This is a genomic window from Rhodobacteraceae bacterium M382, from assembly GCA_025141015.1.
In the GTDB taxonomy this organism is placed as follows: Bacteria; Pseudomonadota; Alphaproteobacteria; order Rhodobacterales; family Rhodobacteraceae; genus Aliisedimentitalea; species Aliisedimentitalea scapharcae.
In genome coordinates, this window is the sequence record CP081098.1 from 461,373 (window position 1) to 518,293 (window position 56,921).

Annotated in this window: 56 protein-coding genes and 1 tRNA gene (1 of these 57 only partly in view); 31 read left to right on the forward strand and 26 right to left on the reverse strand. The window is 59.9% G+C overall.

Going from position 1 to position 56,921, the window contains the following annotated elements; all coding sequences use genetic code 11:
* Positions 1–1,361: the 3' portion of an amidohydrolase gene (locus tag K3727_02010; GenBank protein UWQ91613.1), read on the forward strand. The gene continues 529 nt to the left of window position 1, outside the view; 1,361 of the gene's 1,890 nt are visible here — the last part of the coding sequence; the start codon falls outside the window, past its left edge; its stop codon occupies positions 1,359–1,361.
* A gap of 377 nt (positions 1,362–1,738) precedes the next feature.
* Here K3727_02010 and rnpA read toward each other — a convergent pair whose 3' ends face one another.
* Both rnpA and rpmH read right to left on the reverse strand, forming a co-directional pair.
* Positions 1,739–2,179, reverse strand: coding sequence for a ribonuclease P protein component (rnpA, locus tag K3727_02015; GenBank protein ID UWQ91614.1), 441 nt, complete (start codon positions 2,177–2,179; stop codon positions 1,739–1,741).
* A 28-nt stretch (positions 2,180–2,207) separates the two neighbouring features.
* Entirely contained in the window at positions 2,208–2,342 is a 135-nt protein-coding gene (gene rpmH, locus K3727_02020) for a 50S ribosomal protein L34 (protein ID UWQ91615.1), read from the reverse strand.
* 318 nt (positions 2,343–2,660) lie between these two features.
* Between rpmH and K3727_02025 the strand changes: the two genes are divergently transcribed.
* The 4 genes from K3727_02025 (at position 2,661) to K3727_02040 (ending at position 6,350) form a co-directional block, all read left to right on the forward strand.
* Positions 2,661–3,392, forward strand: coding sequence for a TVP38/TMEM64 family protein (locus K3727_02025; protein UWQ91616.1), 732 nt, complete (start codon positions 2,661–2,663; stop codon positions 3,390–3,392).
* Between the two features lie 4 nt (positions 3,393–3,396).
* On the forward strand, positions 3,397–4,815 hold the full coding sequence (locus K3727_02030) for an FAD-dependent oxidoreductase (protein UWQ91617.1): 1,419 nt from the start codon (positions 3,397–3,399) through the stop codon (positions 4,813–4,815).
* A 66-nt stretch (positions 4,816–4,881) separates the two neighbouring features.
* Positions 4,882–6,216, forward strand: a complete 1,335-nt coding sequence (locus K3727_02035) for a HAMP domain-containing histidine kinase (protein ID UWQ91618.1) — start codon at positions 4,882–4,884, stop codon at positions 6,214–6,216.
* 57 nt (positions 6,217–6,273) lie between these two features.
* A tRNA-Arg gene (locus tag K3727_02040) sits at positions 6,274–6,350 on the forward strand.
* A gap of 306 nt (positions 6,351–6,656) precedes the next feature.
* Here the strand turns inward: K3727_02040 and K3727_02045 are convergent.
* Positions 6,657–7,040 carry a hypothetical protein gene (locus K3727_02045; protein ID UWQ91619.1) on the reverse strand — a complete coding sequence of 128 codons (384 nt, stop codon included), beginning with the start codon at positions 7,038–7,040 and terminating at the stop codon, positions 6,657–6,659.
* Between the two features lie 89 nt (positions 7,041–7,129).
* On the reverse strand, positions 7,130–7,450 hold the full coding sequence (locus tag K3727_02050) for a monooxygenase (GenBank protein UWQ91620.1): 321 nt from the start codon (positions 7,448–7,450) through the stop codon (positions 7,130–7,132).
* 138 nt (positions 7,451–7,588) lie between these two features.
* Here K3727_02050 and K3727_02055 point away from each other — a divergent pair, with 138 nt between their 5' ends.
* Positions 7,589–8,485, forward strand: a complete 897-nt coding sequence (locus tag K3727_02055; protein ID UWQ91621.1) for a LysR family transcriptional regulator — start codon at positions 7,589–7,591, stop codon at positions 8,483–8,485.
* A gap of 147 nt (positions 8,486–8,632) precedes the next feature.
* On the opposite strand, the gene choV is transcribed toward K3727_02055, so the two are convergent.
* Genes choV through choX form a run of 4 tightly spaced genes read right to left on the reverse strand, consistent with a single transcriptional unit; the run spans position 8,633 to position 12,350 of the window.
* Entirely contained in the window at positions 8,633–9,664 is a 1,032-nt protein-coding gene (choV, locus tag K3727_02060) for a choline ABC transporter ATP-binding protein (protein ID UWQ91622.1), read from the reverse strand.
* Position 9,665: 1 nt separating this feature from the next.
* Positions 9,666–10,499 carry a choline ABC transporter permease subunit gene (gene choW, locus K3727_02065; GenBank protein ID UWQ91623.1) on the reverse strand — a complete coding sequence of 278 codons (834 nt, stop codon included), beginning with the start codon at positions 10,497–10,499 and terminating at the stop codon, positions 9,666–9,668.
* Complete coding sequence (locus K3727_02070) at positions 10,486–11,418, reverse strand: alpha/beta hydrolase (protein ID UWQ91624.1); 933 nt, start codon at positions 11,416–11,418, stop codon at positions 10,486–10,488. Before K3727_02070 ends, choW begins: the two co-directional genes overlap by 14 nt.
* A gap of 5 nt (positions 11,419–11,423) precedes the next feature.
* Positions 11,424–12,350, reverse strand: coding sequence for a choline ABC transporter substrate-binding protein (gene choX, locus K3727_02075; GenBank protein ID UWQ91625.1), 927 nt, complete (start codon positions 12,348–12,350; stop codon positions 11,424–11,426).
* 111 nt (positions 12,351–12,461) lie between these two features.
* Between choX and betI the strand changes: the two genes are divergently transcribed.
* Positions 12,462–13,103, forward strand: a complete 642-nt coding sequence (gene betI, locus K3727_02080) for a transcriptional regulator BetI (protein ID UWQ91626.1) — start codon at positions 12,462–12,464, stop codon at positions 13,101–13,103.
* Positions 13,104–13,286: 183 nt separating this feature from the next.
* Here the strand turns inward: betI and K3727_02085 are convergent, their stop codons facing one another.
* The 3 genes from K3727_02085 to paaZ form a co-directional block, all read right to left on the reverse strand.
* Complete coding sequence (locus K3727_02085) at positions 13,287–14,225, reverse strand: alpha/beta hydrolase (protein UWQ93238.1); 939 nt, start codon at positions 14,223–14,225, stop codon at positions 13,287–13,289.
* Positions 14,226–14,258: 33 nt separating this feature from the next.
* The gene (locus tag K3727_02090; protein ID UWQ91627.1) at positions 14,259–15,062 is read right to left on the reverse strand and encodes a PaaX family transcriptional regulator; all 804 of its coding nucleotides are present in this window, start codon (positions 15,060–15,062) and stop codon (positions 14,259–14,261) included.
* A 211-nt stretch (positions 15,063–15,273) separates the two neighbouring features.
* A complete protein-coding gene (paaZ, locus tag K3727_02095; protein ID UWQ91628.1) occupies positions 15,274–17,304 on the reverse strand; it encodes a phenylacetic acid degradation bifunctional protein PaaZ in 2,031 nt (676 codons plus the stop codon).
* A gap of 120 nt (positions 17,305–17,424) precedes the next feature.
* On the opposite strand from paaZ, the gene paaG reads away from it, so the two are divergent.
* The 5 genes from paaG (at position 17,425) to K3727_02120 (ending at position 20,910) form a co-directional block, all read left to right on the forward strand.
* Complete coding sequence (gene paaG / locus K3727_02100) at positions 17,425–18,210, forward strand: 2-(1,2-epoxy-1,2-dihydrophenyl)acetyl-CoA isomerase PaaG (protein ID UWQ91629.1); 786 nt, start codon at positions 17,425–17,427, stop codon at positions 18,208–18,210.
* A 38-nt stretch (positions 18,211–18,248) separates the two neighbouring features.
* Entirely contained in the window at positions 18,249–18,674 is a 426-nt protein-coding gene (gene paaI, locus K3727_02105; protein UWQ93239.1) for a hydroxyphenylacetyl-CoA thioesterase PaaI, read from the forward strand.
* Positions 18,675–18,689: 15 nt separating this feature from the next.
* A complete protein-coding gene (gene paaF, locus K3727_02110) occupies positions 18,690–20,000 on the forward strand; it encodes a phenylacetate--CoA ligase (protein ID UWQ91630.1) in 1,311 nt (436 codons plus the stop codon).
* Positions 20,001–20,003: 3 nt separating this feature from the next.
* Positions 20,004–20,600: a TetR/AcrR family transcriptional regulator gene (locus K3727_02115; GenBank protein UWQ91631.1), complete on the forward strand. Its 597-nt coding sequence runs from the start codon at positions 20,004–20,006 to the stop codon at positions 20,598–20,600.
* Between the two features lie 94 nt (positions 20,601–20,694).
* Positions 20,695–20,910, forward strand: coding sequence for a hypothetical protein (locus K3727_02120; protein UWQ91632.1), 216 nt, complete (start codon positions 20,695–20,697; stop codon positions 20,908–20,910).
* Between the two features lie 2 nt (positions 20,911–20,912).
* Here the strand turns inward: K3727_02120 and K3727_02125 are convergent, their stop codons facing one another.
* Positions 20,913–21,332 (reverse strand): PACE efflux transporter, encoded by a 420-nt coding sequence (locus K3727_02125; protein ID UWQ91633.1) that lies wholly within the window; start codon positions 21,330–21,332, stop codon positions 20,913–20,915.
* Between the two features lie 80 nt (positions 21,333–21,412).
* On the opposite strand from K3727_02125, the gene K3727_02130 reads away from it, so the two are divergent.
* Positions 21,413–21,922 (forward strand): MarR family transcriptional regulator, encoded by a 510-nt coding sequence (locus K3727_02130; protein UWQ91634.1) that lies wholly within the window; start codon positions 21,413–21,415, stop codon positions 21,920–21,922.
* A gap of 72 nt (positions 21,923–21,994) precedes the next feature.
* Here K3727_02130 and K3727_02135 read toward each other — a convergent pair whose 3' ends face one another.
* From K3727_02135 to pcaF, 7 genes are all read right to left on the reverse strand, one after another.
* Positions 21,995–22,753 carry a phenylacetate-CoA oxygenase subunit PaaI gene (locus K3727_02135; protein UWQ91635.1) on the reverse strand — a complete coding sequence of 253 codons (759 nt, stop codon included), beginning with the start codon at positions 22,751–22,753 and terminating at the stop codon, positions 21,995–21,997.
* Between the two features lie 15 nt (positions 22,754–22,768).
* On the reverse strand, positions 22,769–23,842 hold the full coding sequence (locus K3727_02140) for a 2Fe-2S iron-sulfur cluster binding domain-containing protein (GenBank protein ID UWQ91636.1): 1,074 nt from the start codon (positions 23,840–23,842) through the stop codon (positions 22,769–22,771).
* Between the two features lie 23 nt (positions 23,843–23,865).
* On the reverse strand, positions 23,866–24,327 hold the full coding sequence (gene paaJ / locus K3727_02145; protein ID UWQ91637.1) for a phenylacetate-CoA oxygenase subunit PaaJ: 462 nt from the start codon (positions 24,325–24,327) through the stop codon (positions 23,866–23,868).
* Positions 24,328–24,436: 109 nt separating this feature from the next.
* Complete coding sequence (gene paaC, locus K3727_02150) at positions 24,437–25,210, reverse strand: phenylacetate-CoA oxygenase subunit PaaC (GenBank protein UWQ91638.1); 774 nt, start codon at positions 25,208–25,210, stop codon at positions 24,437–24,439.
* Positions 25,210–25,494: a 1,2-phenylacetyl-CoA epoxidase subunit B gene (paaB, locus tag K3727_02155; GenBank protein UWQ91639.1), complete on the reverse strand. Its 285-nt coding sequence runs from the start codon at positions 25,492–25,494 to the stop codon at positions 25,210–25,212. Before paaB ends, paaC begins: the two co-directional genes overlap by 1 nt.
* 25 nt (positions 25,495–25,519) lie before the next feature.
* Complete coding sequence (paaA, locus tag K3727_02160) at positions 25,520–26,512, reverse strand: 1,2-phenylacetyl-CoA epoxidase subunit A (protein ID UWQ91640.1); 993 nt, start codon at positions 26,510–26,512, stop codon at positions 25,520–25,522.
* 72 nt (positions 26,513–26,584) lie between these two features.
* The gene (pcaF, locus tag K3727_02165; GenBank protein UWQ91641.1) at positions 26,585–27,787 is read right to left on the reverse strand and encodes a 3-oxoadipyl-CoA thiolase; all 1,203 of its coding nucleotides are present in this window, start codon (positions 27,785–27,787) and stop codon (positions 26,585–26,587) included.
* 345 nt (positions 27,788–28,132) lie between these two features.
* Between pcaF and K3727_02170 the strand changes: the two genes are divergently transcribed.
* Together K3727_02170 and K3727_02175 are read left to right on the forward strand one after the other, a co-directional pair.
* Complete coding sequence (locus K3727_02170) at positions 28,133–29,749, forward strand: acyl-CoA carboxylase subunit beta (GenBank protein ID UWQ91642.1); 1,617 nt, start codon at positions 28,133–28,135, stop codon at positions 29,747–29,749.
* 26 nt (positions 29,750–29,775) lie between these two features.
* On the forward strand, positions 29,776–31,740 hold the full coding sequence (locus tag K3727_02175) for an acetyl-CoA carboxylase biotin carboxylase subunit (protein UWQ91643.1): 1,965 nt from the start codon (positions 29,776–29,778) through the stop codon (positions 31,738–31,740).
* Between the two features lie 10 nt (positions 31,741–31,750).
* Here the strand turns inward: K3727_02175 and K3727_02180 are convergent, their stop codons facing one another.
* From K3727_02180 to K3727_02195, 4 genes are all read right to left on the reverse strand, one after another.
* Entirely contained in the window at positions 31,751–32,974 is a 1,224-nt protein-coding gene (locus K3727_02180) for a Coenzyme F420 hydrogenase/dehydrogenase, beta subunit C-terminal domain (GenBank protein ID UWQ91644.1), read from the reverse strand.
* On the reverse strand, positions 32,971–33,714 hold the full coding sequence (locus K3727_02185) for a sulfotransferase family protein (protein ID UWQ91645.1): 744 nt from the start codon (positions 33,712–33,714) through the stop codon (positions 32,971–32,973). Before K3727_02185 ends, K3727_02180 begins: the two co-directional genes overlap by 4 nt.
* Before the next feature lie 61 nt (positions 33,715–33,775).
* The gene (locus K3727_02190) at positions 33,776–34,600 is read right to left on the reverse strand and encodes a hypothetical protein (protein ID UWQ91646.1); all 825 of its coding nucleotides are present in this window, start codon (positions 34,598–34,600) and stop codon (positions 33,776–33,778) included.
* Between the two features lie 11 nt (positions 34,601–34,611).
* Positions 34,612–35,022 (reverse strand): GFA family protein, encoded by a 411-nt coding sequence (locus tag K3727_02195; protein UWQ91647.1) that lies wholly within the window; start codon positions 35,020–35,022, stop codon positions 34,612–34,614.
* Positions 35,023–35,509: 487 nt separating this feature from the next.
* Between K3727_02195 and K3727_02200 the strand changes: the two genes are divergently transcribed.
* Together K3727_02200 and K3727_02205 are read left to right on the forward strand one after the other, a co-directional pair.
* The gene (locus tag K3727_02200) at positions 35,510–36,058 is read left to right on the forward strand and encodes a cupin domain-containing protein (protein ID UWQ93240.1); all 549 of its coding nucleotides are present in this window, start codon (positions 35,510–35,512) and stop codon (positions 36,056–36,058) included.
* 152 nt (positions 36,059–36,210) lie between these two features.
* Positions 36,211–36,861, forward strand: coding sequence for a GntR family transcriptional regulator (locus K3727_02205; protein UWQ91648.1), 651 nt, complete (start codon positions 36,211–36,213; stop codon positions 36,859–36,861).
* 103 nt (positions 36,862–36,964) lie between these two features.
* Here the strand turns inward: K3727_02205 and K3727_02210 are convergent, their stop codons facing one another.
* On the reverse strand, positions 36,965–37,669 hold the full coding sequence (locus K3727_02210; protein UWQ91649.1) for a type 1 glutamine amidotransferase: 705 nt from the start codon (positions 37,667–37,669) through the stop codon (positions 36,965–36,967).
* 82 nt (positions 37,670–37,751) lie between these two features.
* Between K3727_02210 and K3727_02215 the strand changes: the two genes are divergently transcribed.
* The 3 genes from K3727_02215 (at position 37,752) to K3727_02225 (ending at position 41,299) form a co-directional block, all read left to right on the forward strand.
* Positions 37,752–39,011 (forward strand): cytochrome P450, encoded by a 1,260-nt coding sequence (locus K3727_02215; GenBank protein UWQ91650.1) that lies wholly within the window; start codon positions 37,752–37,754, stop codon positions 39,009–39,011.
* An 89-nt stretch (positions 39,012–39,100) separates the two neighbouring features.
* Entirely contained in the window at positions 39,101–40,390 is a 1,290-nt protein-coding gene (locus K3727_02220; protein UWQ91651.1) for a glutamine synthetase family protein, read from the forward strand.
* Between the two features lie 198 nt (positions 40,391–40,588).
* The gene (locus tag K3727_02225; GenBank protein ID UWQ91652.1) at positions 40,589–41,299 is read left to right on the forward strand and encodes an FkbM family methyltransferase; all 711 of its coding nucleotides are present in this window, start codon (positions 40,589–40,591) and stop codon (positions 41,297–41,299) included.
* 270 nt (positions 41,300–41,569) lie between these two features.
* Here K3727_02225 and K3727_02230 read toward each other — a convergent pair whose 3' ends face one another.
* Both K3727_02230 and K3727_02235 read right to left on the reverse strand, forming a co-directional pair.
* The gene (locus K3727_02230; GenBank protein ID UWQ91653.1) at positions 41,570–42,928 is read right to left on the reverse strand and encodes an aspartate aminotransferase family protein; all 1,359 of its coding nucleotides are present in this window, start codon (positions 42,926–42,928) and stop codon (positions 41,570–41,572) included.
* Between the two features lie 50 nt (positions 42,929–42,978).
* Positions 42,979–43,758 (reverse strand): IclR family transcriptional regulator, encoded by a 780-nt coding sequence (locus tag K3727_02235; protein ID UWQ91654.1) that lies wholly within the window; start codon positions 43,756–43,758, stop codon positions 42,979–42,981.
* Positions 43,759–43,921: 163 nt separating this feature from the next.
* Here K3727_02235 and K3727_02240 point away from each other — a divergent pair, with 163 nt between their 5' ends.
* From K3727_02240 to K3727_02290, 11 genes are all read left to right on the forward strand, one after another.
* Complete coding sequence (locus K3727_02240; GenBank protein UWQ91655.1) at positions 43,922–44,866, forward strand: tripartite tricarboxylate transporter substrate binding protein; 945 nt, start codon at positions 43,922–43,924, stop codon at positions 44,864–44,866.
* A gap of 60 nt (positions 44,867–44,926) precedes the next feature.
* The gene (locus K3727_02245; protein UWQ91656.1) at positions 44,927–45,457 is read left to right on the forward strand and encodes a tripartite tricarboxylate transporter TctB family protein; all 531 of its coding nucleotides are present in this window, start codon (positions 44,927–44,929) and stop codon (positions 45,455–45,457) included.
* Between the two features lie 14 nt (positions 45,458–45,471).
* Positions 45,472–47,091 carry a tripartite tricarboxylate transporter permease gene (locus tag K3727_02250; GenBank protein UWQ91657.1) on the forward strand — a complete coding sequence of 540 codons (1,620 nt, stop codon included), beginning with the start codon at positions 45,472–45,474 and terminating at the stop codon, positions 47,089–47,091.
* Positions 46,974–48,440, forward strand: a complete 1,467-nt coding sequence (locus tag K3727_02255; GenBank protein ID UWQ93241.1) for an aldehyde dehydrogenase — start codon at positions 46,974–46,976, stop codon at positions 48,438–48,440. The genes K3727_02250 and K3727_02255 overlap by 118 nt, the downstream gene beginning before the upstream one ends.
* A 20-nt stretch (positions 48,441–48,460) precedes the next feature.
* Entirely contained in the window at positions 48,461–49,693 is a 1,233-nt protein-coding gene (locus K3727_02260; protein UWQ91658.1) for a Tm-1-like ATP-binding domain-containing protein, read from the forward strand.
* Positions 49,694–49,983: 290 nt separating this feature from the next.
* A complete protein-coding gene (locus K3727_02265) occupies positions 49,984–52,080 on the forward strand; it encodes an enoyl-CoA hydratase/isomerase family protein (protein ID UWQ91659.1) in 2,097 nt (698 codons plus the stop codon).
* Positions 52,080–53,255 carry an acetyl-CoA C-acyltransferase gene (locus tag K3727_02270; GenBank protein UWQ93242.1) on the forward strand — a complete coding sequence of 392 codons (1,176 nt, stop codon included), beginning with the start codon at positions 52,080–52,082 and terminating at the stop codon, positions 53,253–53,255. Before K3727_02265 ends, K3727_02270 begins: the two co-directional genes overlap by 1 nt.
* Before the next feature lie 157 nt (positions 53,256–53,412).
* Positions 53,413–54,612: an acyl-CoA dehydrogenase family protein gene (locus K3727_02275; protein ID UWQ91660.1), complete on the forward strand. Its 1,200-nt coding sequence runs from the start codon at positions 53,413–53,415 to the stop codon at positions 54,610–54,612.
* The gene (locus K3727_02280; protein ID UWQ91661.1) at positions 54,609–55,739 is read left to right on the forward strand and encodes an acyl-CoA dehydrogenase; all 1,131 of its coding nucleotides are present in this window, start codon (positions 54,609–54,611) and stop codon (positions 55,737–55,739) included. The genes K3727_02275 and K3727_02280 overlap by 4 nt, the downstream gene beginning before the upstream one ends.
* The gene (locus K3727_02285; protein ID UWQ91662.1) at positions 55,642–56,142 is read left to right on the forward strand and encodes a PaaI family thioesterase; all 501 of its coding nucleotides are present in this window, start codon (positions 55,642–55,644) and stop codon (positions 56,140–56,142) included. The genes K3727_02280 and K3727_02285 overlap by 98 nt, the downstream gene beginning before the upstream one ends.
* On the forward strand, positions 56,139–56,918 hold the full coding sequence (locus K3727_02290) for an enoyl-CoA hydratase/isomerase family protein (GenBank protein UWQ91663.1): 780 nt from the start codon (positions 56,139–56,141) through the stop codon (positions 56,916–56,918). The genes K3727_02285 and K3727_02290 overlap by 4 nt, the downstream gene beginning before the upstream one ends.
* Positions 56,919–56,921 lie beyond the last annotated feature (3 nt).

The window sequence follows — 56,921 nt, forward strand, 5'->3', positions numbered from 1 at the left end:
CGCTCACGCGCCAAGATCTCGATGCGATCAGCACCACGCAGCCAATATTGGTGTGGGCGCGGTCCTGTCACGAGATGATCCTGAACAGTGTGGCGCTTGAACTCGGTGATGTTACCCAGGAGTTGATCGACGGGTTTTCGTCCACTGAAAAAATGCAGTCGAGCTTTGCCGAGGGCCGGTTCTGGGAGCAGGGACTGTTTGCGGTTCTGCCCAACATCGCGCCTCTGGCGGCCTCGCCCGAGCGGTTGCAAGCGGGGCTGGAGCTCACCCGGGATTATATGCACGCAAAGGGCGTTACCTTTGGAAACGAACCCGGCGGAATTCTGTCAAAGCCTGTGCAGGATGGTATTAACGCGGTGTTTTCGAGCCCCGACATGCCGTTCCGCTGGTCCTTTATGCCAGATGGGAAGACATTGATTCAGGGGTCTTCGGATGACAACCGGGTGGTTCAAGACACGCAAAACCTGGATAGCTGGTATGGCGGGATGACCAGCCTGGCCCCCAATCAGGTCAAACTTTTTGCTGACGGGGCGATCTACTCTCTGGAAATGAAGGTCCGGGATCCCTTCATGGACGGGCATGACGGTGAGTGGATGATGGACAAGGTTGATTTCGAAAGAGCGTTTCGAATTTATTGGGATGCCGGGTATCAAATCCATGTGCATGTCAACGGAGATGCCGGTCTGGATCGTGTGCTGGATACACTCGAGATGAACCTGCGCCGGACCCCGCGATATGATCACCGGACAGTTCTGGTTCACTTTGCGGTCAGCGCGGAAGATCAGGTGAAGCGGATTGCAGATCTTGGCGCAATCGTCAGCGCCAACCCGTATTATGTAACAGCTCTTGCCGATCAATATTCCCAGGTTGGTCTGGGCCCTGAGCGCGCGGATTCAATGGTCCGAATCGGCGATGTATCACGCGCGGGCATTTCCTGGTCTTTGCATTCGGATATGCCGATGGCACCGGGTGATCCGTTGTTCCTGATGTGGAGCGCCGTAAACCGGGTCACATCCTCGGGTCGGGTTGCAGGGCCGGAACAAAGGGTCAGCGCCGAAGATGCGTTGCGTGGCGTGACAATCGAAGCTGCATACTCGCTCAAACTCGAAGACGAGATCGGCAGTATCGAACCGGGAAAACGCGCCAATTTTACCGTTCTTGATCGCAATCCGCTCACCGTCGACCCAATGGAAATCAAGGAGGTCAAGGTGTGGGGAACGGTTATGGAAGGCCGGGTTCAGCCGGTTGAAGTGACTGAAAGGAAAGCATCCCTGATCGAACCTATTCCAGCCGGACCAAGCCATGCGTTCGCTGAAGCCTCTTTCCAGCATGCGCTCAAGGTGGTGCATTCTCACCTTTAGCTTGCAGAGGCACCCCCAGGCCAAAACCGGTTGTCCGCTCTGTTGTCGGATCCTGGGGGTGGTCCCAGGAGGTTCGCCTGTCTGCGCTGGGCCATCGGGGCCTGATTGGCAGCGTCGGAAATTCAGATGTTGCTCAGACGTTGTTCAGACGCTGCACAGGTCGCTTCCTGTGCCTGGCCGTCTTTCGAACAGCCGCTGCATTCAGCACAGAGGGCTTTGAGCCGGATTTTGCGCCCAAGGGTGCCGCGTGTTGCGGGGGTGTTGCGAAACCCATGTGCCAGAGTGCGCCACCGCGCCGCGCCGACAGGCGCGGCGCCCGGCCCAACGGGACAGGGCGGATCTGTGATCCGGCCCAGTCCGGGCGGGAGCCCATCGGGTTATTTGTCGGGCGCTGTTTTGGGGGCGTGCAGCTTGCGCAGGGCATGGCGGAAATCGGACTCGAGCGCGGTGAAATCGCGGGTGCCGGTCTCGTCTCGGCGTCCGATCAGGACATAATCCCATCCCGGCCGGCCCAATTCGGGCAGGACCATCCGGGCGATTTCGCGCAGGCGGCGTTTGGCGCGGTTGCGGGCCACGGCGTTGCCGACTTTTTTCGAACAGGTGAATCCGACCCGAATCGTCGCGTCATCGTCCCGGCGATTGCGCGCCTGGACCATCATCCCCTGGGTGCCCTGACGGCGCGCGCGTGCGGCAGCCAGAAAATCCCGGCGCTTGACCATTACGGTCAAGCCGGGCAATGGGGATGCGCAAACAGATACCGCCGGGGGCATCTCCCCGGTGGCGGTGTTGCCATCTGCAGGGGCCTCCGGCGGTATCATGTCTCTTACAGAACCTGTCGGGTGAGCTTTAGGCGCTCAGCGACTTGCGGCCGCGGGCGCGGCGTGCGTTCAGGATCTTGCGGCCAGCTTTTGTGGCCATCCGCGAACGGAAGCCGTGGCGGCGTTTGCGAACCAGGTTCGAAGGCTGAAAGGTGCGTTTCATCGCTCCGGTCTCCAATAATCATCGGGCGTGGCGTGGAATCGCCTCCCGGGGTCTATCTCGAAGCCCGGTGCTTAGAAGGGTTTCCCGGACAAGTCAAACCCCGTGACCCGGGTTTTCGCCCTCTATTGCAACATTTATGTCGCAAACCCTGATCGGGGCCCCGTTTTTCCGCCCGGATTGTTTCAAACGGGGCATCAGGCGGTTTGTTTCTCACAAAAACAGAGGCCGAGTTCAAGGGGACGTGAACATGGGCTGTGATGTCTCGAAGCGGACGCCATTTAGACGTAGCAATGAGCCATGCAAAAGGACAGACCATCAATGACAGACGTTGCCCCACCTTCCAAACGCGGGTTTTCCCGGCATCTGCCGCTGATTCTGGTGGCGGTTGTGGCCATCATTGGCGCGTTGACCCTGCGCGATTATCTGAGCTTTGACACGCTGCGCGACAATCGCGAGGCGTTGTTGGCTTACCGCGATCAGAATTTTGTCGGCCTGGTTGCGTTGTTTATGCTCGCCTATGTGGTGATTGTGGCGTTTTCGCTGCCCGGAGCGGCGGTGGCATCGGTCACCGGCGGGTTTCTGTTCGGTTTGGTGGCCGGGACGGTCTTTAACGTGGTCGCCGCGACCATCGGAGCGGCGGCGATCTTTTTGGCGGCGCGCTGGGGGTTGGGGCAATCGCTGACGGCCAAGCTCGAGGCCTCTGAGGGGACGTTGCAGAAACTGAAGACCGGATTGCGCGACAATGAGATCGAAGTGCTGTTCCTGTTGCGTCTGGTGCCTGCGGTGCCGTTTTTTGTCGCCAACCTGTTGCCCGCGTTGGTCGGGGTGAAATTCGGCAACTTCCTGTGGACCACCGCGTTGGGGATTGTTCCCGGCGGGATCGTGTTTACCTGGATCGGTGTCGGTCTGGGCGAAGTGTTCGATCGTGGCGAATCGCCGGATCTGTCGTTGTTGTGGGAACCCCATGTGATCGGTCCGATTCTGGGATTGTGCGTCCTGGCGGCCTTGCCCATTGTCATCAAGTCCCTGCGTGGCCGGAAAGAGATCTGACAACATGACACGAATCAAATGTGATCTTCTGGTGATCGGAGCCGGATCCGGTGGGTTGTCTGTCGCGGCGGGTGCCAGCCAGATGGGGGCCGATGTCGTGCTGCTCGAAGGGCACGAAATGGGCGGCGATTGCCTGAACTTTGGCTGTGTCCCGTCCAAGGCGTTATTGGCCAGCGCCAAAGTGGCCCACACCCAGGCACATGCCAGCGCCTTTGGCGTTGCGGATCAGGTGCCACAGGTGGATTACGCGGCGGCCAAGGATCACGTGCGCAACGTGATCGACACCATCGCCCCGGTCGACAGCCAGGAGCGATTCGAAGGGTTCGGAGTGCGGGTGATCCGCGAATATGGCCAGTTTATTTCCCCGACCGAGGTCCAGGCCGGAGAGAATGTCATCACCGCGCGCCGGGTGGTGATCGCCACTGGATCGTCGCCGTTGGTGCCGCCGATTCCGGGATTGGACAGCGTTCCGTTTGACACCAACGAAACCATTTTTGATCTGCGCGACAAACCCGATCACCTGTTGATCATCGGGGGAGGCCCCATCGGCATGGAAATGGCGCAGGCGCATGTCCGGCTGGGCTGCAAGGTCACGGTGATCGAAGCGGCCAGGGCGCTGGGCAAGGACGACCCCGAACTGGCCGAGGTGGTGATCGGGTCGCTGCGCGATGAAGGGGTGCAGATCGTCGAAAGCGCGATGGCGGCGTCGATTGCCGGGTCGGCGGGCGATATCCGCATCGAGACCAGCGATGGGCGGGAATTTGCCGGGTCGCATCTGTTGTTGGCGATCGGGCGCAAGGCCAACACGGACCGGTTGAACCTGGCCGCTGCGGGGATCGAACCCACGCGAACCGGCATTCAGGTGGATGCGGGGCTGCGCACCACAAACAAGAAAGTCTATGCCATTGGCGATGTTGCAGGGGGGCTGCAGTTTACCCATGTGGCGGGCTATCAGGCCGGGGTGATCATTCGGTCGATCCTGTTCGGTCTGCCTGCCAAGGCCAGCACCCATCACATCCCCTGGGCCACCTATACCGACCCGGAACTGGCCCATGTCGGCCTGAGCGAAGCCGAGGCGCGCCAAAAACACGGGGCCAGGTTGGAGGTGGTGCGGTTTGATTATCATCACAACGACCGCGCCATTGCCGAGCGCAAAACCAAAGGGTTCATCAAGGTGATGGTGGTCAAGGGGCGGCCTGTGGGCGCGTCGATTGTCGGCCATCAGGCGGGCGAACTGATCAATCTGTGGTCGCTGGTGTTGGCCAACAAGCTGAAAATGGGCCAAGTCGCGGCGATGGTTTCGCCTTACCCCACAATTGGCGAGGTGAACAAACGTGCCGCCGGGGCCTATTTCTCTCCCAGATTGTTTGATAACCCATTGGTCAAACGAGTTGTTGGGCTGGTCCAACGCTGGCTGCCCTGATCGGGAAAGGGGGACACGCTGAATTCGCTTTCCGGACGTTTTCTGATCCTGACCACGGTTTTCGTGATGTTGGCCGAAGTGTTGATCTTTGTCCCGTCGATTGCCCGTTTCCGTGAAGATTTCCTGTTGAGTCGGCTGGAGCGGGCCCAGATTGCATCGCTCGCGTTGCTGGCGGATGACATGTTGGCGACCGAACTGGAAGCCGAGCTGTTGGAAAACGCCGGGGTTTTCAATGTGGTGTTGCGGCGGGACGAAGTGCGCCAGCTGATGTTGTCGTCACCGATCCCGAATCCGATTTCCGAAACCTTTGATCTGCGCACCTCCAGCGCGGTGTCGCTGATCGGTGACGCGATGGTGCGGCTGTGGGATCGGGAAAATCAGGTCATCCGGGTGATGGGCGAACCGGTGCGCGATGCCGGGTTGTTGATCGAAATAACCATGGAAACGGCACCGTTGCGGGCGGCCATGATCGAATACGGGGTGCGCATTCTGGCGTTGTCGGCGGTGATCTCGGTCTTTACGGCGGTGTTGCTGTTCATTGCCGTGCGCATGTTTCTGGTCAAACCGATCAAGGGGGTCGTGGGGTACATGCAGCGTTATGCTGCTGCGCCCGAGGATGCACGGGGTATCATTACCCCGAATGCGGGCGTGACCGAATTGCGCGAAGCCGAAGAGGCGTTGTTGCAATTGCAGACCGAACTGACCCATGCGTTGAAACAGCGGGAACGCCTGGCCCAGTTGGGCGGGGCGGTGGCCAAGGTCAGCCATGATTTGCGCAATATTCTGACGTCGGCGCAATTGTTCACCGACCGCATTGAAACCAGCGAGGATCCATTGGTGCGCCGTCTTGCGCCCAAGTTGGTGAATTCCATCACCCGCGCCGTGTCGCTGTGCGAAGGCACGCTGGCCTTTGGTCGGGCCGAAGAACCGGCCCCGACGCTGGGCATGGTGCATCTGGGGCAGATCGTTGATGACATCGCTGAAAGCGAACTGCTGGCGGCGGGAGAGGCCAAGGTCCGTATTCTCAATACGATACCAGCGCCGGTGGTCGTGCGGGGCGATGGGGAGCAATTGTTCCGGGTGATCATGAATCTCGTGCGCAATGCCCGTCAGGCCATAGAGGCAACCGGAAAGCCGGGGCAGGTGACCATCAGCCTGCGCGAAGAGGATCAGGCCTGGTGGATCGAAATTGCCGATACCGGGCCGGGTTTGCCGCCCAAGGCCAAAGAGAATCTGTTTACGCCGTTCCAGGGCGGCGTTCGCAAGGGCGGCACGGGTTTGGGATTGGCCATTGCTGCGGAATTGATCCGCGGACATGGCGGCAGTGTGGCGCTGAAACAGACCGGGCCAGAGGGGACAATCTTTGAAATCTGCTTGCCACGTGGCGATGGTGCAATTTAATTTGTTTTAGGGGTTGCGCCGTGTTTGTGCTAAGTCTAAACACCGCCTCACCAACGCGGACCGATAGCTCAGCTGGATAGAGTACCTGACTACGAATCAGGGGGTCGGGGGTTCGAATCCTCCTCGGTCCGCCATTGGTTTTCCCCAAATCATTGAAGATCAACAACTGTTTTGGTGTGCGGATTCGCATCCCTGAGCGGGGAGCCGAGCCATCCCGTAACCTTTGCTGTAACCTTTCCTGTGGCCTGCACTGTGTTTGCGCTGTGGTTGCGCTGTGGTTGCAGTGGGGTCGTAGGGATTCTGGGGCCGGGGTGATTGCTGCGCGACCAACCGCTTTTGGACAACGCCACGCTCTCATTCGGTGCAAATTCAGTGGGGGTGGTTGTCGGACACCAAGCGCAAGGCGGCACGGAGCGGAGGGCTCCGCGCCCCGGGTGCGGTTATCCGGCGTGATCCAGATTCTTGAGTTGCAGGACGCTCATCACCGCAAGCAGCGCAAAGAAGGCCGGATCCGACCAGCCGAAGCCGGTGAAGACACCAGTCAGGGCGGCATAAAGCGTCACGCCAAATCCAAGCGCGTTGGTCGCCGCCAGTCCGGTCAGCAGTTTTTTGGCGGTTGCAACGTCGGTCACATCCCGCAGCAGAAACCCCAGAATGGCAATGCCGCCAAGGAAAATGCTGTTGTGCTGGGACAGGAACCAGGCGTAGCGGTCATTCAGTTCCACGCCGTAGTTGGGCCATAGAAAGCCGGGCAGGAAAAACAGCGCAAAGGCAAAGACTGCATAGATCGTGCTGTGAACGGTCAGGAAGGTTCGGGTGGTCATCTGAGGGATCCTTGTCGGTGTTGCGGGGCCATGAGCGACGTGAGCCAGCGCCCGGCCAGGGCGACGGTAGGGGCTGGATCACGCTGGGGTCAGGCCGCGTCTCCCAGTGGGGCATTGGTGATTGCGCTGAGGTCTTCCATGATGTCGAACACATGATCCGACGTTACGGTGACGCCGATTGCCGCCAGCCGTTTCACATGCATCGCCTTGTAGGTGTCCAGGGCGGCGAGATCCCTGAACAGATAGGTCGAGCCGAAATCACCGCTGTTTTGATCGATGGTCCAGATCTTCCAGATCACGCCAGGGTCCTGCGCAATGCTGTGTGCCAACTGTTTTGTGCCTTCGGCGAACTCTTGGGTCATGGGGCCATTGTATGTCATGTGCAGGTCCCAGATTTTCATCGTGCTCATTGGGTCTATCCTTTTGGTTTGTCTTGCGCCGGCATGGTTCATGGCGGCGCGTGTGGTTTCCGTTGCGACACAAGATAGGCTGGGTTATCTGTTTGAATAAGACGACCCTTCAGATCAGATTGTTAGGAATATTGAACAATGAAACGCAACGAATTGAACGATGTGTCGATCTTCGTTGCGGTCGCTCGGGAGAATGGCTTTCGCGCGGCTGCCGACAAACTGAAACTGGGGGCGGGATCGGTGAGTGAAGCGGTGCAGCGGTTCGAAGATCGTCTGGGCGTGCGCCTGATCGAGCGGTCAACACGGGCGATTGCCCTGACCAAGGCGGGTGAACTGCTGTATCGCCGCAGTCTGCCAGCGATCAACGACCTGGAAACAGCGTTGAATGATGTGCATGACCTGAACGAAGGCCTGTCGGGTACGCTTCGGCTGACCGCGCCAATCGGCGCGGGCCAGTTGTTTTTGGATGCCCTGATCACGGGTTTTGCCAAAGAACATCCGGCGGTGACGATTGAATTGATCTATGACGAAAAAAAGGTCGATCTCGTGACCAGCGGGGTCGATGCCGCAATTCGGGCTGAAACCCTGCTTGATCCGGACACACATGCCATCGCAGTTGGTCCCGTTCAGGACATGATGATTGTGGCATCGCCTGACTATCTGGCCAAATCTCCGCCTCTGGAGGTTCCGGCTGATGTGGCTGGGCATAACGGGGTCTGTTTCGCCTTTGCGGGTGCCGACGATTTGGCCCCGTGGGTGTTTACCGGCAAGGACGGCCCGTTTTCGGTCATGCCGCGCCCCCGGATGGTTGCAAATGACGTGACATCCATCCTGGAAGGAGCCAGGGCGGGCCTGGGGTTAACCTATATCTTTGCAAATTCTGTCGAGAGTTTTTTGCGGGATGGCAGTCTGGTTCAGGTTCTGAACGGACGAACCGAGGCTCTGCCGAGATTTTCGCTGAACTATCTGACCAAGCGCAACATGCCATCCCGCGTCAGGGCGTTCGTCGATTTTGCGAAAGGGCACAAATCATAGATCGGCACCGCCAAATTCGGCATCATCGCCCCCGCTCCGTTTGGACCGTCGGTTTGCGGTGCGATGGGCTGTGGGCCGCAGGATGTGGGTTGAAGGCCGAGGGCTGTTGCAGGTCCCCGCAACAGCCGCCCCGATGGGGGGCTGACCCTAATCTCTGAGCAGGGCCTTCAGGATGTCGGAATGGTCCAGTTTTCCAACAATGTCGCGGCCGTTGGACACAAAGTATTCGCCAGAGTCATTCAATTGGGCGCGCATGAGGTCTTTGACCGTGGTGTCAGCGCAATATATCCGCGCGTCGGCAGGTATTTCGCCCTGGATGGGTTGCATGATTTCGGCTGCGTGCAAAACGTTGATCGGATTCATATGCGCCACAAAGTTTTTCACATAGTCCGTGGCCGGTTGCAGCACGATTTCCTGCGGTGTCCCAATCTGCACGATACGCCCGCCTTGCATGATCGCAATCCGGTTCCCCAGCTTGATGGCTTCGTCCAGGTCATGGCTGACAAACAGGATGGTCCTGTTCAGTTCGGATTGCAATTGAAGCAGTTCGTCCTGAAGTTCGTTGCGGATCAGAGGGTCCAGCGCGGAAAACGGTTCGTCCATCAGCAAAAGCGGTGCGTCTGTGGTAAAGGCGCGGGCCAGGCCCACCCGCTGTTGCATACCGCCTGACAATTCTGAAATTGCCATATTCGCCCATTGCGAAAGATGCACTTTTTCCAACTGGTTCATGGCCCTGGGGATGCGCTGTTCCCGAGGCACACCGGCAAGTTCGAGCCCAAAGGCGACGTTGTCCAATACCGTGCGCCAGGGGAGCAGACCGAAGTGTTGGAACACCATGGAAACATCATGGCAGCGGATTTCGCGCAGCTCTCGGGAAGACACCGAGGACAGGTCAACAAGCTGTTGGTTCCGTCGCAGATGAACAGTGCCTTCCACCAGTTTGTTCAGACGGTTTGAGGCCCGAAGCAAGGTGGATTTGCCAGACCCCGAGAGCCCCATGAGGACAACGATTTCACCTTCGCGCACATCGAGGGAGCAATCATGAACGCCAAGGATTTGTCCGGTCTCTGCCCGTATCTCTTCGCGGGATTTGCCATCCTGCATCATGGGCAGAGCGGATCGGGGGGAGTCGCCAAAGACGATGCTGGCATTTTGGAATTTGATCACGGTGTCGGTCATGTCAGCTTCTTTCCACTTTCAGCAGCCGATCCAGAATGATGGCGATAATGACAATTGCGATGCCGACCTCGAACCCTTTGGCGACATTGACCTGATTGAGGGCGCGCAGAGTTGGAACGCCCAGGCCGCTGGCACCGACCAAGGCCGCGATGACCACCATCGACAGGGACAGCATGATTGTCTGGGTGAGCCCCGCCAGAATCTGTGGCAGGGCCCAGGGGAGTTTGACCTTCCACAATACCGCCGCTTTGGTGGCACCAAAGGCGTCGGCGGTTTCGACCAGCGCGGGGGGTGTTGAGGAAATGCCCAAATACGTCAGGCGAATGGGTGCCGGAACTGCGAACACCACTGTGGCGATAAGCGCGGGAACAGCCCCCAGACCAAAAAGCACCAGCGCCGGAATGAGATAGACGAATGTCGGGATCGTCTGCATGAGGTCCAATATGGGCTGGAGAACGCGATACACCCAAGGTCGCCCCGCGGCCAGAATGCCAATCGGAACGCCGACCAACATCGACATGGTCGTGGCCGCGAGAACCAGCGACAGCGTTTCCGTCGTTTCGATCCAATACCCCTGATTGATGATCAACAGCAGGCCCAGGCCGGTAAAGGCGGTCAAAGCCAGAGACCGATGCAAATACCAGGCCAACGCCGAAACCAACCCGATCAGCACAAAGGGATGGGGGAGTTGCAACACCCAGAGCGTGGCATCCACGATCCCCCCAATGCCACCCGACAACCCGTCGAAAAACCAGGCCATGTTGGTGGTGAGCCAATCGACCAGATGTTTAGCCCACTGACCGACGGGGATCTTGTGCAGTTCAAGCCATTCCATGTTGCTCTCCCATTGTTTGAGATCCTTCTGGGTCCGATTGCAACCAGTGGGCGGCCAGGGCACACATGTCGTCGTCCAGTATGTGGCCAACCATGGGCAGCAGTTTGAATTGCGCATTCGGGATGACGGCGGCGGCACCGCGTCCCCGTTTGGCGGAAATACAAGGATCCCGGCCCCCGTGCAGAACCAGTGTCCGGGCGACGATTGTTTGCAACAGATGTTGCCGGTGCGGCGTCGTCTGAACCGCCAGCGCATGGCGGGCAGATCCCCCGAATGCGTATCCGCGTGTGACAATTTCTTTGATGTCGGCACGAAGATCGGGCGTGTCTTGCAGGCGTCCGGCCCCATAGGCCAATGCGTCGTCCAGCAGATAATCCTGTGTTTTGCCCGGATCATCAGGCACGCAGAACAGCCGTGCCATCCGACGCATGGCCTCCCTGGTTCCGTCGACTTCGGTGGTGCCGTCGTTGCTGCCAAGCTGGACGAATTTGCCCACCCGTGATCCGCCTGCGGCCGCTACCAGTTGGCCGATCATGCCGCCCATCGAAAATCCGACCAGATCGAACCCGTCGATTTTCAGCCTGTCCAGCAGGGCCAGAACATCATCGCGCATATCGAAGAGCGAGTAAGGTGCCATCCTGAGCGCGTTTGGCAGATCGCCCTTTAGCCAGACATCCGCCACAGACGGTTCGCTGTCTGGTCCACAGCGCGGAGATTTGCCTGCGTCACGGGTGTCGATGCAGATGACGCGCCGGGTCTGGACGAGCGAGTTGATAAAGGCGGGGGGCCATTCGATGGCCTGCATACCCAACCCGACAAGCAGAACTGTCGGGCGGGCGGTGGGGTCACCGACCTCGTGGTGATACAGGTCGAGCGGTTGGTGCCAGGGCGACCCGGCAGGCAATGCTTGGCTGGTCATGCCCATCACTCGAGTCCCAGATGCGATCGCACGGCGGGCAATCCGGGAGCACCATCCGCGGTTTTCACGTTGTCCAACCAGCCGACCAGCAGGTCAGGATATTTGGTGATCAGTCGTTGCGCGGCGTCATCAGGGTCTTCGCCGTCATTGATGATGTATCCCATCCCTTCGCTTTCCAGTTGAACGGTGAATTCAAGCTGGCGGAGGAGTTGGCCGACATTTGGACAGTCCTGCATATACCCGGCCCGAACCTGAGTATTCACAGTCGCCGCGCCAAAGTTGGGCCCAAAATAGTCATCGCCGCCGGTCAGGTATTCGATGTCGAATTCGACGTTCATCGGGTGCGGTGCCCAGCCCAGGAATACAACCCATTCTTCTCTGGAGATTGCGCGTCGCACCTGTGCCAGCATGCCTTGTTCAGAGCTTTCGACGACTTTCCAATCCCCCAACCCAAAGGCGTTCGTTTCAACGACTTCCAGCATCTGGCCATTTCCGCCGGGTTCGATGCCATAGAATGTGTTGCCGAATTTCTCAGCCTGGGATGCAAGGTCTGAAAAATCTGTAATGCCTGCGTCGTGAACGTATTTCGGGACCGCAAAAGTGAATTTGGCGTCCTGAAGATTTTGATGAACTGTCTCGATCTCTTGGCCCTGGACATAGGGGGCAAAGTAGATGGTCATCGCCGGGTCCCAGTACCCCAGAAAGACATCGAGATCTTTGTTGATCATCGATTCATAGATCACCGTGGTCCCGAGAACATTTGTCTCTGGCGTGTACCCCAAACCTTGGAGAAGCACCGACGCCACGCCTGTGGTCAGCGCCAAATCGGTCCAGCCGGGTTCAGCCATTCGGACTGTTTGACAGGACGCATTGGCGAGTCCCGCGGTCAAAACGGAAAACCCTACGACAGTTGCAAGCAGTGTTGATTTCATTGGTTCCTCCCAGAAATTTATAGACTTACTGGTCTATAAATAGATTGACTGGTACACATTGACACCCGAGTCAACAAAATATTTACTCCCGCCAACTCGATGGAGGGGGCGATGAAGCGGAAGAAGCTGTGGCGATTGAGAACCGAAGAATACTCCAAGGCTGCCTTTGAAGTTCTTAGCGAGGTTGGACTTTCTGGGACGACAGTGGAAAAGGTCGCCAACCATGCTGGCGTTTCCAAAACGAATGTTCTCCACTATTTCGGGAGCAAGACCCGTTTGTTGGAAATGGCGCTGCGGTTCGGAAATGCGGATCTCGCGCGCGGCGTCAAAGCGTTGCTGATTCGATCAAACTCACCCTGGGAACGGATCTATTCCGTGATCGAGGGAAATTTCTCCCGGCAGTATTATAATCCAAAAATCGCGCATGCGTGGTTATGCCTGTTGGCCGAAGTGCCCTATCAGCCGAGCTATCAGAGAATTCAGACGGCTCTGCACAGCCGGATGAAATCGAATCTGACGCATGCGCTTGTGCAGGTGACGGACCGGGAAAACGCAGATGAAACAGCCTTGGCTATCTCGGTGATGATAGACGGGCTGTGGATGCGCTGCGGGCTCCATGATGGTGGGATTGACCGGGAAACGGCCTTGGCCCAGATGGATGCCTTGATTGGGGCTCGCTTTCCTGATTGCCCGGACCGTTTGACGGCCAAAGCCCGCATCAGTGAAATTCAGGACATATTGACGGTTGGATAGCACCCGTTGGGATGGCTTGCCCAAGGCGGCAAGCTGCCGTTACGGGGGTGATTAGCCCGCAGGCCGAGGCCCGGACGTTCCGGTTTGGCCTGGCCCGCCATTGGGACGCGGTCCGGGGGCGACCCGTGATCGACCCGTGATCGACGGGGGTGCCGGTGGGCGATGCGTCGGCGGGCGGGCGGATTATCTGGCCAGGGTGGCGACGTCGCGGACAAAGCTGTTGCATGTGTCCGCCATGGTGATGGGCAACATGTGGCCCCGGTCCGGCAGGATTTCCACGGAAAACCCGTAGTTTTCCATGATTGTTCCCTGTGCCTGGTAATTCAGAACGGCGTCCTTGTCGCCAAAGAGCACGGCACCGGGCGGCAGGGCTGCATGGGCATAGGCGGTGCATTGCTCGGGCATGGCGGTTTCTGCGGCAACCAGATCTGCGGAGGCGGAGATATACGCCTGGGGCCGCAGACCCAAGGCCGCCCCGGCGTCGGTGAGGAAATCCGAGGGACATGGATCAGGGGTAAAAACCTGTTCAAGAACCGTTTCCGCAGTGCGTTCGGCCATCGGTACGGCCAGGGTGTGGCCCAGGAAACGGCGCAGCCAGGGGCTGTGGACCCGCAGTCCCTTGAAGCTGTCGGGCGCGTCCGGTGTGGGGTGTGTCAGGGGGGCGATCAATCCCAACGCCTTGATCTGGCCGGGGCGATCCAGCGCCATGGCAAGCGCAACTGCGCCCCCCAACGAGTGGCCAACCACAATCGGGCGCGTCACCACCACAGCGTCCAAAAATTGCCACAGCATCCGCGCCTGAGCAGAGGGATCGGCCAAGTCATCTCTGTCGCGCCGGGAATAGCCACAGCCGGGCCGGTCAGGGACAATGACGCGGAAATCCCGTGCCAGATCCTGTGCCATGGCATAGGTGAAATGCTGCAATTGCCCGGAGAGCCCATGGATCAGCACCAGCGGCGGGGCGTTTGGATCCCCCAGTTCGACAAAGTGAATGGCCCCTTCGCTGACCGGCATGATCTGCCCGGCCTGGGGCACTGCGATTTCAGCCTGTTTCGCGAGGCGGCGCGTTTTCAGGTGGGTCTTGATCAACAAGAGACACACAAGCGTAAGAAGCAGGAGGATAAAAACATACATGGTTGAAAATACCTGATTTGATCAATGGTCCGGTGGATCTCCCAATGTGTTCAGATTGGGTCTGGGCAGTTGGTCCAGCAAGCCAAACACATGGGTTCGGCAGGATGTCCCCGGCCAGTTGTCCGGGTGGAATTCGGGCGGCAGATCCGGGTGACGCAGGACGACCCGGCGCCATCTGTGCACGATCAGGGTCCGCAGTGTTGCGATCTGTGCTGCGCTCAGGCCTGTGGGCACCTGGGACAGCCCCTGCAACGCCTGTTCCAGGTCAGTGCAGGTTTCGATCAATTCGGGTGCGTAGATCTGATTGCGCAGCCAATTGGGGACGGACATCTTGTCGACAACAAAGGTCAACAGGTCCTCGCAATTGCGTGGAACCGGGCCGGCCCCCAATGCGCTGTGGCGCCCGATGCTGATGTAATTCTGGGTCAGCATGACGTCTTCCAATGTGCTTTGGCCGCTGGTTTCTTGGGCCATGAGCACATGCCAGGAGGTGATGGCTTCCGGCGCGTGGCTATAGATGCGGGGGGTGACCGCGGCGCTTTGGGCGCGTCCCGAGGGGGTCAGGAAATGCACGCTGGTGCGGCCGATGCGGGAACTGTCGATCCAGCCGTCTTTGCGCAGGCGGTGCAAGGCAACGCGGATGGCTTCGGGTTTGATGCCCATCGGACCGATCACCCGCGTCAGGGCGCTGCCGCTGATCCGGTCTTTGGGATCTTGGGCCATATCGCCGAACAAGGAGACGATGATGGACCAGACACGTTGATTTTTCGGATCATTCAACCGGTCTACGGTCGTGCCAAACCAACTGTCAATTTTCTCTGTCATGTGGACAGCTTATGCCGAGTCGAGCAAAGTTTCCAGAGCATCGGCAGAGGTGCGTGCAAGCACACACCCTACGGCGGTCCGCACGGTCACGGGCCAGGCCGCGCACAGGCAAAGCCTGTGCGCGGCCTGGCCCAACGGGTATTGGGGACCCTATGGGGGCCCGATACCGGGCGGGAGACCCCCGAAGTCGGTTTGGGCCTGACTGTGGAGATCAGAATGCGTTCATGGTCAAGAGTTCGTATTCGGCCACCATGTCGTCATCCTGGTTTGTCAGGGTCACGTGCCAGCGGACTTCGCCATAGTCATCGTTGCGCGGCGTCTTTTTCTTGACCGTCAGGCGGACCTTGATGCTGTCCCCGGCCGAGACCGGCTTCATGAACCGCAACCCGTCCAGGCCGGTATTGGCCAGCACCGGCCCTTCGTTGGGTTCGACGAACAGTCCGGCGGCAAAGCTGAGCAGAAGATAGCCATGGGCCACGCGCCCCGGAAAGAACGGGTTCCGGCGGGCGGCGTCTTCGTCCATGTGGGCATAGAAGGTATCGCCGGTGAAATTGGCGAAATGTGCGATGTCGTCCAGGGTCACGATGCGCGGGTCGGTATACAGGGTCTCACCAATCGCCAGGTCGCCGAATTTGCGCGTGAACGGATGTGCGGGGCCTTGGATCTCGGGGGCACCGGGCACCCATGTGTCACCGATGGCGGACAGGATCGCGGGCGACCCCTGAATGGCGGTGCGCTGCATGTAATGTTTCACGCCGCGCACGCCGCCCAGCTCTTCGCCACCGCCGGCACGGCCGGGGCCGCCGTGCACCATATGGGGCAGGGGCGAGCCATGGCCGGTCGATTCCTTCATCGAGTCGCGGTTGTTGAAATACAGACGCCCGTGATAGGCACCTGACCCGATGGCCACAGTGCGGGCAACATCGGCGTCATGGGTGATGACCGACGCCACCAGCGAACCCTGACCGCGGTTGGCCAGCGCCACCGCATGGTCCAGATCGCGATACCCCATGACGGTGGATACGGGGCCAAAGGCTTCGGTGTCATGCACGCGCTGGGCGTTGTCCGGGTCGGCGCAATGGAACAGCATCGGCGGGACAAAGGCCCCCTTGTCCGCATCTGCCCCATCGACGGTGAAATTGTCCGGATCGCCAAACACGCGTTCGGCTTCCTGTGCCAGAATTGCCGCCTTTTCCAACACGTCCTGTTTCTGGCCATTGGACACCAGCGCGCCCATGCGGGTGCTTTCCAGGCGGGGATCGCCGATGGTGGTTTTGGCCAGGCGGGCAGACAGGGCCGCAATCACCGCGTCGGTTTGGGACTGGGGCGCGATGATCCGGCGTACCGCGGTACATTTCTGGCCCGCCTTGGTGGTCATTTCGCGGCTGACTTCTTTGATGAACAGGTCGAATTCCGGCGTGCCCGGAACCGCATCAGGGCCCAGGATGGACGCGTTCAAACTGTCCTGTTCGGCGACAAACCGGATCGAGTTTTCCAGAATCACCGGGTTGGAGCGCAGTTTCAGCGCGGTGTGGGCCGAGCCGGTAAAGCTGACCACATCCTGCATGCCAAGATGGTCCAGCATGTCGCCGAGACCACCGGACACCAATTGCAACGCACCTGCGGGGAGCAGGCCGGAATCAAGCATCAATTTGACGGCCAATTCTGTGACATAGCAGCTGTTGGTGGCGGGTTTCACAATCGCAGGCACGCCGGCCAACAGGGTTGGGGCCAGTTTCTCCAGCATGCCCCAGACCGGGAAATTGAAGGCGTTGATATGCACGGCCACGCCCTGCAGCGGGGTGCAGATATGTTGGCCCAGAAAGCTGCCAGTGCGGCTGAGCTGTTCGACGTCGCCATCCAGATAGACATGGCCATCGGGCATTTCGCGCCGCCCCTTGGAGGCAAAGACCAGCATGGTGCCGATGCCGCCGTCGATGTCGATCATATGATCGGATTGCGTGGCACCGGTGTCAAAGCTGAGATCATAGAGCGCCTGACGATGTTCACGCAGGTGCAGCGCCAGAGCTTTGAGCAGGCGGGCGCGGTCGTGGAATGTCATCTTGCGCAGGGCCGGGCCGCCGGTGGTGCGGGCATAGTCCAGCATCGCCTGCACATCCAGAGCATTGTTGCCAGCGGTGGCGATCACGTCGCCGGTGATGGCGCTGGCAATGTTGCGTGCGCCCGCTCCGGGAGCGATCCACTGGCCTGCGGCAAAGCTGGATACCTCGATAATGCTCATGACGAATGCTCCTTTGAAGATGGTCGTGCGGATGGCTGTTGTGTTGGTCGGGATTATTTATTGACCAACCGTTCGGTTTATGCAAGAAATTTGTCAACGACGGAGGAGGAACCAGCCGCCATGACGGATTCGATCCTGGTGCAGGACAATGGAAATTGGGTAGAGATCACGCTGAACCGCCCGGACCGCCTGAACAGCTTTAATGATGAAATGCATTATGCCCTGCGGGACGCCATCACGGCGGCGCGGGACGGTGGCAAGCGCGCCATTCTGCTGACAGGGGCAGGACGCGGGTTCTGTGCGGGACAGGATCTGGGTGATCGCGATCCGCGCAAGATGGATGGCCCGCCGGATCTGGGCAACACGGTGCGCACGTTCTATGCGCCGCTGGTGCGGTTGATCCGGTCGCTGAATTTCCCCGTGATCTGTGCCGTTAACGGCGTGGCAGCGGGGGCCGGGGCCAATCTGTCGCTGGCCTGTGATGTGGTTCTGGCCGCGGAGAGCGCCAAATTTATCCAGTCCTTTTCCAAGGTCGGGTTGATCCCCGATACCGGTGGGTCCTGGCATTTGCCGCGTCTGTTGGGCGAGGCGCGTGCCAAGGGATTGGCGTTCACCGCCGAACCGCTGCCTGCACAAAAGGCCGAAGATTGGGGTCTGATCTGGAAGGCATTGCCGGACGGCGACCTGATGACCGAGGCCCGCGCCATGGCGGAAAAATTTGCCAATGGTCCAACGTTGGGGTTGGGGCTGACCAAGCAATCAATTCAGGCCGCTGCCGTGGACACGTTGCATGATCATCTGGAATTGGAGGCGGACGCCATGAAGCGCTGTGGCGAAAGCGCGGATTACGCCGAAGGGGTGGCGAGCTTTCTGGAAAAACGCGCCCCTGTGTTCAAGGGCGAATGAGCATGACATCCCAAATGACACCCTCAATGACACCCTCAATGACACCCAAGGAACGTGCGCAAAAAGCATCCGCCGCCATGTGGGCGGGCGACAATGCATCAAAATGGGCCGGGATGGAAATCACCCATGTCGACGAAGGTGTTGCGACGTTGGAAATGACTGTCGAGCCGCATCATTGCAACGGCCACGGCATTTGCCACGGCGGCGTGACTTTCATGTTGGCCGACAGTGCCTTTGCCTTTGCGTGCAACAGCCGAAACCAGTCGACCGTGGCCCAGCACAACATGATCAGCTTTACCGCGCCGGGCCGTATTGGCGACCGGTTATCTGCCACCGCGTCAGAGGTATCCCTGACCGGTCGCAGCGGAATTTATGATGTCACAGTCACCAATCAGGATGGCACCCAGATCGCGGAATTCCGGGGCATGTCCCGGGCGATCAAGGGCAATTTGTTTGAAGAATAAGGCGAGGAGAACGTAATGAAGGACCTGAGCCCCCGTAAGGAAGAGTTGGATCCGATCGAGATCGCATCCCTGGATGAAATTCGCGCTCTGCAGTTGGAGCGGCTGAAATGGTCGGTGCGCCACGCCTATGACAACGTGGCCATGTACAAGCAGCGGTTTGACGAGGCCGGGGTGCACCCGGATGATCTGCAACAGCTGTCGGATCTGTCGAAATTCCCGTTCACCTACAAGAACGATCTGCGCGACAATTACCCGTTTGGCCTGTTTGCGGTGCCGCGCGAACAGATCATGCGTCTGCACGCGTCGTCGGGCACCACCGGCAAGCCGACCGTTGTGGGCTATACCGGCAATGACATTTCGAACTGGGCCGATCTGGTGGCGCGCAGCCTGCGGGCGTCGGGATTGCGCCGGGGCGACATGGTGCATAACGCCTATGGATATGGGTTGTTCACCGGCGGTTTGGGTGCGCATTACGGGATTGAACGGCTGGGGGCCACTGTGGTGCCGATGTCGGGCGGTCAGACCGAAAAGCAGGTCGGGCTGATCACCGATTTTCAGCCCACCGGCATCATGGTCACGCCATCCTATATGCTGAACATTCTGGAACAGTATCACAAGGTCGGCCTGGACCCGCGGGAAAGCTCGCTTCAGGTTGGAGTGTTCGGGGCCGAGCCCTGGACCGATGCCATGCGCAAGGAAGTCGAAGCGGCGTTTGACATGCATGCGGTCGATATCTACGGGCTGTCTGAAATCATGGGCCCCGGTGTGGCCAGCGAATGCGTCGAGACCAAAGACGGTCCGGTGATTTGGGAGGATCATTTCCTGCCGGAAATCATCGACCCGCAAACCGGCGAAGTGCTGCCGGATGGCGAGCTGGGCGAGCTGGTGTTTACCACGCTGACCAAAGAAGGTCTGCCGATGATCCGGTATCGCACCCGCGATCTGACCCGTCTGTTGCCGGGCACCGCACGCACGATGCGTCGGATGGAAAAGATCACCGGCCGTTCTGATGACATGATCATCCTGCGCGGCGTCAACGTGTTCCCGACCCAGATCGAAGAACAGGTTCTGGCCACCGGCGGTCTGTCCAGCCATTTCCAGATCGAACTGTACAAATCCGGCCGCATGGATGCGATGCGGGTGTTTGTCGAGGCGGATCTGGAGTCCACCGACAATCTGTCCAAAACCGCCGCAGCACGGATGCTGACCAAGCGGATCAAGGACATTGTTGGTGTTTCGACCGAGATTATTGTAGGCAACCCCGGTGACGTTGAACGCTCGCAAGGCAAGGCAAAGCGCGTTGTAGACAACCGCGACAAGGAGTGAGATTTGGCCCGCACAATCGCAAAGGACCACGATCAAAAGCGCACCCAAATTCTGCAATCGGCGGCCAAAGTGTTCGCCGAACAGGGGTTTGACCGCGCATCCATGACACAGCTGGCCCGAGAGTGCGGGATATCCAAGGCCAATATCTATCACTACTACGACAGCAAGGATGCCATCCTGTATGACATCCTGGATACCTATCTGCGTGATTTGCGCGACCGGATTTGTGGGATCGACCTGGTGGGGGCGGACGCGGCAGAACGATTGCGCCGGATCGTGGCCGAAGTGCTGCGGGCCTATCAGGGGGCGGACCACGAACATCAGGTTCAGATCGGTGCCATGTCGGCGTTGCCCGAGGATCAGCAGAAACAGATGCGCGCCTATCAGCGCGATATGGTGCGGTTTCTCAGCGATGCGGTGCGCGACACCGCGCCCGAGGTGTTTGACGGCCAGGAGGACAAGCTGCGATCGGCCACCATGTCGGTCTTTGGCATGTTGAACTGGTATTACATGTGGAACACCGGTGCGGGCACCCAGGCGCGCGAAGATTACGCGGTTCTGGTGACCAATCTGACCCTGAACGGGGTCAAGGCGCTCTGAGCGTTCGACCTTCACGATTTTGGCAAACACCACCCCAGGTCTAGGCAGGGGGTGGTTTTTCGCGTTCACTGGCCCCTGAGAGGGAGCGTGTGTGATGCAAAAGCCGGAAGATTTCCAGAAGTTCTATTACACCAAGGTCGGAATGGGCGAGGCCTGTGGCTGCGCCGAGCGGGTCATTGACGTCTATGAGTTCAACCGCAAGGGCGGCACGATCGACCGGGTCGACGTGCCATCGCCGCGCAAACGGCGGTCCTGGAAATCTCTGGCCCGCAAATACGGTCTGCTGAGCCGCCCCAAAAGGCCGGAGTGAGATCACGCAGGCCGGGGAACCGGGAACACCAGATCATAGGTCCAGTTATAGACATAGGCATAGATCAGGAAGAACGCCGAAAACCCAAGGTCGAGGATCAGAGCCTCCCAATAGCCGATGGCCAGCCACCAGGCGGTGACAAAGATCCCAACCAGCAGCATGACCGCTTCGAACAGGATGGCGTGCACCGCCCGCAGACCGGGGCCGCGCGGGGCCATGTTGCGGTATTTGCGGTCCCACAGGTCGAACATCCAATTGAACGCAAAGTTCCAGGTCATGGCTATGAGGCTGAACATCAGGCTGAGCGCCCCCATGCTGTGGACCGGGTGACCCGTGATCCAGGCGGCACCAAAGGAGACGATGGCCAGGGCGAACAGTTCGAACAGGATGGTGTGGCGGATGCGGTCCTTGAACGTGCGCATGATTTATCTTTCTAGAAAGGTATTTCCTTCCATATAGAATTAAAGTATCTTTCTGGCAAGATAGAAAATGGCGGTGGAACATGACGGGAAAGCTGACGATTTCTGAAATCATGGGGCAGATTCAGCAAAATTGGCCCCGCGCGATGGGTCCGGAAACGCCTGTGATTCTGGGGGTTATTCGGTTGAATGACATCATTGCCGAAGGCACAAACCGCATTGTTGCCGACTATGGGCTGACGCAATCCAGTTTCGAAGTGTTGATGACCCTGCGGGCGCAACCCGTGCCCCGCCAGTTGACGCCCACGGGGCTGTATCAGGCGTTGCTGATCAGTTCGGGCGGCATGACCAAGGTTCTCAAACAGCTGGAGCAGGACGGGTTGGTGCGCCGTGTGGCCCATGAAACCGATCAGCGCAGCCGCTATGTACAGCTGACCGACGCCGGAGAGACGATGGTCGAACAGGCATTCGACGCGGTGACCGTGTTTGAAAGCGCGGTCCTGTCCAAGGCCCTGTCACAGGAGCAGATCGCCCATCTGGGGGAGACGTTACTGCAGGCGCTGGATCCGCTGGAGCGCGACCGGGGCACATAGGACGGGGCAGATAGAAAAAGGGCGCCCTTTTGTCTGAAAGGACGCCCCTGTTTCTGATCGTGGATCTGCAATTCAGCCTGCGGCGAGGCCCAGATTTTCCAGAATGGCCTTGGTCTCGGCCTCCCAGCGGTTTTTGAGCTCGGCGTTGCCGCTCTTGCGCAGACCGATGGCTTTCAGCGCCTCTGCCTTGGAGGAGGTTTCAGAGCCAAAGCTGGCCGCGACGCGGGGCCACCAGTAGGCAACCGATGCCTGCACCGTCGCCTTGTCGCTGCTGTCCAGCAGCTTGGCGACACCCTCTTCGGCCAGTTCGGCGTGGCGGGCTTCGATCGGGGCGATGGCGCGGAAGGCTTCGGCCAATGGCTGATAGGACACCATCGAAAATTCAGCCATCTGCACGGCCACGGCGCGGCCCATCAGCAGGTTCATCACCACGGCATCGGTCCAGCCATCCAGCGGATAGTTGAACACCGCCAGACGCATGTCGTGTTCGGACCGGGTCTGGCCAATGTCGGCGTCGCGCTCCAGTCGGGCGGTCCACGGGTGGTGGTTGGCGTACCGTCCGGTGTCGGCACCGAATTCCCCCATGATCGACAGCACCTTGTCGGCGTTGTCGGTTTTTTCCAACACGATCTTGGCGGCGGCGATGCGTTCCTTGATCCCCGGACCCTGGTTGATGATGTCGGCAAAGCCAGCGGCCCCGGCCAGTTCGCTGTCGACGAATGTCGCCATCAGTTTCATCAGCTCGGCGCGATAGCGCGGTGGCACGTTGGTGGGGTTGGTCAGCACACCACCGGCGGCGAGATAGCTCTCGATGCTCATATCTTCGGCCATGATATTTCCTTCCCCTTACTGATCGTAATCGACGACGACATTGTCGGTCACCGGATAGGACTGGCAGGATAGGACATAGCCCTTTTCCACCTCGTAATCCTCGAGCGCGTGGTTGGCGACCATTTCGACTTCGCCCTCCAATACCTTGCAGCGGCAGGTCGAACAGACACCGGCCTTGCAGGCGTATGGCGCGTCCATCCGGTTTTCCAGTGCGGCGTCCAGAATGGTGATATCCTTGGGCATCTGGATGGTCTGGGTCGATCCGTCCAGGGTGATGGCCGCGGTGGTCTGGTTGGCGTTGCTGGCCGCGTTCTTGCTGACCACCTTGCGTTTGGCCCGGCCGGGCTGGGCGCTGGCAAACAGTTCGAATTTGATCTGGCTGTCACCCAGGCCTGCGGTGCGCAGCGCGGCGGCAATGCCCAGCATCATCGGTTCGGGACCACAGATGAACGCGGTATCGACGTTCTGGATGTCGATCCAATGTTCAAACAGCTGGGCGCATTTTTCTTCGGTCACCAGGCCGGTGAACAGGTCGATGTCCTGTGCGTCCGATTCCAGGATGTGGATCACGTTCAGGCGACCCATATAGAGGTTCTTGAGATCCTCCAGTTCCTCGCGGAACATGATCGTGTTCACGCCCTTGTTGGCGTAAACCAGCGTAAAGCGCGCATCGGGTTCGGTCGACAGGGTGGTTTTCAGGATCGACAGAACCGGGGTGATGCCCGATCCACCGGCAAAGCCCAGATACTGTTTTTCCGTACCCGCATCGAGCGCGGTGAAAAAGCTGCCCATGGGGGGCATCGCCTGAAGGGTTTCACCGACTGTCAGCTCTTCGTTGGCCCAGGTCGAAAAGGCACCGCCATCGACACGTTTGATGCCGACCTGCAGGATACCTTCGTCTTTGCCCGCGCAGATCGAATAGGACCGGCGCAGTTCCTCGCCGTCAAAATCGCGGCGGAAGGTCAGGTACTGACCTTGGGTGAAATCGAATTCTTCGGCTGCGCCGTTCACCGGCTTCAGCGTGACCACGACAGCGTCGCGGATGGTTTTGTGGATGTCTGTGACTTCCAGATCGTGAAAGCGCGCCATCGGCAGTCTCCTCCTGTGCGGGCTTAGATGCACTTGAAATAATCAAAGGGTTCCAGGCAGTCCCGGCAGCGCCATTGCGCCTTGCACGGGGTCGAGCCGAATTGGCTCAGTTTTTCCAGATGGGTGCCACCGCAATGGGGGCAGCGGCTGGGTCCGCCTGCGGGTTGCGGGGGGGCGATGCCGTATTCTTCGAGCTTCGCCCGTCCCTTGTCGCTGAGCCAGTCGGTGGTCCAGGGCGGGGAAAGCTGGCGTTTGAGTTCCAGTTTCTCGATCCCGTGGCCGCGCAGGGCAGTTTCGATATCCATGTTGATGATCGATGTGGCGGGACAACCAGAGTAGGTCGGGGTGACGTTCACGATCAACGTGTCGTCGGACCAGGCCACATCGCGGATGATGCCCAGATCCACAAGAGAGATCACAGGGATTTCGGGGTCAGGAACGGAGTCGAGCCATTCCCAAACCTGGTTCACGCTAGGCTGTGTCATGTCGTTTGCCGTTCCATATGTTGACGGCGGCTTTCGGGCGGGTGCCGGAATTTTGAAAAATTCCGATCCGATTTCTTTCAAAGAAATCGGTCCGCCCGGAAAGAACCGTTTACCATTTGCACCCGGGATAGGCACGTTGCAGCCATTGCATCTGGGTCAACAGATGCCCCAGGTGTTCGGTGTGCATACGCCCGTCACGACCACCGGAATGGGCCCATTTGCTGGACGGAATGGTCAGCGTCGCGTCGGTCAGAACCCGACCGACCAGCGCATCGAATTCGTCGCGCAGACCGGATGGATCCGGGGCGATCCCTGCGGCCGCCATTTCGGAATCTGCCGCGTCGCTGGCGAACATTTCACCGACATAGGGCCACAGGTAATCCAGCGCGTCCTGCATCCGGGCGTGGCTCTCTTCGGTGCCGTCCCCCAGACCAACCACCGTGTCGCCGGAGCGTTCCAGGTGATAGGCGGCTTCCTTGCTGGCCTTGGCCGCAATTTCGGCCACGCGGGCGTCGGATGATTTGATCAGGCGTCCCAGGATGATCGAATGCCAGGCGTCAAACAGGAACTGGCGCATCATGGTGCGGCCGAAATCGCCATTGGGCACTTCGGTCAGCAGCACGTTGCGGAAATCCCAGGCGTCGCGCAGGAACGCCAGATCATCGGCGCTTTTGCCTTCACCCTGAACCTCGCCGGCGAGGCCCAGCCACATCTGGGTCTGACCGATCAGATCCAGCGCAGTGTTGGCCAGCGCGATGTCCTCTTCGAGGATCGGGGAGTGCCCGCACCATTCGCTGACGCGGTGGCCGAGGATCAGGGTGTTGTCCCCCATCCGCAGCAGGAATTGCAGGAGTGCGTCTTCCTTGGTGATCGTGGCGGTCATTACATGTGCCCCACTTCTTCGGGGATATCAAAGAACGTCGGGTGACGATAAACCTTGGATTCCGATGGTTCGAACAGCGGGCCCTTGTCGCCCGGTGCAGTGGCGGCGATGTGGCGGGCTTCGACCACCCAGATCGACACGCCCTCATTCCGGCGGGTGTATACGTCACGGGCGTTTTTGATCGCCATTTCCGCGTCAGGTGCGTGCAGGCTGCCGACGTGGCGGTGGCTCATCCCGTGCTGACCACGGATGAAGACTTCCCAGAGAGGCCATTCATTTTTCATTGCTAGGATCCTCCTCGCTAGCGAATTATTCGGCTGCCACTTTGGCAGATGCTTTCTTGCGGGCGTGGGCCAAAAGGCCGTCACGCACCCATTCACCGTCGTCCCAGGCCTTTTTGCGGGCGCTGAGGCGGTCGACATTACAGGGGCCGTTGCCGCGGATGACGTCCATGAATTCGTCCCAATCGGGATCACCGAAGTCATAGTGGCCGCGCTCTTCGTTCCATTTGATCGCCGGGTCCGGCAGGTCGAGACCCAGGTATTCGATCTGTGGGATGGTCTGATCGACAAATTGCTGGCGCAGTTCGTCGTTGGATTTGACCTTGATCTTCCACGCCATCGACTGTTCCGAATGGGTGCTGTCGCTGTCATGGGGGCCGAACATCATCATTGCCGGGAACCACAGACGGTTCAGCGCGTCCTGGGCCATTTTCTTTTGCTCGGGCGAGCCAAAGGCCATCTGCATGATCGCGTGATAGCCCTGACGCGCGTGGAAGCTTTCTTCCTTGCAGATCCGGATCATGGCACGGGAATAGGGACCATAAGAGGTGCGTTGCAGCGCCACCTGATTGACGATGGCGGCCCCATCAACCAGCCAACCGACCGCGCCGATATCGGCCCAGTTCAGGGTGGGATAGTTGAAGATCGACGAATATTTCATCCGCCCTTCGTGCAGCAGCCGGACCAGTTCGTCGCGGGTTTCGCCCAGCGTTTCAGCGGAAGAGTAGAGATACAGCCCGTGGCCTGCTTCGTCCTGAACCTTGGCCAGCAGGATTGCCTTGCGCTCCAGCGTGGGGGCGCGGGTAATCCAGTTGCCTTCGGGCAGCTGACCGACGACTTCGGAGTGGGCATGCTGGCCCATCTGGCGGATCAGCGTGGCGCGATAGTCATCCGGCATCCAGTCGCGGGGTTCGATTTTGATGTCGTTGTCGATCTTGTCCTGGAACGCGCGTTCCTGTTCGCTCATCTCTTCGCGGGACTTGATCCCCGAGCGAGCTGTTTTGATCATCTGTGCATACATCTGCAGGCTCCTCCAAACTCTTCTGTCGCGCAACGGGGTCCAAAAACCGGGTCCCCGGTTTTGGGATGCGCCTTAAACACGTTCCAGGATCAGGGCGGCACCCTGACCAACTCCGACACACATGGTGCACAGCGCATAGCGCCCACCGGTGCGTTTCAACTGATAGGCGGCGGTCAGCACCAACCGTGCCCCTGACATGCCCAGCGGATGACCCAGCGCGATGGCACCGCCGTTGGGGTTCACATGGGCGGCATCATCGGCCACGCCCAATTCGCGCAGCGTTGCCAGCCCTTGCGAGGCAAAGGCTTCGTTCAACTCTATCACATCCATCTGTTCAATGCTCAGACCGGCGCGGGCCAGCACCTTGCGGGTGGCAGGAACCGGGCCGATGCCCATCACGCGCGGCGCAACACCGGCCACCGACATGCCGACAACGCGGGCCATCGGGGTCAGGCCGTTTTTGGCGGCGGCGGATTCGTTGGCCATCAGGATGGCGGCGGCCCCGTCGTTGACGCCGGAGGCGTTGCCTGCGGTCACTGTCTTGTCCGGGCCATTGACGCCCTTGAGACCGGACAGCTTTTCCGCCGATGTGCCCGGGCGCGGGTGTTCATCGGTGTCGACCACGATTGCATCGCCTTTGCGCTGGGGGATGGTCACCGAAGTGATTTCATCGGCAAAGATCCCGGCCTCATGCGCGGCGGCCCAGCGGGCCTGGGAATTGGCAGCAAAGGCATCCTGATCGGCACGGTTGATGTTATAGTCTTCGGCCACGTTGTCGGCGGTCTGCGGCATTGAATCCGTGCCGTACATGTCGTGCATCTTCTTGTTCACAAAACGCCAGCCAATGGTGGTGTCGTAAACGGCATTGGCGCGGGTGAATGCGTTGGTGGCCTTGGGCATGACGAACGGTGCGCGGCTCATGCTTTCGACACCACCTGCGATGGCGATGTCATAATCCCCGGCCTTGATCCCGCGGGACACCATGCCGACCGCGTCCATGCCGGAGGCACACAGGCGGTTCACCGTGGTGCCGGGAACCTCGATTGGCAGACCGGCCAGCAGGGCGGCCATGCGCGCCACATTGCGGTTGCTTTCGCCCGCCTGGTTGGCATCGCCATAGATCACATCATCCAGGCTGGCCCAATCCACCTGGGGGTTGCGGGCCTTGAGCGCAGCAATGGGAAGTGCTGCCAGATCGTCGGTACGGATTGAGGACAGGGCGCCGCCATAGCGTCCGATCGGGGTCCGTGTCGCATCGCAGATGAATGCATCCATGGTGTTCGCGTCTCCTTGGCTTGGTCGGCTAATAGCCGACGGCGGCTTTGCCGGTTAATAGCCGACCGCTTAGTCGGTGATAGGGGTGAAAATGATTCGTGGCAAGATAAATGTAACGAGATTTTTGAATTTCACATAAATCAGTAACGCTTTGTGACTCGGGTCATTTGACTTAACGTCGTTTCAGGTCTGGCCGTTTTAATGGTTGCCCAAGGGGGGTGGCTTGGGTCAGATCGAAAACAGAACGTTTGGTCTGTATCTTTGTGGGCGCGGACACCCGCGGACCGCATATCGGGTGAGATACGGGGTAAAAGACCGGCGACATACGGGGCGAGGACCGGATTAATGTTAGAGTTTCAAAGTCGAATTGACCCTGTCGGCGACCATTTCTCCCAAAATCGTGCGGATATGTTGGCGATGGTTGATCAGATGCGCGCGCTAGAGGCGCGGGCCCTGGCGAAATCCGAAGAACGCCGCCCGGTGTTTGACAAGCGGGGACAGTTGAGCCCACGCGAGAGGCTGTCTGCGCTGCTGGATCCGGGGATGCCGTTTCTCGAACTGTATAATATGGCGTCCTATCTGGTGGATGATCCGAACCCTGAAACTTCGATCCCCGGTGCCTCGATCATCCTGGGAATAGGGTTCGTCTCTGGTGTGCGGTCGTTGGTCTTTGTCGATGATTCCGGGATCAATGCGGGGGCGATGACCGGAAAGTCGGTGGACAAGGCGCTGGGCGCGATCAAGATCGCCGAAGAGCAGAAGCTGCCCTTTATCCACCTGGTGGAAAGCGCAGGTGCCGATCTGATGCGGTATGAAGTCGAGCTGTGGGCCCATGGCGGGGGCATGTTTGCAGGCCTTGCGCGCCTGTCGGCCGCCGGAATTCCGGTGATCACGGTTCTGCATGGCGCGTCCACCGCCGGGGGGGCCTATCAGCCGGGGTTGTCCGATTATGTGATCGGGGTCAAAGGCAACGGCATGGCGATGCTGGCCGGGGCAGCGTTGGTTTTTGCGGCCACCGGAGAAGAGGCATTGGACGCCGATCTGGGGGGGGCCGAGATGCATGCAGAGGTGACCGGGCTGGTGGAATATCTGGCCGAGGATGACGCCCATGGCATCCAGATCGCCCGCGATGTCGTCGCGGGGCTGGGGTGGGGTTCTCCGCTGCCGCCGGAACCCTGTTTTGACGCCCCGGTGCTGAGCCCGGATGAGATCGCCGGGGTGGTGCCGGTGGACTATCGCAAACCTTATGACATGCGCGAAGTCGCTGCGCGTCTGGTGGATGGATCCCGCCTGCGCGATTTCAAACCGGATTACGGCCCGGCAACCGTGTGTTTGCAGGCCGAGATCTTTGGCCGCCCGGTGGGGATCATCGGCAACAACGGGCCGCTGGACCCGGATGGGGCCACCAAGGCGACGCATTTCTTTCAACTGCTGGACCAGGCGAGCACGCCGATCGTGTTTCTCAACAACACGACGGGATTCATGGTCGGCACGGCCTATGAGCGGGCCGGTATGATCAAACATGGGGCCAAGATGATCCAGGCCGTGACCAACATGCGGGTGCCCAAGATTTCGCTGTATATCGGGGCCAGTTTTGGGGCCGGAAATTATGGCATGTGCGGCTATGCCTTTGGGGCCGATTTTCTGCTGACCTGGCCCAATGCGATGACCGGGGTCATGGGGGGCGAACAGGCCGCGGTGACGATGGAACACGTGGCGCGGCGTGGTGCGGCCCGCAAGGGCATGGATGTTGACGAGGACCGTCTGGCCAAACAGCGCGCCCGGATCACGGCGCATTTTGATGGCCAGTCGGATGCGTTTTATACCTCGGGTCATATGTTGGATCAGGGGATGATCGACCCGCGCGACACCCGCCGGGTTCTGGGGTTCTGCCTGCGCACCTGTGCCGAGGCCCGCGCCCGACAGCCAAGACCCAACAGCTTTGGTGTGGCGCGGCCATGACACCGATGCAGGCGAAGGACCAGAACATGACCCCATTCACTTCCCTTCTCGTGGCCAACCGGGGCGAAATTGCCTGTCGCATCATGCGCAGCGCGCGTCAGATGGGGCTGCGATGTATCGCAGTGCACACCGATGCAGATGCAGACAGCCCCCATGTCGCGATGGCGGATCAGGTGGTTTGCATTGGCGAAGGTCCGGTGGGCGACAGTTATTTGTCGATTGAGCGTCTGATCGCGGCGGCGCGCGGGGCTGGGGCGCAGGCGATCCACCCGGGCTATGGGTTTCTGTCTGAAAACGCCGATTTTGCGCGTGCCTGCGCGGACGCGGGGTTGATCTTTGTTGGTCCCGGGGCCGATGCCATCGCGGTGATGGGCAACAAGGCGGCCGCAAAACGCAGGATGATCGCCGCTGGGGTGCCCTGTGTGCCGGGATATGAGGGCACGGATCAATCCGACGCCGTGTTGCAGCAGGAGGCCGACCGGATCGGATTTCCGGTGATGATCAAGGCCGCCGCAGGGGGCGGTGGGCGCGGTATGCGGTTGGTCGATGTGCCCGCTGAGTTCCTGTCGGCGCTGCATCTGGCCCGGTCCGAAGCGTTGTCGGCCTTTGGCTCGGACGAAATGGTCCTGGAAAAGGCGGTGCAAACCCCCCGTCATGTCGAAGTGCAGGTCTTTGCGGACCGACAGGGGACAACCATTCATCTGGGCGAACGGGATTGTTCGGTGCAGCGGCGCCATCAGAAAGTGGTCGAAGAAGCACCGTCGCCGGCAGTGTCGCCGGATTTGCGCGCCCGCATGGGGGCCGCCGCCGTCAGTGCGGCGCAGGCGGTGGATTATGTCGGGGCCGGGACGGTCGAGTTTCTGTTGGATGCGGATGGCGCGTTCTATTTTCTGGAAATGAACACCCGGTTGCAGGTGGAACATCCGGTAACGGAAATGGTGACCGGGTTGGATCTGGTCGAGATGCAGTTGACTGTTGCGATGGGGCGGCCTGTGGGTCTGGCGCAAGACGACGTGCAGATGCAGGGGCACGCCATCGAAGTCCGGCTGTATGCGGAAGATCCGGCCCAGGATTTCATGCCGCAATCCGGGCAGATATCTGTATGGGTGCCCCCGGTCGGGACCGGGCTTAGGGTGGATGATGGCATCTGCCAGGGGCAACAGGTTTCACCCTATTATGATCCCATGCTGGCCAAGATCATTGCCCAGGCTCCGTCGCGGGAGGAGGCACGGATGCGGTTGATCCGTGGTTTGCAGGACATGGCGCTGTTTGGCGTTACCTGCAACCGGGACTTTTTGATCCGGGTTCTGGACCATCCCGGCTTTGCCGATGGAACAGCCACGACGGGGTTTTTGTCCGAGGTGCCCGACGTCGCAGCCACGCCTGCGTTCGACGCAACCGAAGTGGCGGCGGCAGCGGCCGTGATGTACCAGCAGCGCTGTGACGACGCCGTGCACCGGGCCGGACGCCAGCCGCGTGAATTGTTCGGCTGGTCCAGCACCGGAGCTCTGACGCATCACAGCCGAATGGTCATCGGAGCCGAAACCTATCCGGTGACGGCGGTTCAGACCCCTGAGGCGCTGACGGTCCAGGTCTCGGGGCAGGCCCATGATGTCACGGGCGCAAACATCGGGTTGAATGTCGATGGGCAAACCGCCGGGATCCGGTTTGTTTTCCCCGAAAGAAACATGTGGCATGTCGCGACAACTTCGCGGCTGTTCACACTCCGTGCCGAACAGGCAGGTGTGAGGGATCAGGAAACGGGCCAGGATGGACAGATCCTGGCACCGATGCATGGCAATCTGCAATCTGTCACCGTCACGGCCGGGCAAATGGTGCAGCCGGGCACGCAGTTGGCAATTCTGGAAGCGATGAAGATGCAGCATGAAATCGTGAGCCCGATCGCCGGGGTCGTGTCCGACGTGCCGGTGCAGCCGGGAGACCAGGTCAAATCGGGAACGCTTTTGATCGCCATCACCCCCTCAGGGTGACGGCGCGCGCTCAGTCGGAGTCGAAGTCGGAGTCGAAGGGTTCTGAAAATCGGCCCTGCGCCGCGCGTTCCCTGGCCCCGTGTTCTTCGGCGATGTTGCCTGTGTCCAGGTCGTCGATGCGCAACCCAACGTGTCGAAACACCGGGTGCCCCGCAGCCGTCAGCCCGCGCAGCCGCGCGGCGACCTGATGTTTCTTGCGGACCTGATGGGGTTGGAAATCATCCATGTCCCGTGGGGTCAGGGTCTGATCCTGTTTCAGGGCCCCATCGGCAAGAGCCGCATCCAGCAAGCGCTGTCCCCGGCCCGTGCGGGTGATGACCCCGTTGAAACCGGCATCCTCTCCGGTTGGCGACCCACCGGGCCAGATGTCGGCCGCCGCCAGATCCGCGGCCTCTCCGATGGCATCCGGACAGATCTTGCAGCGGCTTTGAATGCGCCATCCCGTTTCGTCCGCCCACATGTCGAGATAGGTCTTTTCGACCGCGCGCCCGTCGCGGGTTTCGATCCGGGTGGGGCCGGGATTGCCGAAACCGCGATAGCGAAACAGGGTCAGATCCTGTTCGTCGATGTCAAATTCGTCCAGAACGGCGCGGCTTTTGCCCAGGTCTGACGCGCCGCCGCACACCATGACCAGCACCGCGACGATCAATGTGTCGATGCGCGGATCCGATTGCGCCAGCGCCCGGATTGCCCCCGCATCACAGGGTTTGGCGATGACGGCAAAGGGTTCGTTGCGGGCCAGGGCAATCTCCAGACCCGCCAATGTATTCGATGGGCCATAGCGCGAGCCGGATGCCTTGAATACCTGATCCGGGGTCGTGCTGATGGTCCAGGGGCTTTGCATCGGGTGGTCCGGATCAGCGGTACAATGCAGGACGAATTTGGCCTGGCCACTGGTCAACAGATACATGCCCAGAGCGGTCAGAACGCCGCCGGTGGCACCGCGAAACCGCACGTCCGGATCCCCGGCCCAGGCCCGCGTTACGGTGTGGAAATTGCCCCAAACAGAGTCTGTTTCGGGCGTTTCTTTGGGATTGGCCATCGCGATGGCACCGGGGCAGGCCGCCAGAATGTCGGTGTCGTCCCCCTGTTCAATTGGTGCGGGGCGCAATCGACCCTGAGGCGTATAGCGCATCTGCCAACGATCCGGGGCCATCGCCTGACACAGGCCACAGCCGATGCACAGGCCGTGTTCCACGACCTGTGCAATGGTTTCGGGTGCGCGCGCTGTCACGGTTTCAACCGATGCGCATAGAGGTGGTCGTAATGCGGTTTCATCCGGCGGTGCACCTGTTTGACACGATCGGGGGCATCGGAGATGTCGATGTGGCGGCGCACCTGTGGCGTTAGCCCGGTGGATTTGGCCAGATTGCCGTGAAACGATCCGCCGTCCCACCAGCTGTGTGCCGATGGATCACCGCCGGGTTCCCAGGTCAGGGCGTCTTCGACAAAGGGGATGCCGACCGAGTCGCAGAATTTTTGGGTCATACCATGAGGGTCTTCGAGCAGATCGTCGCTGTCAATCACCGGGGGTGTTTCGCCGCCATTCAGGGCTGTCAGCAGGTCAAACAGGGCGCGCTGTTCGGGGAAGCCAACCTCGCCTTCGGCAAAATCGGGCCATTGTTTGTACATCGACGTGATGGTTTTTGCGGGATCGCGGATCAGAAAGGCGTGGGTGAAGTTGGACAGAAAGTCAGGGGTCCACATGTGGTTGATGTAATGGGGAAAATCCTTGAGGAATACCGGCCCCTGGGACGCATGGGATTGAATGTCGTCCCACACGCTGTTCAGGGTCAGCCCCGGTGTGGTCACTTCGCCCTCTTTGAACCGGTGCCACATGGGATTTTCGCCTTGATACCAGGCCTCGCCAAAGGGTTCGTGCAGGCATTCCAGATCGCCACGCTGGCGCATCATCCATTCAAAAGCGGTCGAGGTGGATCGGGGAATAGCCCAGAGGGCCACGATTTTGTGCATATGGTTTTGCCTTCCTGTTGCGGTGTAGATGGCCCTTTTGTCCGGGCTCTGGGTGGGGAGATCAGCTGTGCAGGCTTTCCAGCAGCTGGCCTTGGGGCGTTTGCGGGGCAAGCCCGAGGGATTTGAAGATCCGCCAATAGAGCGCGATGTCATGGCCTATGACCGGCTTGCCCAGCACGGTTTCCAGTTCGGCGGCCAGATGCAGCGGGCGTTGCGGCAACCCGTCCGGGCCGGTTCGGAAATTGCACATGCCGTTGATCAGATACGCATCGGCGTTGGGGGCCTGTTCGGCGACATATTCGAAACTCTTGCGGGCCAGGTCGCCCTCGAATACCCAGCGCCAGGAGTTCACTTCTTCCTGGCTGTTGAACCATCCCTGATCGTGGAAATTTCCGGCCCAGAGCACGTCAAACCCGGCCTCCTTCAGGAACCCCACGGTGCCCTGCCACCAGGCCGGCCAATGGTAGGCGGCGTTCAGGGCGACCTTTTCCACATTCATCGCCCGCAACGCTTCGACCATGGCATAGCCGGCCATGTGGAACCGAGTGCCGTATTTGTCCGACAGATCCTCGCAATGTTGGCGGATGCCTTCGACGCCCAACCCCGAAGCATGGACCCAGTTCGATCCGACCTGACCGCAGACATCGACGCCGTTGCGGGACATGCAATGGACAAAGTCATCCATCATGCCAAAGTTCTGTTTGCGCTGGTCCAGACCGTGGGCGTAGTCGGGCACATGCAGCATCCAGCCATGGACCCCGACGCTGGCCGGTGACATCCGCAGAAAGTCGGACGGGGCGGCATCATAGTCAAACGGTGGGCATGTGAACCCGACCTGATGGGGAAAGAGTTTGTGCTCGGGGCGCCACGTTTCAGGCATCAGCATGTGTCAGAATCCTATTGGTCAGAGGGTGGTGTGTCGAAACCGTCGTGACGGGGCAGGGCGTCTATCCCGTCCAGCCATGGGGCGCGTTCGCGCAGCACCACCTGGCAATCCGGTTGGTACAGGGTCGCATCGTCCAGGGTGGCGGCGTGGATGTGCAATTCGCCCGGCCAGCGGTCCGAGCGAAAGTAGAGCCGGGTGCCGCAGGTTGGGCAAAAGCCGCGAAAGGTTCCTGGAGAGCTTTGATAATGGTTCGGGGTGCCGCTCCAGCTGACCTGCTTTGGATCGACCTCGACAAAGGCGACATAGGCAGATGACGCGGCCCGCTGGCAGCTTGTGCAATGGCAGATCAGGTTGCGCCCCCGTGGGCCGTCGTAGCGCCATGTAACGTCACCACACAGGCAACGCCCGGACAATTTGGTCATCGTTGGTCTCCGCGTTGGGGGGATCGACAAAGGCGGCTGACAGGGACGAGTCGCATTTGAGGCGTGGCGTTGGTTCGAATGGAATCGGATCTCCAAGTGCCAGGCAGGCAGCGGGTCCTTGGGCGTTTTGGCAGCTGAGTCGTTGTGTTGGGTTGCATCTGGGGCGCGCTGATTGGCGGCGCAAAGCATTGAAACAAATGATGTAAACCTGCCGGGTTCTCAGGCGATCCGCACAATCCGGTCGTCGCGGCCCAGACGAAGGACCGCGGGAGGGTGTTCAAGTTTGATACATTTGTTCCACGCATTGAGGAAATTGGTATGATTGATTGATGGGCTTGTCCATTCTATTTGCGACCAGGTCGGAATCGAGACATCGCTGACGGCGCTTGGCAGGTATCTCCGACTCAGAAATACAGCAAAGGAGGGGCCCGTGAGCCGAGTTCTGTTTGACGCCGCATTGGACGCGGTGCGAGATTTTCACGCCAATATGCCCACCGTGGCGGGGTTTCAGGCGTGGCCGAATGATATCGCCTGGGCAGATCGGGATGGTCATGCGCTCCCCGTCGTGCAGCTGGTTCAGTCGGATCCGGGGGGACCTGCCGCTGACGACGCAGAGGCCGGGCAGACCCGCAGGTTGCAGCAGGCGATCATGGCGCTGGCTCCGTATGTCGAATGGCGTCTGACCTATACCGAAGAAGAAGTCGGTGCCGATTTCCTGCAGCGGTTTGGGTGGTTTGAATTGGTCGGGCCCGATGGTCATTTCCATTCCACCCAAACGCGGATGACGGTCGGATACTGGGGGCGCGGGCTGTATTACCCGTGGCATGACCACGAACCCGAAGAGCTGTATTGCGTGGTGTCCGGAGAGGGTGTGTTCGAAGTGGACGGCGAACCGACACAGAAGTTGGGAGCCGGCCAAACCCGGTTGCACAGGACCTTTCAGCGACACGCGCTGACGACCGAGGAGCAGCCGATCCTGTGTTTCGTGGTGTGGCGCGGGGACGGATTGGCGGATGATCCGCGTATGTCCAGCTGACAGGGGCCGGACCCGGGGCTTGCCCCGGGCCAGGCCCAACGGGGATGGCTGCATCTGTGATGCAGTCAGACCGGGCGGGAGAGCCGCGAGGTGGTGTTCCGGTTTCCGGTCGGGCAGTCTATGGTTGCGGCAAAAGACAAGAAGGCATCCAGATGGCGGGACAGACGGAACAGGTTCTCAACGCGATTTTGCAGGACATCGAAGCGGGGCGGTTGCGTCCGGGATCGGCGCTGGACGAGGCCGATCTGGTCACGCGCCATGGTGTGTCACGTACCCCGGTGCGCGAGGCGTTCATCCAGCTGGAAGCCATCGGATTGATCCGCCGGTTGCCGCGCAAGGGGGCGGTCCTGTTCAAGCCGACCCTGGAAGAGTTTCTGGCCATCCTCGAAGTGCATGCGCGGCTCGAAGGGCAGGCGGCGGGGTTGGCTGCCCGCAGGTTGTCACCCGAGCAGGCGGCTGATTTGGAGGCCGTTGTTGTCGCCTGCGAGGTTCACGCCCGTGACCTGGGCGACGGGGCACCGGACGCCTATTATCAGCTGAACCTGCGGTTTCATGCGACGGTTGCGATGGGGTCCGGCAACCCGTTTCTGGTCGAGATGATCAAAACCAATGCCCGCAAGCTGATGGCCTATTACCGCGCCCGATACCGATATCCGGGGTCTATTGCGCAATCAGCCCGCGAACACCGCGAGATTGCAGAGCTGATTTTTGCGCATGACCGTGACGCGGCCGAAACGGCCATGATTGCGCATGTCCAGTTCGATCAGGTGACGGTGATGGACCTGTTGGCGGCGCTGGGGTAACCGCGACGGGGCGCTCCCGCCCGCGTGTTGCCGCATCTGCGATGCGTCACCCGCCGTTGGGCCGGGCAGCGCGCCCCAGGCGCGCTGTGTCAGCGCCTCTGGATCAGGACGCGTGTTCGAAAAACCGTGCGACGCTTTCGGCAAAGGCCTGTTGATCCGCCATTTCGGACAGGGAGGCGCGCGCACGATCATGGGCCTCTGGTCCCAGGGTGTCGCGCAATTCATCGGTCAAGGCGGCGATAAACCCGGGGTCCATTTCCGGGTGATGCTGTGTCGTGTAGATATGCTGCCCCCGGGCAAACCCGGTGATCGTCTCGCCGGAGGTCGCAATGGTTTGAACATCCGGCGGCAAGGTGCTGACCTGTTCGACATGCGAGCCATAGAGACGCAATTCGTCCGGCAAATCGCGTGCCCATGGCGGGCGGGCGCAGACCCGGTTGCGGGTCAGCCCGTGCACCCAACCCTGTGGGTTATGGTCCAACGTCCCGCCCAGGGCGACCGCGATTGCCTGATGTCCGAAACAGGCACCAAACATGGGCAATTTTTGTGCGTCCATCTCGCGGATCAGGCCCAGAAGCTGGTCCACCCAGGGCTCCCCGGACCGGACCGATGCCGGGCTGCCGGTGATCATGACCCCGTCGAATTTCGTGACATCATCCGGGAAAATGCCGTCTTTGACCGCAAACACCGCACAGGTCCAATCGGGGCGTACCAATTGCACCAGATTGGTGAATTTTTCCCCGTCCTTGGGGTGGCGTTGGGCAAAATCGCTTTCATCTGTGTTGGTCATCAGAATTGCCAAGTGCATGATTTTGTTTCAGCCTTTTTAGTTTACATATTTAAGCGTCTCTTTAATATACACAAGGCAAGCATCTACGGGAAGCCCTTCAATGACCATCTGGACACCAAATGACGACGGATTTGCCGACCTGAGCAGCCACGACAGCTTTGCCAATGGAGCACCGCACAACACGTTCGCCCGGTTGCGGCGCGAGGATCCGCTGCATTGGACGGACTATCCGGACGGCGAGAATTTCTGGTCTGTGACCCGGTATGACGACATCACCGTGATGAATAAGAACACCGAGGTTTTTTCGTCGGCCCGCGGCATTCGGATGGAGGATCAGACCTATGAGGAGTATCTGGCCCGGCGGACCTTTCAGGAGACCGACCCGCCCGATCACACCAAGGTCCGGATGAAGCTGCTCAAGGCGTTTTCAAACACGGTGATGCAGCAATACGAAGACGAAATCCGCACGCTGTGCGGTGAAATCCTGGACCAGGCGTTGGAAAAGGAAACCTTTGACGCGACCAAGGAAATCGCCCGCCAATTGCCGATGCGGATGTTGGGGCGGATTGTCGGTTTGCCGGATGAGGATCTGCCGTGGTTGGTGGAAAAAGGTGATGCGCTGATCGCCAATACCGACCCGGATTTCACCAGCCATGTGATGGACAAGCTGAAGACCGACGAATTCCGGATGATGCCGTTCAACTCTCCTGCAGGGGCCGAATTGTTTGTCTATGCCAAAGAGCTGATGGCGAAAAAGGAAAGAACCGGAGATACGTCCGGTGTTCTGCACATGATCCTGCAACCGGCCAAGGATGGATCGGTCATCACGGAAACCGAATTCCGCAACTTCTTTTGCCTGGTCGTGGCGGCCGGAAATGACACCACGCGATATGCGATTGCCGCCGGGATTCAGGCCATGTGCCATCAGCCCGAGTTGCTGAAGCAGATGCGGGAAGGTGGCGATATCTGGGACACGATGGCCGATGAGGTGATCCGATGGGCGACGCCGGCGCTGTATTTCCGCCGCACGGCCACGCAGGATTACGAGATGCACGGCAAAACCATCCGTGCCGGGGACAAGGTGCTGTATTGGTTCGTGTCGGCCAACCGGGATGACACCAAATTTGACGATCCTTTTCGGGTGGACCTGCGCCGGTCGCCAAACCGTCATCTGTCATTCGGTCAATTCGGTCCGCACGTCTGTCTGGGAATGTGGTTGGCCCGCCTTGAGGTGCGTGTCTTGTTTCAGGAGCTGTCCAAACGCATCCGCCATATCGAAGCGGCCGGACCACACAAGTTCCTGCGGTCGAACTTTGTCGGTGGTATCAAGGAATTGCCGGTCCATGTGCGGCGCGTATAAAATCGTCGCCACAATATAATGAATATGTTAAGTTAAGAGATCCGCCAAGAGGTCTTGGACTTTGCCCAAGAGGAAGAGGACATCATACCATGAAAACCCGGCTGCGCGCGCTGTTCTGCGACCATCTCAGCATCATGCGGGGCAAATACCTGCCCAACTCAAAAATCGGAGACGGCAGCACCCGGTTCTGCCGGTCCACGTTTGGCGTGCATTATGACCGCGACCTGTTGGATGCGCCCGGCGCAATGATGAAACAGGGTTTGCCGGACATGGAGCTGATCTGGCGTCATGATGACATCCGGGACAGTTGGCATGAGGCGACCCAGATTGTGTTGGGTGATCTTTATGACGATGCCGGGGAACCGCTGTCGCTGTGCCCAAGGGGGGCGTTGAAACGGGCCGTTGCAGGCTGGGAAGCCAAAGGGTTGACGCCCAAGGTTGGAATCGAGCTCGAGGCCTTTGCGCTGCAGGCCGACGACAATGGCCGGTTGGTCCCCTATGATGCGCCAGGTGGTGGCGTTTACGGGACCGGCCCGTTTGCCGACCCGCTGCGGTTCAATGACCGGATCTGGGCGATGGCCGATCAGATGGGCTTTTCGTTGGAAATGATCACAGCGGAATTTGACAGCCCGCAGTTCGAATATGTTCTGACCTTTGGCGATGCGGTCAAGGCGGTGGACGACATCGTGCTGTTCCGGCTGATGGCACGGGAAATCGCGCTGGAATACGGCATTGTCCTGACATTCATGCCCAAACCCATTGCCGAAGCAGGCGGTTCGGGGATGCACATCAACCTGTCCTTTGCCGATGAATCCGGTGGCAATGCCCTGTCATCAGGCACGCTGGGTGGGCCCGAGCATATGAATGATCTTGCCCGTGGGTGTCTGGCCGGGCTGATCCACCATCACCAGGGGCTCGCAGGGTTGATCGCCCCGACGGCCAATTCCTATATGCGTCTCCAGCCCGGATCGCTGTCCGGATACTGGCAGAACTGGGGCGGTGACCATCGCAATGTCACCACGCGGATCAGCTCCGAAGGTGGGGCCAAGGCGCGGCTCGAGCATCGTATGGCGGATGCGTCGTCGAACCCCTATACCTCTGTTGCAGCCGTGTTGCATGCAGCGCGATTGGGGATCGAAAATGGCCATAAATTGCCGCCGATGGAAACCGGGGACGGCTTTGATCGCACAGACGCCAAGACCGGAACAGCGATTGATCTGAGAGGGGCGGTGGCCGATCTGGAACGCGACAGCGCGTTGACCGAGGCCGTCGGGGCGGACCTGTGTGCCAATCATGTTTTCATGAAGCAAAAGGAAGTCCGCAAGACCCGGGATCTCGAAGGAGATGCGTTGCGCGATTTTTATGTCTACTTCATCTGAGCGCGCGTTGCGGGTGTGTTGAAAGCCTGTGGTGGCCTGTGGTGGTCAGTGGTGGCCTGTGCGAAGGCCGCCACAGTCGAGATGATTTTTGACCAGCCCATTTCTAATTCTTGCATTCAAACCGCCAGCGCTCAGAGTGTCTTGACAGCAAATCCCCCGGCATAAGGTGGGAAGAGAAGCAGTGAAAGGGACCTGAGCATGTCCAGCCAATCAGTGGAAATACCTGCGAGCGAAGAAATCGCGGCCGAATGCCTGGGCGTCAAAGTGCCCATGTCTCAATATCTGCATGAAAATCGGATCGAACGCATAAATTCGGCCGAATACGAAGGTCAGGAAATTCGCGGATCCCTGCATGTGGTGGGCGAAGAGGATGTGGTTCTGGAAATCGGCGCTGGCATTGGGTTGGTCGGTGCAGTGGTGGCAACCAATTGCCTGCCCAAGGCGGTCCACAGCTTTGAGGCCAACCCCGAACTGATCCCGGAGATCGAGCGTTTGTATCGGGTCAACGGGTTGGAGGGGGTGATCTCTGTGCGCAACACCGTTCTGCTCAGCGCAGCCGATCGTCCCGACAGTATCCAGTTTCACCTGCGCAACAGTTATCTGGGGTCGTCCCTGGTCGAAGCCGCTGGTCGTATCCGTAAAACCGTTGATGTCCCCACGGCCAGCTTTGCCGAGGTATGTGCGGATCTGAAGCCGACCGTGTTGGTGATGGACATTGAGGGCGGCGAACAGGAACTGCTGCGCCATGCGGACCTGTCCGGGTTTCGGGCGGTCGTGTTAGAGTTCCATCCCAAGGCCTATGGCATTGAGGGCATGCGCGAGTGCAAGAAGATCCTGACGGATGCCGGGTTTGAGCGGGTCAACGAAAAATCCACTCGTACCGTCTGGACCTGCGTCCGTCCCGCGTAGCTGTTGCCAGATGGCGCGCCTGCGGCGCAAGACGGTATCTCGTCGTTGCCCTTTGGGCGCCTCCTCGGGTTGGCACGGCGTGTCGACGGTGCGGGAGAATCCGGCTCCGGTTCTTCTCCTGGCCACAAATATCCCGGGGTGAATTGGTCTGTGGGCCAAGGGGGCCAAGGGGGCCAAGAGGGGCTAAGAGGGGCCAAGAGGGGCGGCGCCCTTCCTGGCCTATGATCATGAGTGCAATCACCTGCGAGACTGTGCAGGCAGTCGGCTGTGTCAGCCTGTGATCGCGGCAAGCCCGGCGTCCAGCGCATCCAGGATCACCGAGGCGTCTTCCCGGGTCAGGACCAGAGGCGGGGACAGGATGATATTGGGACCTGACACCCGAACCATTGCGCCATTGTGATAGGCGACCTCCTGCACGGTTGCGATTGTCTTTTTGTCGATCGGGGATTTGGTTTCGCGATCGGACACCAGTTCCATGGCGCACATCAACCCGTGGCCACCGCGCACATCTCCGATGGCGTCGTGTTTGGCCTGAAGCGCCAGAAGTCCCTGGTGCAGCTGTTCGCCACGGGCGGTCGCATTTTCCGGCACGTTGAGGCGTTGGGTTTCGGCCAGACAGGCCAGGGCTGCTGCCGCGCCGACGGGGTGGCCGGAGTAGGTATAGCCATGTCCAATGGCTGCTTTGCCGCTGGCATCCTGTTCAAAGGTTTCGGCCACCTGTTCGGCGATCATCACGGCACCGAACGGGAAATACCCATTGGTGATTGCCTTGGCGGTGCACATGAAGTCAGGCTGAACGCCCCAATGACGGGATCCGCTCCAGCTGCCGGTGCGGCCAAAGGCGGTAATGACCTCATCCGCGATCAGCAGGATGCCGTTCCTTGTGCAGATGTCGCGCACACCGGGCATGAAGCTTGGATGGGGGGGGATGACGCCACCCGCCCCCAGGATCGGCTCCATGATCATCGCGGCAATGGTGCCTGCCCCCTGAAACGCGATTTCGTCCTCGAGCGCCTGCAGGCAGAGCTGTGCCAGGCGCTGAGGGTCGGTTTCGTTGAATGGGTTGCGATACGTGTAAGGGGCCGGAATGTGGTAACACCCCGGAAGAAGCGGTTCGTATTGGGTCCGGAAATTTGCATTTCCGTTGACTGAGGCACCGCCCATGTGGGTGCCGTGATACCCTTTTTTCAGGCTCAGGAATTTGACGCGCCCGGTATCGCCGCGGATCTTGTGGTACTGGCGTGCCAGGCGCAGGGCGGTTTCCACGGAATCCGATCCACCCGACGTATAGAACGCGCGGGTCAACCCGTCGGGTTCAAAGAATGTGCGCAACTCTTCGGACAGCTGGATGACCTTGTCATTGGTCGTGCCGCGAAAGATCGAGTAATAGGGCAGCGTGTCCAGCTGCGCGGCGATGGCATCCTTGATCGGTTGGCAGGAAAAGCCGAGGTTCACGTTCCACAAACCGCCAACGCCATCGACGACTTCGTGGCCATCCACGTCCTTGATCCGGACACCTGATGCCCCGGTGACGATGGTGGGTGGGTTGGCGTGACTGTCGGCGGGGTGGGCCATGGGGTGCCAGACGGATCGGGCATTCATCTCTTTGAGGAAATTGGAGTCTTTCATGTGTCTTGCTCCTGTCGGCGACCCGGTTACGGACCGCGTGGGGGTGGGGGCTAGGCAGGGGCCATATGCGGAAAGGCGGCGGGGGCAATCCCGCCGATTCGATCGGTCAGTTCAGTGCCGAGCCTGAACAGCTCGGCCCGGATGGTGTCCTTTTGTGCGCCGGTGACACGGGCCTCGGGGGCCGCCACCGCGAGCGCACCTATGGGCGCGCGATTTGGGCCAAAAACCGGAACAGCATGCGAATGGACTTCGATTTCAAAACCGCCAACGGATTCGGCAATTCCGCGGCGTCGGACCTTGTCCAGCTCGGCCCGGATCTGTTGGGGATCGACAATGGTTCTGGGGGTGCGCGCCAGGAGGGGTCTGGACAGCACATCGTCGACGGTGGCCGGATCGGCAAAGGCCAATACGGCGAGCCCGGAGCTGGTCGCGTGATAGGAGAGAACCTCGGCGTCCTCCATTGTCACCTTTGTGGCGTGTTGGCGCGAATAGGCATGCGACAGAGAAATCAGATGCTCCCCCTGGAGCAGAGAAATATGGGTTGTTTCACCCGTGGCTTCGGACAATTCCCGCAGGATCCGGCGAGAGACAGAGAGAATCGGGACCGACGCTTCGCGCAGTGCAGCGAGTCTCAGAACCTGCGGTCCCAGCCTGTAGGACCGGTCAGTGTCGGCCTGTTCGACGAATCCCGAATCCTGCAATTCGCTCATCAGCCGGTAAACCGTTGCCTTGTTCATGCCTGACAGGCGGGTGAGGTCGCTCAGCCCGATTTCGGTACAGCTGTGGTTGAAATAATTCAACAAAGACAGCGCTTTGGACACGGTTCCCATGGGTGAGTTCAGGCTCCCTTTCGTATCGTTTCCGGGGCGAACCGGGGAAATCGAAATACTTGCGTTGTTATTTTGTTGACAGATTGGTGGGGGGTCTGTCAATCTAAATTCAAACCAATGGTTCGAATAATGAACCGATGAGAATTAACCAGGGAGAGACACAATGATGATCAAGACATTGCTCAAAGGTGCGTTGGCCGGGGCCGCGTTGACCATTTCCGCCGGGGCCGCGATGGCCGAGTACCCGGAAAAACCGGTGAACTTTATCGTGCCGTGGCCGCCCGGTGACCTCGAAGATGTGCTGACCCGGATGATTGCCGATGATTTCCAGGCGGAATATGGCGTGGCAGCGGCGGTCGTGAACAAGCCCGGCGGCGGCGGCGGCCCCTTTCCTGGTGCCATCGAAGTCGCCAATGCACCGGCGGACGGCTACACGATCGGGTCGTTCGTGATCGGGGTGCCGGTTCTGGGCCACCAGATCGACATTCCACCGTTGGCCCCGGCCAAATTCGACCCGCTGGGGATTTTCCTGACCTATCCGTTTGTCATCGCGGCATCGGCGGATGCGCCGTATGGTACGATGGCTGAACTGGCCGAACACGCCAAATCCAACGACGTCGCGCTGGGCCACTTTGGCGATGTGTTGACACCGACCCAGGTGACCAAAGCCTTTGCCGTGAATGCCGGGTTCAGCTGGGGATCGGACGCGGCGTTCGACGCGCTGGATTGCAATACGCTGGCCTCGGGTGATGCGGATGTGATCAACACCACGCTGCAGCTGATTTTGCCCTGCCTGGACAAGGTCAAGGTTCTGGTGTCGATCACGGACGAACGGATCCCGCTGATTCCGGACGCACCAACCATCGGAGAACTGGACAGTTCCCTGAACATCGCACTGTGGAACGGTCTGTTCGTGACCAAGGACACGCCTCAGGACGTCCGTGACAAGATCATTGCCGTGGCACAGAAAACCATGATGAGCGATCGCGCCCAGAAGGTCGCTACCGAAACCGGAGCCCTGGTCTATTGGCAGAATGCCGATGACTCGGCGGCCCGGGTGGCCGCGGACATCGAAACCGTCGCCCGGATCGGCGAACTGCTTCAGTAAAACGGTCTTGCACGGGCCGGGCCTTGGCCCGGCCTGCGCCTTGTCTGGAAAGTCGCGAACATGCCTTCCGAAAAAGAAAACCGCTTTGTCGGGCCGCGGCGCGGTCAGTTGGTCTTTGCCCTGTTTTTTGTAGTGGTTTCGATCGTTCTGCTGGGGCTGATCACCGAACAGACCCGCTGGGTCGAAAAATCCAAACTGTTTGCCCAGCCGCGGTTCTGGCCGGCTGTTGGATTGGGGCTGATGGTGCTGTTTGGCGGGGTCCATCTGTATCGTCTGCCGTGGCGGCATGTGTCGCGCTATGATTGGTGGGAAGTGCGCAAATGGGCGCTGGTTCTGGAATTTGCGGTCTGGTTCATGGTCTACGTCGTGACCGTGCCGATCCTGGGCTATCTGCCGGTGACGCTGATATTCGTTCCTGCGCTGAGCTGGCGCATGGGGTATCGCAGCCGGTTCATGATGTGGGTTAGTGTCGGTTTTGCCGTCTTTGTGGTTCTGCTGTTCAAGACGTTCCTGTCGGTCAAGATTCCGGGGGGGATGATCTATGAATATCTCCCCGGTGGCCTGCGCTCCTTCTTTATTCTGTATTTCTAGAGGGCTGACCCATCATGGATCTTCTGCTGTCCGCCGTTGAAATTCTGATGCGCTGGGATGTGGCGCTTGCCCTGCTGGCCGGGTCTGTTGGCGGTGTCCTGATCGGGGCGATCCCGGGGGTTGGTCCGGCCGTTGCCATCGCCATCCTGTTGCCGGCCACGTTTTCCATGGATCCCATTGTTGGCCTGACCGTGTTGCTGGGCATTTACGGGTCATCCATGTATGGCGGCGCGATTCCGGCCATTTTGATCAATACGCCAGGCACCGCCGTCAACGCGCTGACCACTTATGATGGCTATCCGATGACCGCGCGCGGAGAACCACGCCGCGCCTTGTCTCTGGCCTATTCCGCGTCGTTCTTTGGCGGTATCTTTTCGGTCATCTGCCTGATCCTGTTCGCGCCTGTGCTGGCCAAGGTTGCGCCCATGTTCGGCTCGCGCGAAATCTTCTTGGCGGCGTTGTTGGGGTTGATCCTGGTGGTTGTCGCGCATCGGGGGCAGGCGTTGATTGCCGGGGCCTTGGCGGCCTTTGGGATCTTTATGCAGACCATCGGGTTGGAGCCGGTCAAATATTCGCAACGCTATACATTCGGGTCTGATTTTCTGGGGGGTGGTATCAACCTGATCGTCGTTGTGCTGGGGCTGTTTGCCCTGAGCCAGGCGTTTGTCCTGCTGACGGATGAAGACGAAAAGATCCACCTGACCAAACTGCGTGGTGGCATGTTTCAGGGCCTGCGGGAATTGGTGCGTCATCCCCGTGTTGCCAGCGTGTCGGCGGCCTTTGGCGTGGTCATGGGGATGATCCCGGGGGTTGGTGAATTCACCGCGCAATTCATGTCCTACACATATGCGCAACGCTCATCCAAACGTCCGCAGGATTTCGGCAATGGCTCGTCCGAGGGGCTGATCGCCGCCGAAACCGCCAACAACGCGGTGCCTGCCGCCGCCATGGTGCCGCTGCTGGCGCTGGGCATTCCGGGCGAGGCGCTGACCGCGATGATGTTGTCGGTGTTTTATGTGCACAACGTGGTGCCTGGGCCTGGGCTGTTCCAGAACCAGATGGATTTTGTCGTCGCGCTGTATATCGCGCTGTTGATCCTGAACGTGCTGGTTCTGGTCTTTCTGCTGTTTGCCACCAAATCGCTGATCCAGGTGGTGCGTATTCCCAACCGGTTCCTGGGCGTCTGTATCCTGACGCTGTCCTTTGTCGGGGTTTACAGCTTGCGCAATTCGGCCGCCGACTGTGTGATGGCAGCGCTGTTTGGGGTGCTGGGGTATATCCTGAAACGCCTGTCGATGCCATCGGTGCCCATTGTGTTGGGCATGGTTCTGGGCGGTATCATGGAGGTCAAGCTGCGCGCCGGGATGGCGCGGGTCAAGGAGCCTCTGGATTTCATTGATCGCCCTGTCGCGTTCATCCTGTTTCTCATCATCGTTATCGTTCTTGCGAACCACTTCCGCCGGGTGCTGAAGGACCGCAAGGAACTCAAGGAGGCCGAATGGCAGACCAGGAACTCATCAATGCGCTTCGGCAAACTGATGTCGCGCCGCAAGAACTCTTTCTTGAAGGATCGTGGCAAGGTGGTACGGGCACGCCACTCGAAGTTACTTCGCCGATTGACGGATCTTATCTGACCACGCTGTCCGGCGCGTCCGTGGGCGATGTGGATCGCGCGGTGGCGTCGGCGCGGGCGTCGTTTGACGATGGGCGTTGGTCCCGGATGGCCCCGGCGGGGCGCAAGAAGATCCTGCACAAGATCGCCGACCGGATCGAAGCCGAAGCCGTTGCGCTGGCCGTGTTGGGGGTGCGTGACAATGGCACCGAATTCAACATGGCGCTCAAGGCGGAACCGGGGTCTGCGGCAGGCACATTCCGCTATTATGCCGAGGCACTGGACAAGGTCGGTGGAGAGATTGCACCCACCGCGCCCGATGTGCTGGGTCTGGTCCACAAGGCACCGGTGGGTGTTGTCGGCGCGATTGTGCCGTGGAACTTCCCGTTGATGATCGGCGCGTGGAAGCTGGCACCCGCGTTGGCGATGGGCAATTCCGTGGTGCTGAAGCCCGCCGAAACCGCGTCGCTGTCGTTGCTGCGGCTGGCGCAGATCTGTGCGGACTGTGGCCTGCCGGATGGCGTGCTGAACGTGGTCACGGGATCGGGCGCGGAAACCGGCGCGGCGCTGTCGATGCATATGGATGTGGACGTGCTGACCTTTACCGGGTCGGGCGGCACCGGGCGGCGGTTGCTGGAGGCCTCGGCGCGGTCGAACCTGAAGCGGTGCTATCTGGAACTGGGCGGGAAATCCCCCAACATCGTCTTTGCCGATGCGCCGGATCTGGCCAAGGCGGCAAAAGTGTCTGCGGCGGGGATCTTTCGCAATTCCGGGCAGGTCTGTGTAGCCGGGTCGCGGTTGCTCGTGCAATCGGACATTCACGATGAATTCGTCGCCATGTTACAGGCCGAAGCCCAAGCGCTGAGAGTTGGGGATCCGCTGGATCTGAACACCCAGATCGGCGCGGTGAATTCCGAGGATCAACTGGCCCGCAACCTGTCCTTTATGGACATGGTCGGTCCCGAAGGCGGCCGTATTGTCACCGGCGGCACCCGCATTTTGGCGGACACCGGCGGCACCTACATGGCGCCGACCATCGTGGCGGATGTGACCCGTGATGCGACCCTGTTCCAGCAGGAGGTGTTTGGTCCTGTTCTGTCGGTGACCAAATTCGACACCGAAGAAGAGGCGTTGAGCCTGGCCAATGCCACCGACTTTGGTCTGGCGGCCGGGGTCTGGACCGCGAACCTGGGTCGGGCCCATCGTATGGTCGCGGGTATTCGGACCGGCGTCGTGCATGTGAACACCTATGGCGGAGCCGACAATACGGTGCCCTTGGGCGGGGTTGGGCAATCCGGTAATGGCCACGACAAATCACTGCATGCGCTCGACAAATATGTTGATCTGAAAACCGCCTGGATTCAGTTGTGAGGCCAGAAATGAGCGAAGACATGACCAAAAAAACCATTCTCGTCGCCGGCACCTATGACACCAAAGACGATGAGCTGACCTATTTGTCGGATGTGATCCGGGCACAGGGTGGCAATGTCCTGTCGATGGATGTCAGCGTTCTGGGCGATCCGTCCAAACCCACCGATGTCAGCAAACATGACGTGGCCGAGGCGGGTGGGAGTAGCATTCAGCAGGCCATAGAGTCCGGCGACGAAAACACCGCGATGCAGATCATGGCGCGTGGATCGGCGGCCAAGGCGCTGGCATTGTATCGTGCCGGGCAGATCGACGGGGTAATCGTCCTGGGCGGGACCATGGGTACCGATCTGGCGCTGGACCTGTGTGCGGCGCTGCCGGTGGGTGTGCCGAAATATGTGGTTTCTACGGTATCATTCTCGCCGCTGATCCCGCCCGAACGACTGCCATCGGACGTTCAGATGATCCTGTGGGCCGGAGGGCTTTTTGGGTTGAATTCCATCTGCAAGGCCTCTCTGTCCCAGGCGGCAGGTGCAGTGTTGGGTGCGGCCCGAGCGGTTGAGGCGCCGAAACGGGATCGGCCGCTGATCGGCATGACGTCGTTTGGCAAGACGGTGCTGCGGTACATGGTGACGCTGAAACCGGCGCTGGAGGCGCGCGGGTTCGAAGTGGCCGTCTTTCATGCCACCGGAATGGGGGGGCGGGCCTTTGAAAGCCTCGCTGGCGAAGGAGCCTTTGCAGCGGTGTTTGACTTTGCTCCTCAGGAAGTGAGCAATCACATTTTTGGTGGGCTCAGCGCCGGGGCGGATCGGATGACCAATGCCGGGAAATCCGGCACGCCTCAGTTGATTGCGCCGGGATGTTACGATCTGGTGGATTTTGTGGGATGGCAGGATCCGCCGCAACAGTTGGTGGGGCGTGAAACCCATGCGCACAACCGGCTTCTGACGTCGGCCATGTTGGACGCGGATGAACGCCGCACCGTCGCACGCGCAATTTGTGACAAGCTGTCCGGGGCGACCGCACCTGTTGCGCTTTTGTTGCCCCAGGGCGGGTGCAATGAATGGGACCGGCCCGGCGGTGAATTGCATGATGCTGGCGGTCTGATCGCCTTCTGTGACGAGATCAAATCAGCCTGCCCGGAAAACGTCATGCTGCACGCGATGCCAGACCACATAAATGATGCCGCATTCTGTGATCGTGCGCTGGCGATCTTTGATGAATGGATCGCATCCGGTGTTGTGACCGGCAAATAGCACCGTTGTCTGTGACGGAACGTCGTGGCGGTCCCCGTGGTGGGGGTCGCCTTTTTTGTCTTGATCGGGCCTATGGGCTCTGAATAGGCTGCGATCAAATTTGCGAAACAATGTTCCGCTTTGCGGATCCTGTGCCCTTAGTTCGGTGAAAAACAGGGGTGTAGACCATCTGTCGTTTGATTTGTGCCAGGAGGTACGTTACGTCTGGCAATACAGCGACCGAACGGTCGGTTATTTATATTTGATGCGACCCCGGACACGGGATGTCGGACAAGGAGAGGAAGACCACCATGAGCGAAGCCATCAGATACGAACGCGTTGGTGATATCGCAGTGCTGGCAGCAGACAATCCGCCGGTCAATGCGCTGGGGCTGGCGGTTCGTCAGGGATTGCAGGCTGGGATCGAGCGGGCTGAATCCGAAGGAGCCAAGGCGGTTCTGATCTATGGAACGGGCCGCACCTATTTCGCCGGGGCGGATATTCGCGAATTCGGCAAGCCGCCACAGGAACCCGGCCTTCCCGATCTGTGCAATCGCATCGAATCTTCGCCGTTGATCGTGGTGTCGGCGCTGCATGGGACGGCGTTGGGTGGCGGGCTCGAAGTGGCGCTGTCGTCGCATTATCGCATCGCGGTTCCATCGGCCAAGGTGGGCCTGCCCGAAGTGCATCTGGGCATTTTGCCCGGCGCAGGTGGAACGCAGCGGTTGCCGCGTGTCGCAGGTGTCGAGGCGGCATTGGACATGATCACCACCGGACGGCATGTGGGGGCTGGCGAGGCGTTGAAACTGGGGGTGCTTGACCGGGTGGTTGATGGGGACCCGCGGGACATCGGTCTGGCCTATGTACAGGAATTGCTCGACAGCGGCGCACCCCGTCGCGCTGTTGGTGAATTGCCCGCGCCTGCGCCAGTTGATTTTGATTCGGTGTATGATGCGGTGCTGAAAAAAGGCCGGGGTCAGCAATCCCCGGCGACCGCAGTGCGTTCTGTTCAGGCCGCCTGCGAAGCAGCCACGTTTCAGGATGGGATCATCCGCGAACGTGAACTGTTCATGGATCTGATGAATTCCGATCAGCGGCTGGGTCTGATTCACGCGTTCTTTAGCGAACGGGCGGTGTCGAAATTGCCCGAACTCAAAGGGGTCGAACCGCGCCCGCTGGCCTCCATTTCGGTTATTGGTGGCGGAACCATGGGGGCAGGAATCGCGACGGCCGCGCTGTTGGCTGGTTTGAATGTGACCCTGTTGGAAATGAACGACGCCGCTGCCGCTGCAGCCAAGGGTCGGATCGAGGGCAATCTGCAGGGTGCCCTGAAACGGGGCAAGATCAGCCAGGCGCAATTCGACACCCTGACGAACCAGTCGCTGACCATGGCCACGGACTATGCCGCGCTGAGCGACGTGGATCTGGTGGTCGAAGCCGTGTTTGAAGACATGGGCGTCAAAAAACAGGTCTTTACCAAGCTGGATGAGGTCTGCAAGCTAGGTGCAATCCTGGCGTCGAACACTTCGTATCTGGATGTCGATGAAATCGCGGCCTGTACATCGCGCCCACAGGATGTCATTGGCCTGCACTTCTTTTCACCCGCACATGTGATGAAGCTGCTCGAAGTGGTCGTTGCAGAAAAGACCGCTCTGGACGTGGTTGCGACCGGATTTGCTTTGGGCAAGTTGCTGAAAAAGATCTCGGTGCGTGCCGGTGTCTGTGATGGTTTCATCGGCAATCGGATTTTGGCCACCTATCGCACGGCAGCTGATCATATGGTTCTGGACGGGGCTTCGCCCTTTCAGATCGACAAGGCGCTGACCGGTTTTGGTTTTGCGATGGGTCCCTATGCAGTGTCTGATCTGGCCGGGTTGGACATCGGGTGGGCGGTGCGCAAGCGCAAACGCGCCGAAGGGATGGATCCACGTGCCCGTGACAGTTCTTATGCGGACAAGCTGTGCGAAGGGGGAAATTTCGGCCAGAAAACCGGCAAGGGTTATTATGTGTACGAGGCCGGTAAACGTGGTGGCACACCCAATCCCGAGGTCATGCAATTGATCGAAGCGGAGCGCGCAGCCAAGGGGATCACACCGCGTGACTTCAGCGACGAGGAGATCGTGCGCAAATACATGGCGGCGATGGTGAATGAAGCGGCCAAGGTCGTGGGCGAAGGCATTGCGCGGCGCCCGCTGGACGTCGATATGACCCTGCTGTTCGGCTATGGCTTCCCCCGCTATCGCGGTGGACCGCTGAAATGGGCCGATATCGTCGGTCTGTCGGATCTGCTGGACGATATCCAAACCTATGCACAGGATGACGCCTATTTCTGGCAACCCGCGCCGCTGTTGGAACAGCTGGTGGCCGATGGCCGCAGCTTTGATGATCTGAACAAGGAAACCGCATGATGAAACAAGCCGTTATCGTATCTGCTGCCCGCACCGGGCTGGCCAAATCCTTTCGTGGATCGTTCAACGTCACTCATGGGGCGACCATGGGGGGGCATGCAGTACAGGCCGCTGTTGCCCGCGCAGGCATGGATGGCTCCGAGATCGAAGACTGCATCATTGGCTGTGGCTTTCCCGAAGGCGAAACCGGCGGCAACATCGGCCGCCAGATCGCCATTCGTGCGGGTCTGCCGGTGACTGCATCGGGCATGACGGTGAACCGTTTCTGTTCCTCGGGTTTGCAGACCGTGGCCCTGGCCGCACAGGCAATCACCGAAGGTGGATCCGGGGCCATGGTGGCCGGCGGAGTTGAAAGCATCTCGATGGTGCAACCCAAAACACGCCCATCGCCCGAAGCCTGGATCGCCGAGCATAAACCCGCGATCTATATGCAGATGATCGAAACGGCGGATATCGTGGCCGAACGCTATGGCATCAGTCGCGAGGATCAGGATGCCTATGGGCTGCGGTCGCAACAGCGGATTGCAGCAGCCCAGGCGGCTGGCACGTTTGATGATGAAATTGCTCCGATGCAGGCGACCATGGCTGTCAAAGACAAGGAAACCGGCGAGATCTCGATGCGTGAGGTGACTGTGGATCGGGATGAATGCAATCGCCCGACCACCACGCTCGACGGTCTTGCGGGGCTGGAACCGGTGCGCGGGGCGGGCAAATTCATCACCGCCGGAAATGCGTCACAGCTGAGCGACGGGGCGGCCGCAGTTGTCCTGATGGAAGCGACTGAGGCGGAAAAGCGCGGTCTGGACCCGATGGGCGCATTCAAGGGCTTCTGTGTTGCAGGGTGCGAACCTGACGAAATGGGCATCGGCCCTGTCTTTGCGGTGCCGCGCCTGCTGGAACGCCATGGCCTGACGGTTGATGACATCGACATCTGGGAATTGAACGAGGCCTTTGCCAGCCAGGCGCTTTACTGTCGCAACCGTTTGGGAATCGACGATGCCAAATGCAATATCAACGGCGGGTCCATCGCCATTGGCCACCCCTTTGGCATGACCGGAGCCCGGATGGTCGGCCACATCATGCGTGAAGGCAAACGCCAGAACGCCAAGCTGGGCGTTGTGACCATGTGCATCGGTGGCGGCATGGGGGCGGCTGGCCTGTTCGAAATCTACTGACCGGGCAGGGGGCGCTGCCCCCTCGGCCCCTTTGGGGCCTCACCCCCGGAGTTTCTTGGGCAAGATGAAAGAAAGAGCTCCTCTATTCATCTTGCCAAAGAAACTCCGGAGCGCGAGGCAGAGCCTCGCATGAAACACGCACTCTGGGAGGAACCGCATGGATCTGAGCTATACCGCCGAGGAACTGGCTTTTCGCGACGAGGTGAGAGACTTTCTGGAGAAGAACCTGCCCCAAGAGATGTCCGATGCTGTTCGCGATGGGCGCAGTTTGGGCAAGGCGGGTCATGACCGTTGGCATGCAATCCTGAATGAGCGCGGTTGGCTGGCCCCCAATTGGCCGCGCGAGTTTGGTGGCTGTGAATGGAGCGCCGTGCAGCGGTTCCTCTTCGAGGAAGAATGCTGTCGCGCCCATGCCCCCCGCATCGTGCCTTTTGGTCTGACCATGCTGGGTCCGGTTTTGCAGCGATTTGGTTCGCCGGATCAAAAAGACCGGTTTCTGCCCCGAATTCTGTCCGGCGAAGATTGGTGGTGTCAGGGGTATTCCGAACCGGGTGCGGGATCGGATCTGGCGTCGCTCAAGACCAAGGCTGTTCGAGACGGAGACCATTACGTGGTCAATGGTCAAAAGACATGGACCACGTTGGGGCAATACGCCAATTGGATCTTCTGTCTGGTGCGCACTGACAGCACCGTGAAACAGCAGGAAGGGATTTCCTTTCTGCTGATCGACATGAACACGCCCGGGATCGAGGTGCGCCCGATCATTCTGTTGGATGGGACGCATGAGGTGAACGAAGTCTGGTTCACCGATGTCCGTGTCCCGGTAGAGAACCTGGTGGGCGAGGAAAACAAGGGCTGGACCTATGCCAAATATCTGCTGACCCACGAACGTACCAATATTGCCGGGGTCGGGTTTTCCCAGGCCGGTCTGGATGCGGTCAAACGCATGGCGCGGGTCGAAATGTCGGGTGGGCGCCCCTTGATCGAGAACCCGCATTTCGCGGCGCGGCTGGCCCGGGTCGAGATAGATCTGATGGCTATGGCAACCACCAATCTGCGGATTATTTCGCGGGCCGCGGCGGGTCAGGCACCTGGCGTTGAAAGCTCGATGCTCAAGGTCAAGGGGACGATCATCCGGCAGGAGATCAACGATTTGGCCCGTCGCGCCGCTGGCATCTATGCGATGCCCTTTGCGTCCGAAGAAGTGGAGGGCGGCAATGAACCCCCTGTCGGTCCTGACGGCAGCGGGCCGGTTTCGGCCCAGTATTTCAACAATCGCAAGCTGTCGATCTTTGGGGGGTCGAACGAAGTTCAGCGCAATATCATTGCCAAGGTAAAGCTGGGAGGTGGCGCATGAATTTTGACCTGACCGAAGAACGCCAGATGTTGCAGGACACACTGCGCCGGTTTTTGTCCGACCGTTATACCACTGACGTGCGCAACCGGATTATTGACAGCGACACGGGGTTTTCAACCGAACTTTGGGCGCAACTGGCCGAATTGGGAATTGTCGGTGCCCTGTTTTCCGAAGCGCAGGGTGGATTTGGTGGAGCCGGGTTCGACATCACCACGGTGTTCGAAGAACTGGGCCGTGCTGGCGTGGTTGAACCGTTCCTGGATACAGCCATTTTGGGTGGTGGTCTGGTGGCGTCCCTGGGGAACGCGGATCAACAGGTGCTGGTTGAACGGGTTATCGCAGGGGACCTGCATCTGGCGCTGGCTCACAGTGAACCGACGGCGCGGTATGATCTGAACCGGGTTATGGTATCGGCCACTGTGTCCGGAGACGCTGTGCGGCTGAAAGGGCGCAAATCTGTGGTGGTCAATGCCGAAGCAGCCGAATTCCTGATTGTGTCCGCACGCGAAAGCGGCGCAGTGGATGACTGCGATGGCATTTCCTTGTTTCTGGTCCCGCGCGAGACAGCGGGTGTGATCGTGCGCGGGTATCCTTTGTTGGCGGGTGGACGGGCCGCCGAAGTTGAGTTTGAAGATGTCGTGGTGCCGGAAAGCGCGCGTTTGGGCACGGCTGGCACCGCATATACTGCGCTGGCCGAACGGGCGGCGGCGGCGTCGGTTGCGCTGGCGGCTGAAACCTTGGGTGCGATGGAAACCGCGACCGAACTGACCCGCGGTTATTTACAGACGCGCCAGCAATTTGGGCGTCCGATTGGCAGCTTTCAGGCGCTGCAACACCGAATGGCGGATCTGTGGATAGAAATGGAGCAGGCCCGATCGGCCACGATCAACGCAGCGGGACATCTGGCGGATCAGCCCCACATGCGGGATCTGCACGTCGCGGCAGCGCGCAATCTCATCGGTCGGGCAGGTCGATTGGTGGCCGAAGACACCATCCAGCTGCACGGCGGTATCGCCATGACCCGGGAGTATGAGCTGGCCCATATCGCCAAACGGATCGTTATGGCCGATCATCGGTTCGGAGACACCGATTACCAATTGGAGCAGTTCATTGCCCTCAGCGCCTGATGCCGACGATATCCGTTTTATAGAAGACCCCGGCTGCCAACAGATGGTTGGCTATCGGACCCGGTTGGACCGTCACGCTGGCACCTGCACCGTGACGTTGGAGTTGGAGGACAAGCACCTGAACCGGCATGGCATTTTGCATGGCGGGATGGTCGCAACCCTGTTGGATGTGGTCTGTGGCAATACTGCTTCGCACTATTTTGATCCGATTGACCATGCACCTTTGGTCACTGTGTCGCTGAATCTGAACTATGTTGCAGCGGCCCGTGCCGGAACGGTGACGGCCACGGCGCGCCCCGCCGGCGGCGGCAAATCCATCGCCTATATCAATGGTGAATTGCGCGACGCCGAAGGGCAAATGCTGGCCACTGCCTCGGGTATTTTCAAAAGGATCCGCACATGACCAAACTGGCCCGCGTGGAGGATCAGGACGATCGTGCCGTTGTGGTCAATATGAACCCGACGCGGCGCGGGGCATTGTCGCAGGATTTGTACGATGCAATCAACGCCGCGCTGGAATTGGCGCACCAGACACGGATTCGCGCGGTTTTGCTGACCTCGGAAGGCGGCTTCTTTTGCGCGGGCGGGGATCTCAATGTTCTGATTGACCGGCGTGGGCTGACGGAAGCTGAACGCCGGAACAAGGTCGATGACCTGCATGATGTAATCCGTGGTATACGCGCCTGCCCGGTGCCCGTTATCGCGGCGGTGGACGGGGGCGCTGCGGGGGCCGGGGCGTCTTTGGCATTGGCATGTGATTTGATTGTGGCAGAAGCTGGGGCCAATTTCACCGCCGCTTATGTCAAAGCGGGGTTGGTGCCTGACGGTGGGCTGACGGCGTCGCTGGCCCGGATGGTGCCTCGCCCGTTGGCGATGGAGATGTGCCTGCTGGGCCGTCCGGTCAGTGCCGAGCAGCTGCAGGCATTGGGAGCTATTACGTCTGTTGCCGCGGCCGGAGAGGTTTTGGACCGGGCGCAGGAGCTGGCGGACGCGCTGGCACAGGGGCCGCGTGATGCACAACGGGTGATCCGGGGACTGGTCGCTGGGGCTTATGACCGTTTCGAGATTGCACAGCTGGATGCGGAACGTGATGCGATGGCACGGGCCGCGGGAGGCACCGAAGCCGCAGAAGGGATCGCCGCGTTTCTGGAGAAGCGGCCACCGCGATTTCAGACATAAAGA

Coding starts and splice junctions, on each gene's coding strand:
- rnpA (UWQ91614.1), bottom strand. CDS start 2,179: ATGATACCGCCGGAGGCCCCTGCAGATGGCAACACCGCCACCGGGGAG.
- rpmH (UWQ91615.1), bottom strand. CDS start 2,342: ATGAAACGCACCTTTCAGCCTTCGAACCTGGTTCGCAAACGCCGCCAC.
- K3727_02025 (UWQ91616.1), top strand. CDS start 2,661: ATGACAGACGTTGCCCCACCTTCCAAACGCGGGTTTTCCCGGCATCTG.
- K3727_02030 (UWQ91617.1), top strand. CDS start 3,397: ATGACACGAATCAAATGTGATCTTCTGGTGATCGGAGCCGGATCCGGT.
- K3727_02035 (UWQ91618.1), top strand. CDS start 4,882: ATGTTGGCCGAAGTGTTGATCTTTGTCCCGTCGATTGCCCGTTTCCGT.
- K3727_02045 (UWQ91619.1), bottom strand. CDS start 7,040: ATGACCACCCGAACCTTCCTGACCGTTCACAGCACGATCTATGCAGTC.
- K3727_02050 (UWQ91620.1), bottom strand. CDS start 7,450: ATGAGCACGATGAAAATCTGGGACCTGCACATGACATACAATGGCCCC.
- K3727_02055 (UWQ91621.1), top strand. CDS start 7,589: ATGAAACGCAACGAATTGAACGATGTGTCGATCTTCGTTGCGGTCGCT.
- choV (UWQ91622.1), bottom strand. CDS start 9,664: ATGACCGACACCGTGATCAAATTCCAAAATGCCAGCATCGTCTTTGGC.
- choW (UWQ91623.1), bottom strand. CDS start 10,499: ATGGAATGGCTTGAACTGCACAAGATCCCCGTCGGTCAGTGGGCTAAA.
- K3727_02070 (UWQ91624.1), bottom strand. CDS start 11,418: ATGACCAGCCAAGCATTGCCTGCCGGGTCGCCCTGGCACCAACCGCTC.
- choX (UWQ91625.1), bottom strand. CDS start 12,350: ATGAAATCAACACTGCTTGCAACTGTCGTAGGGTTTTCCGTTTTGACC.
- betI (UWQ91626.1), top strand. CDS start 12,462: ATGAAGCGGAAGAAGCTGTGGCGATTGAGAACCGAAGAATACTCCAAG.
- K3727_02090 (UWQ91627.1), bottom strand. CDS start 15,062: ATGACAGAGAAAATTGACAGTTGGTTTGGCACGACCGTAGACCGGTTG.
- paaZ (UWQ91628.1), bottom strand. CDS start 17,304: ATGAGCATTATCGAGGTATCCAGCTTTGCCGCAGGCCAGTGGATCGCT.
- paaG (UWQ91629.1), top strand. CDS start 17,425: ATGACGGATTCGATCCTGGTGCAGGACAATGGAAATTGGGTAGAGATC.
- paaI (UWQ93239.1), top strand. CDS start 18,249: ATGACACCCAAGGAACGTGCGCAAAAAGCATCCGCCGCCATGTGGGCG.
- paaF (UWQ91630.1), top strand. CDS start 18,690: ATGAAGGACCTGAGCCCCCGTAAGGAAGAGTTGGATCCGATCGAGATC.
- K3727_02120 (UWQ91632.1), top strand. CDS start 20,695: ATGCAAAAGCCGGAAGATTTCCAGAAGTTCTATTACACCAAGGTCGGA.
- K3727_02125 (UWQ91633.1), bottom strand. CDS start 21,332: ATGCGCACGTTCAAGGACCGCATCCGCCACACCATCCTGTTCGAACTG.
- K3727_02130 (UWQ91634.1), top strand. CDS start 21,413: ATGACGGGAAAGCTGACGATTTCTGAAATCATGGGGCAGATTCAGCAA.
- K3727_02135 (UWQ91635.1), bottom strand. CDS start 22,753: ATGGCCGAAGATATGAGCATCGAGAGCTATCTCGCCGCCGGTGGTGTG.
- K3727_02140 (UWQ91636.1), bottom strand. CDS start 23,842: ATGGCGCGCTTTCACGATCTGGAAGTCACAGACATCCACAAAACCATC.
- paaJ (UWQ91637.1), bottom strand. CDS start 24,327: ATGACACAGCCTAGCGTGAACCAGGTTTGGGAATGGCTCGACTCCGTT.
- paaC (UWQ91638.1), bottom strand. CDS start 25,210: ATGACCGCCACGATCACCAAGGAAGACGCACTCCTGCAATTCCTGCTG.
- paaB (UWQ91639.1), bottom strand. CDS start 25,494: ATGAAAAATGAATGGCCTCTCTGGGAAGTCTTCATCCGTGGTCAGCAC.
- paaA (UWQ91640.1), bottom strand. CDS start 26,512: ATGTATGCACAGATGATCAAAACAGCTCGCTCGGGGATCAAGTCCCGC.
- pcaF (UWQ91641.1), bottom strand. CDS start 27,787: ATGGATGCATTCATCTGCGATGCGACACGGACCCCGATCGGACGCTAT.
- K3727_02170 (UWQ91642.1), top strand. CDS start 28,133: ATGTTAGAGTTTCAAAGTCGAATTGACCCTGTCGGCGACCATTTCTCC.
- K3727_02175 (UWQ91643.1), top strand. CDS start 29,776: ATGACCCCATTCACTTCCCTTCTCGTGGCCAACCGGGGCGAAATTGCC.
- K3727_02185 (UWQ91645.1), bottom strand. CDS start 33,714: ATGCACAAAATCGTGGCCCTCTGGGCTATTCCCCGATCCACCTCGACC.
- K3727_02190 (UWQ91646.1), bottom strand. CDS start 34,600: ATGCTGATGCCTGAAACGTGGCGCCCCGAGCACAAACTCTTTCCCCAT.
- K3727_02195 (UWQ91647.1), bottom strand. CDS start 35,022: ATGACCAAATTGTCCGGGCGTTGCCTGTGTGGTGACGTTACATGGCGC.
- K3727_02200 (UWQ93240.1), top strand. CDS start 35,510: ATGCCCACCGTGGCGGGGTTTCAGGCGTGGCCGAATGATATCGCCTGG.
- K3727_02205 (UWQ91648.1), top strand. CDS start 36,211: ATGGCGGGACAGACGGAACAGGTTCTCAACGCGATTTTGCAGGACATC.
- K3727_02210 (UWQ91649.1), bottom strand. CDS start 37,669: ATGCACTTGGCAATTCTGATGACCAACACAGATGAAAGCGATTTTGCC.
- K3727_02215 (UWQ91650.1), top strand. CDS start 37,752: ATGACCATCTGGACACCAAATGACGACGGATTTGCCGACCTGAGCAGC.
- K3727_02220 (UWQ91651.1), top strand. CDS start 39,101: ATGAAAACCCGGCTGCGCGCGCTGTTCTGCGACCATCTCAGCATCATG.
- K3727_02225 (UWQ91652.1), top strand. CDS start 40,589: ATGTCCAGCCAATCAGTGGAAATACCTGCGAGCGAAGAAATCGCGGCC.
- K3727_02230 (UWQ91653.1), bottom strand. CDS start 42,928: ATGAAAGACTCCAATTTCCTCAAAGAGATGAATGCCCGATCCGTCTGG.
- K3727_02235 (UWQ91654.1), bottom strand. CDS start 43,758: ATGGGAACCGTGTCCAAAGCGCTGTCTTTGTTGAATTATTTCAACCAC.
- K3727_02240 (UWQ91655.1), top strand. CDS start 43,922: ATGATGATCAAGACATTGCTCAAAGGTGCGTTGGCCGGGGCCGCGTTG.
- K3727_02245 (UWQ91656.1), top strand. CDS start 44,927: ATGCCTTCCGAAAAAGAAAACCGCTTTGTCGGGCCGCGGCGCGGTCAG.
- K3727_02250 (UWQ91657.1), top strand. CDS start 45,472: ATGGATCTTCTGCTGTCCGCCGTTGAAATTCTGATGCGCTGGGATGTG.
- K3727_02260 (UWQ91658.1), top strand. CDS start 48,461: ATGACCAAAAAAACCATTCTCGTCGCCGGCACCTATGACACCAAAGAC.
- K3727_02265 (UWQ91659.1), top strand. CDS start 49,984: ATGAGCGAAGCCATCAGATACGAACGCGTTGGTGATATCGCAGTGCTG.
- K3727_02270 (UWQ93242.1), top strand. CDS start 52,080: ATGAAACAAGCCGTTATCGTATCTGCTGCCCGCACCGGGCTGGCCAAA.
- K3727_02275 (UWQ91660.1), top strand. CDS start 53,413: ATGGATCTGAGCTATACCGCCGAGGAACTGGCTTTTCGCGACGAGGTG.
- K3727_02280 (UWQ91661.1), top strand. CDS start 54,609: ATGAATTTTGACCTGACCGAAGAACGCCAGATGTTGCAGGACACACTG.
- K3727_02285 (UWQ91662.1), top strand. CDS start 55,642: ATGAGCTGGCCCATATCGCCAAACGGATCGTTATGGCCGATCATCGGT.
- K3727_02290 (UWQ91663.1), top strand. CDS start 56,139: ATGACCAAACTGGCCCGCGTGGAGGATCAGGACGATCGTGCCGTTGTG.